The 52,050-nt window shown below is 66.5% G+C and carries 73 protein-coding genes and 1 tRNA gene (2 of these 74 only partly in view); 44 read left to right on the top strand and 30 right to left on the bottom strand.

From position 1 onward, the window contains the following. Positions 1-1,972: the 3' portion of a TonB-dependent receptor gene (locus GXN78_RS01520; RefSeq protein WP_239142566.1), read on the top strand. Its footprint begins 320 nt before the window's first position; only the last 1,972 of its 2,292 coding nucleotides appear in the window; its start codon lies off the left edge, out of view; the stop codon is at positions 1,970-1,972. 32 nt (positions 1,973-2,004) lie between these two features. On the opposite strand, the gene GXN78_RS01515 is transcribed toward GXN78_RS01520, so the two are convergent. After that, positions 2,005-2,967 (bottom strand): LysR family transcriptional regulator, encoded by a 963-nt coding sequence (locus GXN78_RS01515; RefSeq protein WP_106554051.1) that lies wholly within the window; start codon positions 2,965-2,967, stop codon positions 2,005-2,007. A gap of 120 nt (positions 2,968-3,087) precedes the next feature. Between GXN78_RS01515 and GXN78_RS01510 the strand changes: the two genes are divergently transcribed. From GXN78_RS01510 to fba, 10 genes are read left to right on the top strand one after another with little or no spacing between them, the layout of a single operon-like run. Next, positions 3,088-4,554, top strand: coding sequence for a form I ribulose bisphosphate carboxylase large subunit (locus tag GXN78_RS01510; protein ID WP_106554052.1), 1,467 nt, complete (start codon positions 3,088-3,090; stop codon positions 4,552-4,554). Between the two features lie 24 nt (positions 4,555-4,578). After that, a complete protein-coding gene (locus tag GXN78_RS01505; RefSeq protein ID WP_106554053.1) occupies positions 4,579-4,998 on the top strand; it encodes a ribulose bisphosphate carboxylase small subunit in 420 nt (139 codons plus the stop codon). A 26-nt stretch (positions 4,999-5,024) separates the two neighbouring features. Then, positions 5,025-5,939, top strand: coding sequence for a CbbX protein (gene cbbX, locus GXN78_RS01500; protein WP_106554054.1), 915 nt, complete (start codon positions 5,025-5,027; stop codon positions 5,937-5,939). Beyond that, positions 5,936-6,682 (top strand): HAD-IA family hydrolase, encoded by a 747-nt coding sequence (locus tag GXN78_RS01495; protein ID WP_106554055.1) that lies wholly within the window; start codon positions 5,936-5,938, stop codon positions 6,680-6,682. The genes cbbX and GXN78_RS01495 overlap by 4 nt, the downstream gene beginning before the upstream one ends. Position 6,683: 1 nt before the next feature. Further along, positions 6,684-7,370, top strand: a complete 687-nt coding sequence (rpe, locus tag GXN78_RS01490; protein WP_106554056.1) for a ribulose-phosphate 3-epimerase — start codon at positions 6,684-6,686, stop codon at positions 7,368-7,370. Beyond that, complete coding sequence (locus GXN78_RS01485; protein ID WP_106554057.1) at positions 7,367-8,074, top strand: HAD-IA family hydrolase; 708 nt, start codon at positions 7,367-7,369, stop codon at positions 8,072-8,074. Before rpe ends, GXN78_RS01485 begins: the two co-directional genes overlap by 4 nt. A gap of 15 nt (positions 8,075-8,089) precedes the next feature. After that, on the top strand, positions 8,090-9,163 hold the full coding sequence (locus tag GXN78_RS01480; protein WP_106554058.1) for a class 1 fructose-bisphosphatase: 1,074 nt from the start codon (positions 8,090-8,092) through the stop codon (positions 9,161-9,163). Positions 9,164-9,208: 45 nt separating this feature from the next. Continuing rightward, positions 9,209-10,087: a phosphoribulokinase gene (locus tag GXN78_RS01475; protein ID WP_106554059.1), complete on the top strand. Its 879-nt coding sequence runs from the start codon at positions 9,209-9,211 to the stop codon at positions 10,085-10,087. A gap of 10 nt (positions 10,088-10,097) precedes the next feature. After that, positions 10,098-12,179 carry a transketolase gene (tkt, locus tag GXN78_RS01470; RefSeq protein ID WP_106554060.1) on the top strand — a complete coding sequence of 694 codons (2,082 nt, stop codon included), beginning with the start codon at positions 10,098-10,100 and terminating at the stop codon, positions 12,177-12,179. 37 nt (positions 12,180-12,216) lie between these two features. After that, positions 12,217-13,230: a class II fructose-bisphosphate aldolase gene (fba, locus tag GXN78_RS01465; RefSeq protein WP_106554061.1), complete on the top strand. Its 1,014-nt coding sequence runs from the start codon at positions 12,217-12,219 to the stop codon at positions 13,228-13,230. A 30-nt stretch (positions 13,231-13,260) separates the two neighbouring features. On the opposite strand, the gene GXN78_RS01460 is transcribed toward fba, so the two are convergent. Continuing rightward, entirely contained in the window at positions 13,261-13,530 is a 270-nt protein-coding gene (locus GXN78_RS01460) for a hypothetical protein (protein ID WP_239142565.1), read from the bottom strand. 535 nt (positions 13,531-14,065) lie between these two features. On the opposite strand from GXN78_RS01460, the gene GXN78_RS01455 reads away from it, so the two are divergent. Then, positions 14,066-14,470, top strand: coding sequence for a hypothetical protein (locus GXN78_RS01455; protein WP_106554062.1), 405 nt, complete (start codon positions 14,066-14,068; stop codon positions 14,468-14,470). Here the strand turns inward: GXN78_RS01455 and GXN78_RS01450 are convergent, their stop codons facing one another. From GXN78_RS01450 to GXN78_RS01405, 10 genes are all read right to left on the bottom strand, one after another. After that, complete coding sequence (locus tag GXN78_RS01450) at positions 14,471-15,538, bottom strand: tyrosine-type recombinase/integrase (protein ID WP_106554063.1); 1,068 nt, start codon at positions 15,536-15,538, stop codon at positions 14,471-14,473. Beyond that, entirely contained in the window at positions 15,513-15,791 is a 279-nt protein-coding gene (locus tag GXN78_RS01445) for a DUF4224 domain-containing protein (RefSeq protein ID WP_106554064.1), read from the bottom strand. The genes GXN78_RS01450 and GXN78_RS01445 overlap by 26 nt, the downstream gene beginning before the upstream one ends. Beyond that, positions 15,788-16,180: a hypothetical protein gene (locus GXN78_RS01440; protein WP_106554065.1), complete on the bottom strand. Its 393-nt coding sequence runs from the start codon at positions 16,178-16,180 to the stop codon at positions 15,788-15,790. The genes GXN78_RS01445 and GXN78_RS01440 overlap by 4 nt, the downstream gene beginning before the upstream one ends. A 575-nt stretch (positions 16,181-16,755) precedes the next feature. Further along, complete coding sequence (locus GXN78_RS01435) at positions 16,756-17,427, bottom strand: hypothetical protein (protein WP_106554066.1); 672 nt, start codon at positions 17,425-17,427, stop codon at positions 16,756-16,758. Next, the gene (locus GXN78_RS01430) at positions 17,427-17,840 is read right to left on the bottom strand and encodes a hypothetical protein (RefSeq protein ID WP_106554067.1); all 414 of its coding nucleotides are present in this window, start codon (positions 17,838-17,840) and stop codon (positions 17,427-17,429) included. Before GXN78_RS01430 ends, GXN78_RS01435 begins: the two co-directional genes overlap by 1 nt. Further along, positions 17,837-18,760 carry a hypothetical protein gene (locus tag GXN78_RS01425; RefSeq protein ID WP_106554068.1) on the bottom strand — a complete coding sequence of 308 codons (924 nt, stop codon included), beginning with the start codon at positions 18,758-18,760 and terminating at the stop codon, positions 17,837-17,839. The genes GXN78_RS01430 and GXN78_RS01425 overlap by 4 nt, the downstream gene beginning before the upstream one ends. Next, positions 18,757-18,963 (bottom strand): hypothetical protein, encoded by a 207-nt coding sequence (locus GXN78_RS01420; RefSeq protein WP_146162943.1) that lies wholly within the window; start codon positions 18,961-18,963, stop codon positions 18,757-18,759. Before GXN78_RS01420 ends, GXN78_RS01425 begins: the two co-directional genes overlap by 4 nt. Continuing rightward, positions 18,960-19,244: a hypothetical protein gene (locus GXN78_RS01415; RefSeq protein WP_106554069.1), complete on the bottom strand. Its 285-nt coding sequence runs from the start codon at positions 19,242-19,244 to the stop codon at positions 18,960-18,962. The genes GXN78_RS01420 and GXN78_RS01415 overlap by 4 nt, the downstream gene beginning before the upstream one ends. Further along, positions 19,241-19,729: a hypothetical protein gene (locus tag GXN78_RS01410; RefSeq protein WP_106554070.1), complete on the bottom strand. Its 489-nt coding sequence runs from the start codon at positions 19,727-19,729 to the stop codon at positions 19,241-19,243. Before GXN78_RS01410 ends, GXN78_RS01415 begins: the two co-directional genes overlap by 4 nt. After that, positions 19,726-20,388: a hypothetical protein gene (locus GXN78_RS01405; protein WP_106554071.1), complete on the bottom strand. Its 663-nt coding sequence runs from the start codon at positions 20,386-20,388 to the stop codon at positions 19,726-19,728. The genes GXN78_RS01410 and GXN78_RS01405 overlap by 4 nt, the downstream gene beginning before the upstream one ends. Before the next feature lie 23 nt (positions 20,389-20,411). On the opposite strand from GXN78_RS01405, the gene GXN78_RS01400 reads away from it, so the two are divergent. From GXN78_RS01400 to GXN78_RS01385, 4 genes are all read left to right on the top strand, one after another. After that, positions 20,412-21,020 (top strand): hypothetical protein, encoded by a 609-nt coding sequence (locus tag GXN78_RS01400; RefSeq protein WP_146162944.1) that lies wholly within the window; start codon positions 20,412-20,414, stop codon positions 21,018-21,020. Between the two features lie 68 nt (positions 21,021-21,088). Beyond that, positions 21,089-21,325 carry a hypothetical protein gene (locus GXN78_RS01395; protein ID WP_106554073.1) on the top strand — a complete coding sequence of 79 codons (237 nt, stop codon included), beginning with the start codon at positions 21,089-21,091 and terminating at the stop codon, positions 21,323-21,325. Positions 21,326-21,376: 51 nt separating this feature from the next. After that, the gene (locus GXN78_RS01390) at positions 21,377-21,625 is read left to right on the top strand and encodes a hypothetical protein (protein ID WP_146162945.1); all 249 of its coding nucleotides are present in this window, start codon (positions 21,377-21,379) and stop codon (positions 21,623-21,625) included. A 93-nt stretch (positions 21,626-21,718) separates the two neighbouring features. Continuing rightward, a complete protein-coding gene (locus tag GXN78_RS01385; RefSeq protein WP_146162946.1) occupies positions 21,719-22,090 on the top strand; it encodes a hypothetical protein in 372 nt (123 codons plus the stop codon). Positions 22,091-22,092: 2 nt separating this feature from the next. Here the strand turns inward: GXN78_RS01385 and GXN78_RS01380 are convergent, their stop codons facing one another. The 16 genes from GXN78_RS01380 to GXN78_RS01305 form a co-directional block, all read right to left on the bottom strand. Further along, positions 22,093-23,778, bottom strand: a complete 1,686-nt coding sequence (locus tag GXN78_RS01380; RefSeq protein WP_106554075.1) for a DNA cytosine methyltransferase — start codon at positions 23,776-23,778, stop codon at positions 22,093-22,095. Next, positions 23,775-23,960, bottom strand: coding sequence for a hypothetical protein (locus GXN78_RS01375; RefSeq protein ID WP_106554076.1), 186 nt, complete (start codon positions 23,958-23,960; stop codon positions 23,775-23,777). Before GXN78_RS01375 ends, GXN78_RS01380 begins: the two co-directional genes overlap by 4 nt. Before the next feature lie 4 nt (positions 23,961-23,964). Then, positions 23,965-24,645, bottom strand: a complete 681-nt coding sequence (locus GXN78_RS01370) for a hypothetical protein (protein WP_106554077.1) — start codon at positions 24,643-24,645, stop codon at positions 23,965-23,967. A 29-nt stretch (positions 24,646-24,674) separates the two neighbouring features. Next, positions 24,675-25,361: a hypothetical protein gene (locus GXN78_RS01365; RefSeq protein ID WP_106554078.1), complete on the bottom strand. Its 687-nt coding sequence runs from the start codon at positions 25,359-25,361 to the stop codon at positions 24,675-24,677. Positions 25,362-25,465: 104 nt separating this feature from the next. Beyond that, on the bottom strand, positions 25,466-25,753 hold the full coding sequence (locus GXN78_RS01360; protein WP_106554079.1) for a KTSC domain-containing protein: 288 nt from the start codon (positions 25,751-25,753) through the stop codon (positions 25,466-25,468). A gap of 25 nt (positions 25,754-25,778) precedes the next feature. Then, positions 25,779-27,566, bottom strand: a complete 1,788-nt coding sequence (locus GXN78_RS01355) for a YqaJ viral recombinase family protein (protein ID WP_164255340.1) — start codon at positions 27,564-27,566, stop codon at positions 25,779-25,781. A 25-nt stretch (positions 27,567-27,591) separates the two neighbouring features. Continuing rightward, complete coding sequence (locus tag GXN78_RS01350; protein WP_106554081.1) at positions 27,592-28,647, bottom strand: hypothetical protein; 1,056 nt, start codon at positions 28,645-28,647, stop codon at positions 27,592-27,594. 7 nt (positions 28,648-28,654) lie between these two features. After that, positions 28,655-28,801, bottom strand: a complete 147-nt coding sequence (locus tag GXN78_RS01345; protein WP_164255339.1) for a hypothetical protein — start codon at positions 28,799-28,801, stop codon at positions 28,655-28,657. Positions 28,802-28,812: 11 nt separating this feature from the next. Next, positions 28,813-28,998 carry a hypothetical protein gene (locus GXN78_RS01340; RefSeq protein ID WP_106554082.1) on the bottom strand — a complete coding sequence of 62 codons (186 nt, stop codon included), beginning with the start codon at positions 28,996-28,998 and terminating at the stop codon, positions 28,813-28,815. Further along, positions 28,995-29,174: a hypothetical protein gene (locus tag GXN78_RS01335; RefSeq protein ID WP_106554083.1), complete on the bottom strand. Its 180-nt coding sequence runs from the start codon at positions 29,172-29,174 to the stop codon at positions 28,995-28,997. The genes GXN78_RS01340 and GXN78_RS01335 overlap by 4 nt, the downstream gene beginning before the upstream one ends. Then, positions 29,171-29,506 (bottom strand): hypothetical protein, encoded by a 336-nt coding sequence (locus GXN78_RS01330; protein ID WP_106554084.1) that lies wholly within the window; start codon positions 29,504-29,506, stop codon positions 29,171-29,173. Before GXN78_RS01330 ends, GXN78_RS01335 begins: the two co-directional genes overlap by 4 nt. After that, positions 29,503-29,919: a hypothetical protein gene (locus GXN78_RS01325; protein ID WP_106554085.1), complete on the bottom strand. Its 417-nt coding sequence runs from the start codon at positions 29,917-29,919 to the stop codon at positions 29,503-29,505. Before GXN78_RS01325 ends, GXN78_RS01330 begins: the two co-directional genes overlap by 4 nt. A gap of 137 nt (positions 29,920-30,056) precedes the next feature. Further along, a complete protein-coding gene (locus GXN78_RS01320) occupies positions 30,057-30,233 on the bottom strand; it encodes a hypothetical protein (protein WP_164255338.1) in 177 nt (58 codons plus the stop codon). Continuing rightward, positions 30,230-30,481, bottom strand: coding sequence for a hypothetical protein (locus tag GXN78_RS01315; RefSeq protein WP_106554086.1), 252 nt, complete (start codon positions 30,479-30,481; stop codon positions 30,230-30,232). Before GXN78_RS01315 ends, GXN78_RS01320 begins: the two co-directional genes overlap by 4 nt. Before the next feature lie 146 nt (positions 30,482-30,627). Next, on the bottom strand, positions 30,628-30,906 hold the full coding sequence (locus tag GXN78_RS01310; protein ID WP_106554087.1) for a hypothetical protein: 279 nt from the start codon (positions 30,904-30,906) through the stop codon (positions 30,628-30,630). Between the two features lie 190 nt (positions 30,907-31,096). Then, positions 31,097-31,597: a hypothetical protein gene (locus GXN78_RS01305; RefSeq protein WP_146162947.1), complete on the bottom strand. Its 501-nt coding sequence runs from the start codon at positions 31,595-31,597 to the stop codon at positions 31,097-31,099. Between the two features lie 2 nt (positions 31,598-31,599). On the opposite strand from GXN78_RS01305, the gene GXN78_RS01300 reads away from it, so the two are divergent. Further along, positions 31,600-31,833 carry a helix-turn-helix transcriptional regulator gene (locus tag GXN78_RS01300; protein ID WP_106554089.1) on the top strand — a complete coding sequence of 78 codons (234 nt, stop codon included), beginning with the start codon at positions 31,600-31,602 and terminating at the stop codon, positions 31,831-31,833. Positions 31,834-31,865: 32 nt separating this feature from the next. Here GXN78_RS01300 and GXN78_RS01295 read toward each other — a convergent pair whose 3' ends face one another. Continuing rightward, positions 31,866-32,102, bottom strand: coding sequence for a hypothetical protein (locus GXN78_RS01295; protein ID WP_106554090.1), 237 nt, complete (start codon positions 32,100-32,102; stop codon positions 31,866-31,868). An 85-nt stretch (positions 32,103-32,187) separates the two neighbouring features. On the opposite strand from GXN78_RS01295, the gene GXN78_RS01290 reads away from it, so the two are divergent. The 21 genes from GXN78_RS01290 (at position 32,188) to GXN78_RS01190 (ending at position 46,259) form a co-directional block, all read left to right on the top strand. After that, positions 32,188-32,415: a hypothetical protein gene (locus GXN78_RS01290; protein ID WP_106554091.1), complete on the top strand. Its 228-nt coding sequence runs from the start codon at positions 32,188-32,190 to the stop codon at positions 32,413-32,415. An 89-nt stretch (positions 32,416-32,504) separates the two neighbouring features. Next, a complete protein-coding gene (locus GXN78_RS01285; protein WP_106554092.1) occupies positions 32,505-32,891 on the top strand; it encodes a hypothetical protein in 387 nt (128 codons plus the stop codon). A 55-nt stretch (positions 32,892-32,946) separates the two neighbouring features. Further along, complete coding sequence (locus GXN78_RS01280) at positions 32,947-34,182, top strand: phosphoadenosine phosphosulfate reductase family protein (RefSeq protein ID WP_106554093.1); 1,236 nt, start codon at positions 32,947-32,949, stop codon at positions 34,180-34,182. Then, positions 34,179-34,403: a hypothetical protein gene (locus GXN78_RS01275; protein ID WP_106554094.1), complete on the top strand. Its 225-nt coding sequence runs from the start codon at positions 34,179-34,181 to the stop codon at positions 34,401-34,403. The genes GXN78_RS01280 and GXN78_RS01275 overlap by 4 nt, the downstream gene beginning before the upstream one ends. Next, a complete protein-coding gene (locus GXN78_RS01270; protein WP_146162948.1) occupies positions 34,396-35,373 on the top strand; it encodes a DUF1376 domain-containing protein in 978 nt (325 codons plus the stop codon). Before GXN78_RS01275 ends, GXN78_RS01270 begins: the two co-directional genes overlap by 8 nt. After that, entirely contained in the window at positions 35,370-36,824 is a 1,455-nt protein-coding gene (gene dnaB / locus GXN78_RS01265) for a replicative DNA helicase (RefSeq protein WP_164255337.1), read from the top strand. The genes GXN78_RS01270 and dnaB overlap by 4 nt, the downstream gene beginning before the upstream one ends. Before the next feature lie 17 nt (positions 36,825-36,841). Beyond that, positions 36,842-37,111 (top strand): hypothetical protein, encoded by a 270-nt coding sequence (locus GXN78_RS01260; RefSeq protein WP_106554097.1) that lies wholly within the window; start codon positions 36,842-36,844, stop codon positions 37,109-37,111. After that, positions 37,108-37,425, top strand: a complete 318-nt coding sequence (locus GXN78_RS01255; RefSeq protein WP_106554098.1) for a hypothetical protein — start codon at positions 37,108-37,110, stop codon at positions 37,423-37,425. The genes GXN78_RS01260 and GXN78_RS01255 overlap by 4 nt, the downstream gene beginning before the upstream one ends. Further along, entirely contained in the window at positions 37,419-37,913 is a 495-nt protein-coding gene (locus GXN78_RS01250; protein ID WP_106554099.1) for a hypothetical protein, read from the top strand. The genes GXN78_RS01255 and GXN78_RS01250 overlap by 7 nt, the downstream gene beginning before the upstream one ends. A gap of 145 nt (positions 37,914-38,058) precedes the next feature. Next, positions 38,059-38,517, top strand: coding sequence for a hypothetical protein (locus GXN78_RS01245; protein WP_106554100.1), 459 nt, complete (start codon positions 38,059-38,061; stop codon positions 38,515-38,517). Continuing rightward, positions 38,517-39,023, top strand: coding sequence for a nuclease domain-containing protein (locus tag GXN78_RS01240; protein WP_106554101.1), 507 nt, complete (start codon positions 38,517-38,519; stop codon positions 39,021-39,023). Before GXN78_RS01245 ends, GXN78_RS01240 begins: the two co-directional genes overlap by 1 nt. After that, entirely contained in the window at positions 39,020-39,229 is a 210-nt protein-coding gene (locus GXN78_RS01235) for a hypothetical protein (RefSeq protein WP_106554102.1), read from the top strand. The genes GXN78_RS01240 and GXN78_RS01235 overlap by 4 nt, the downstream gene beginning before the upstream one ends. Before the next feature lie 231 nt (positions 39,230-39,460). Further along, positions 39,461-39,745: a hypothetical protein gene (locus GXN78_RS01230; protein WP_106554103.1), complete on the top strand. Its 285-nt coding sequence runs from the start codon at positions 39,461-39,463 to the stop codon at positions 39,743-39,745. Continuing rightward, complete coding sequence (locus GXN78_RS01225) at positions 39,739-40,218, top strand: hypothetical protein (RefSeq protein WP_106554104.1); 480 nt, start codon at positions 39,739-39,741, stop codon at positions 40,216-40,218. The genes GXN78_RS01230 and GXN78_RS01225 overlap by 7 nt, the downstream gene beginning before the upstream one ends. Before the next feature lie 42 nt (positions 40,219-40,260). Then, a complete protein-coding gene (locus GXN78_RS40755; protein WP_239142564.1) occupies positions 40,261-40,923 on the top strand; it encodes a Gp49 family protein in 663 nt (220 codons plus the stop codon). After that, positions 40,920-41,237: a hypothetical protein gene (locus GXN78_RS01215; protein ID WP_106554105.1), complete on the top strand. Its 318-nt coding sequence runs from the start codon at positions 40,920-40,922 to the stop codon at positions 41,235-41,237. Before GXN78_RS40755 ends, GXN78_RS01215 begins: the two co-directional genes overlap by 4 nt. 55 nt (positions 41,238-41,292) lie before the next feature. After that, positions 41,293-41,368, top strand: a tRNA-Met gene (locus GXN78_RS01210). A gap of 27 nt (positions 41,369-41,395) precedes the next feature. Further along, positions 41,396-41,689 (top strand): hypothetical protein, encoded by a 294-nt coding sequence (locus GXN78_RS01205; protein ID WP_106554106.1) that lies wholly within the window; start codon positions 41,396-41,398, stop codon positions 41,687-41,689. A gap of 112 nt (positions 41,690-41,801) precedes the next feature. Continuing rightward, a complete protein-coding gene (locus GXN78_RS01200; RefSeq protein WP_146162950.1) occupies positions 41,802-42,446 on the top strand; it encodes a hypothetical protein in 645 nt (214 codons plus the stop codon). After that, on the top strand, positions 42,436-43,968 hold the full coding sequence (locus GXN78_RS01195; protein ID WP_164255336.1) for a terminase family protein: 1,533 nt from the start codon (positions 42,436-42,438) through the stop codon (positions 43,966-43,968). Before GXN78_RS01200 ends, GXN78_RS01195 begins: the two co-directional genes overlap by 11 nt. An 8-nt stretch (positions 43,969-43,976) precedes the next feature. Next, positions 43,977-46,259, top strand: coding sequence for a hypothetical protein (locus GXN78_RS01190; RefSeq protein WP_106554108.1), 2,283 nt, complete (start codon positions 43,977-43,979; stop codon positions 46,257-46,259). Positions 46,260-46,262: 3 nt separating this feature from the next. On the opposite strand, the gene GXN78_RS01185 is transcribed toward GXN78_RS01190, so the two are convergent. Further along, entirely contained in the window at positions 46,263-47,279 is a 1,017-nt protein-coding gene (locus GXN78_RS01185; protein WP_106554109.1) for a type I restriction enzyme HsdR N-terminal domain-containing protein, read from the bottom strand. Between the two features lie 171 nt (positions 47,280-47,450). Here GXN78_RS01185 and GXN78_RS01180 point away from each other — a divergent pair, with 171 nt between their 5' ends. The 6 genes from GXN78_RS01180 to GXN78_RS01155 all read left to right on the top strand — a co-directional run. Further along, positions 47,451-48,554: a hypothetical protein gene (locus GXN78_RS01180; protein WP_146162951.1), complete on the top strand. Its 1,104-nt coding sequence runs from the start codon at positions 47,451-47,453 to the stop codon at positions 48,552-48,554. Between the two features lie 23 nt (positions 48,555-48,577). Beyond that, positions 48,578-49,858 (top strand): N4-gp56 family major capsid protein, encoded by a 1,281-nt coding sequence (locus GXN78_RS01175; protein WP_106554111.1) that lies wholly within the window; start codon positions 48,578-48,580, stop codon positions 49,856-49,858. A 68-nt stretch (positions 49,859-49,926) separates the two neighbouring features. After that, positions 49,927-50,400, top strand: coding sequence for a hypothetical protein (locus tag GXN78_RS01170; RefSeq protein WP_106554112.1), 474 nt, complete (start codon positions 49,927-49,929; stop codon positions 50,398-50,400). Between the two features lie 74 nt (positions 50,401-50,474). Next, complete coding sequence (locus tag GXN78_RS01165) at positions 50,475-51,239, top strand: RyR domain-containing protein (RefSeq protein ID WP_106554113.1); 765 nt, start codon at positions 50,475-50,477, stop codon at positions 51,237-51,239. Beyond that, a complete protein-coding gene (locus GXN78_RS01160; RefSeq protein ID WP_106554114.1) occupies positions 51,239-51,904 on the top strand; it encodes a DUF6682 family protein in 666 nt (221 codons plus the stop codon). Before GXN78_RS01165 ends, GXN78_RS01160 begins: the two co-directional genes overlap by 1 nt. Before the next feature lie 4 nt (positions 51,905-51,908). Then, a protein-coding gene (locus GXN78_RS01155) for a hypothetical protein (RefSeq protein WP_106554115.1) crosses the window boundary here: on the top strand, positions 51,909-52,050 show its beginning. The gene runs 1,112 nt beyond the window's last position; the window shows 142 of its 1,254 coding nt (coding positions 1-142); its start codon is at positions 51,909-51,911; the stop codon falls past the right edge of the window.

Below are 52,050 nucleotides of genomic sequence, written 5' to 3'. Positions count from 1 at the left end.
CTTCACTGCCAGCCCCTTGCTCGGGACGCCGCAGGGCCTGTCGGTGTACCAGGACGGCGTGCGCATCAACGAGCCCTTCGGCGACGTGGTGAACTGGGACCTGATCCCCAAGGCGGCGATCGCCAACATCACGCTGCTGCCGGGCTCCAATCCCTTGTTCGGCCTCAACACGCTCGGCGGCGCGCTGTCGCTGCAGACCAAGCGCGGCGACACGCATCCGGGCACCGAGCTCGAACTGCAGGCCGGCTCCTTCGGCCGGGTGAGCACCGAGCTCACGCACGGCCGCAAGCTGGGCGAAGACGGGCATCTGTTCCTGGCGCTCGGCGGCCTCAACGAGGACGGCTGGCGCGACCACTCGCCGTCGCGCGTGCGCCAGCTCTTCGCCAAGGTGGGGCAAGACCGCGGCAAGCTCTCCTGGGACCTGAGCTTCACCCATGGCGACAACAAGCTGGTGGGCAACGGACTGCTGCCTGAGTCGATGCTGCTGCAGAACCGCGAGCAGGTCTACACGCGGCCGGACCGCACCACCAACCGGATGTCGATGCTGACGCTCAATGCCAGCTACCAGGTGAGCGACCAGCAGACGATCTCGATGACGGCGTACACGCGGCGCTCGCGCTATTCGACGCTCAACGGCGACCTCAACGACGACTTCGACCCGGCGGAAAACGGGAATGCGGGCGTGGAGAACCGCACGAAGACCCGGCAGCAGGGCGAAGGCCTGGCGCTGCAGTCGAGCTTCACCGCGGGGATTCATCGCTTCACCTTCGGCGCTTCCGTCGACCGGGCGCGCACGCGCTTCACGCAGACCGAGGCCGAGGGCTTCCTCGACCCCACCCGTGCGGTGGTGCCGCAGGAGGCCGCCGAAGTCGATGCGCTGCTGGCGGGCAAGAGCCGCACGGCCAGCATCTACTTCCACGACCTGGTGACGCTCAGGCCCGACCTGCAGCTGACCCTTTCGGGGCGCTACAACGACACCCGCGTGACGACCCGCGACGAGGGGCGCGCCTTGCTCGGCCTTTCCACGACGCTCGACGGCGAGGGCCGCTACCGCAAGTTCAATCCGGCCGCCGGCCTCACCTGGCAGGTCACGCCGCGGCTCACGGCCTACGGCGGCTGGAGCCAGGGCAATCGCGCGCCCAGCCCGATCGAGCTGGGCTGCTCCGATCCCCTGAACCCCTGCGTGCTGCCCAACGCGCTGCAGTCCGATCCGCCGCTGAAGCAAGTGGTGTCGCAGACCTTCGAGGCCGGGCTGCGGGGTACTTTCGATCCCGGACTGCGATGGAACGCCTCGGTGTTCCGCACGGTGAACAAGGACGACCTGCTGTTCGTCAGCAGCGGGCTGTCGCGCGGCTACTTCAGCAACTTCGGGCGCACCTTGCGCCAGGGCGTGGAGCTCGGCGTGGGGCAGCAGACGAAGGAGCTGGACTGGTCGCTGTCGTACAGCTACCTGCGAGCGCGCTACGACTCGCCGGCATGCCTGGTGTCCGAGTCGAACAGCAGCGCCGAAACCGGCCCCGCCTGCACCGGCGAAGGCGAGATCGCGGTGCGGCGCGGCGACCGGCTGCCGGGCCTGCCGGCGCACCAGCTCAAGTTCAACGTCGACTGGCGGGTCACATCGGCCTGGACCCTGGGCGCCCAGTACCGGGCCTATTCCCGGCAGACCGTGCGCGGCGACGAGAACGGCGCCCACGTGCCCGATGGCCTCGACTTCAACGGCAGCGGCCACCTCGGCGGCTATGCGCTGCTCGATCTGACGACGAGCTGGAAGATGAACCGCCGCGTCGAGCTCTTCGCCAAGGTGGCGAACGTGTTCAACCGCCGCTACGCCAGCGCCGGCCAGCTCGGCCGCAACGGCTTCGACGCCAGCGGCGCGGTGTTGCCGCCTGACGCCTGGCGCAACGAGCAGTTCGTGGCCCCGGGCGCGCCGCGCGCGGTCTGGCTCGGCATGCGGGTGCAGCTCGGGGCCTGAGCGCGGATTCGCTGCCCGCTCGGCCGGCGGGCTCAGGCGCGCCGCGCGCTGCGCTTGCGCGCCGCCGGCAGCGGGCCGAGCTGCTGCTGGATCTGGGCCTGGCCGTGCTTGCGCAGATAGTCCTCGAAGGCGAGCGCGACCTGCGGCAGCTGCCGGGATGCGAGGTGCATGACGTACCAGTCGCGCACGATCGGATTGCCCGGCACGGGCAGCAGGGCGAGCAGGCCCGCGTTCATCTCGAGCACGCAGGTGTGCATCGACAGGAAGGCGATGCCGAAGCCCGCGGCGCACATCTGCTTGATGGCCTCGTTGCTCGACAGCTCGGAGCCGATGCGAAGCGGCAGCCCGTTGTCCTTGAAGAAGCGCTCGACGGTGGTGCGCGTGCCCGAGCCGCGCTCGCGCACCAGCATGCGCGTGTCCGACAGGAGGGCGAGGCTGGGCTTGGGTGCCGACATCAGCGCATGGCCCGGTGCCGCGAGAAAGGCCATCGGGTGCTTGGCGAAGGCGCTCGAATCGGTCTTCAGCTCGGCGGGCGGGCGGCCCATGATCGCGACGTCGATCTCCTGCCCTGCGAGCAGGCGGACGATCTCGTCGCGGTTGCCGACCTGCAGCTTGACCTTCACCTTCGGATGCTCCTTGGCGAAGTTCACCAGGATCGGCGGCAGCAGGTATTCGGCCGTGGTGATGGCGCCGACGCGCAGCGTGCCGGAGAAGACGCCTTGCAGCGTGGCCATCTCTTCGCCGGCCTCGCGCCACAGGTCGAGGATGCGCCCCGCATAGCCGGCCAGCAGCTCGCCCGCTTCGGTCAGCCGGATGCCGCGGCCGGTGCGCTGCAAGAGCGGCGTGCCGGCCGATTCCTCGAGCGTGCCGATCTGGATGGAGACCGCGGGCTGCGTGAGATGCATCTCGTCGGCCGCCAGCGACACGCTGCCGAGCCGGGCCACCGCGTGGAAGGTGGCGAGTTGTCGAAAGCTCGCGTGTTTGGAAAGAGGCATCTCGTGATATTAGATTTGCGTAATGTCAATGTCAAAAGATTTAATTTTTCCTAATCGATCGAGCGGCCTACATTCTCCTCACCGGCCACACGAATCCATTCCTTCCGAGAGGCGAACCCCATGGGCAACATGAACGAGGCAATGCAGATCACCGACGCCAAGAAGCGCTATTCGGCCGGTGTGCTGAAGTACGCGCAGATGGGCTATTGGGACGGCGACTACCAGCCCAAGGACACCGACATCCTGGCGCTGTTCCGCATCACGCCGCAGGAAGGCGTGGACGCGATCGAGGCCGCCGCGGCGGTGGCCGGCGAATCGTCCACCGCGACCTGGACCGTGGTGTGGACCGACCGGCTCACCGCCTGCGACATGTACCGCGCCAAGGCCTACAAGGTGGAGCCGGTGCCCAACAACCCCGGACAGTACTTCTGCTACGTGGCGTACGACCTGTCGCTCTTCGAAGAGGGCTCGATCACCAACGTGACGGCGTCCATCATCGGCAACGTCTTCAGCTTCAAGCCTCTGCGGGCGGCGCGGCTGGAGGACATGAAGTTCCCGGTGGCCTACGTCAAGACCTTCGCCGGGCCGCCGACCGGCATCGTGGTGGAGCGCGAGCGGCTCGACAAGTTCGGCCGCCCCCTGCTCGGCGCCACGACCAAGCCGAAGCTGGGCCTGTCCGGACGCAACTACGGGCGGGTGGTCTACGAGGGCCTGCGCGGCGGCCTGGACTTCATGAAGGACGACGAGAACATCAACTCGCAGCCCTTCATGCACTGGCGTGACCGCTTCCTGTTCGTGATGGACGCGGTGAACAAGGCGAGCGCGGCCACGGGCGAGGTCAAGGGCAGCTACCTGAACGTCACGGCCGGCACGATGGAGGAGATGTACCGCCGGGCGCAGTTCGCCAAGGAGCTCGGCTCGGTGATCGTGATGGTGGACCTGGTGATCGGCTACACGGCGATCCAGTCGATGAGCAACTGGTGCCGCCAGAACGACATGATCCTGCACCTGCATCGTGCCGGCCACGGCACCTACACGCGGCAGAAGAACCACGGCGTGAGCTTCCGTGTGATCGCCAAGTGGATGCGCATGGCCGGCGTGGACCACATCCACGCGGGCACCGCGGTCGGCAAGCTCGAAGGCGACCCGATGACGGTGCAGGGCTACTACAACATCTGCCGCGACACGCACACCGAGGTCGACCTGCCGCGCGGCATCTACTTCGACCAGGACTGGGGCGCGCTGCGCAAGGTGATGCCGGTGGCCTCCGGCGGCATCCACGCCGGCCAGATGCACCAGCTGCTGGACCTGTTCGGCGACGACGTGGTGCTGCAGTTCGGCGGCGGCACCATCGGGCATCCCCAGGGCATCCAGGCCGGCGCGACGGCCAACCGCGTGGCGCTGGAGGCCATGGTGCTGGCGCGCAACGAAGGCCGCGACATCGCCAACGAAGGGCCGCAGATCCTGCGCGACGCGGCCCGGTGGTGCAAGCCGCTGGCGGCGGCGCTCGACACCTGGGGCGAGATCACCTTCAACTACGCCTCCACCGACACGTCCGACTATGTGCCGACGCCGTCGGTGGCCTGAACCCGTCCACGCGGAGAGACAGACATGCGAATCACACAAGGCACCTTCTCCTTCCTGCCCGACCTGAGCGACGAGCAGATCCGGCGCCAGGTCGAATATTGCCTCGGCAAGGGCTGGGCGATCGGCATCGAATACACGGACGACCCGCACCCGCGCAACACCTTCTGGGAGATGTTCGGCAACCCGATGTTCGACATCCAGGATGCGGCCGGCGTCATGCTCGAGCTGGCGGCCTGCCGCAAGACCTTCGCGCAGCAGTACATCCGCGTCACGGCCTTCGACTCGACCCACGGCACCGAGTCGGTGGTGATGTCCTTCATCGTCAACCGGCCGGCCGACGAGCCGGGCTTCCGCCTGGTCCGCACCGAGGAGGCGGGCCGCACGATCCGCTACAGCATCGAGAGCTACGCCGTGCAGGCACGCCCCGAAGGCGCGCGCTACTGAGCCCGGGCCAGACGCGAGGCACATGCATGGATACCGCCCAGTCCACCGCCGAGGCGCCGAGGCAGCTCTTCGAGTCCTCGGGCGTGAAGGCCCTGCTCGATCAGCTCGATGCCGAGCTGATCGGGCTGGCGCCGGTCAAGAGCCGCATCCGCGACATCGCGGCGCTGCTGCTGATCGACCGGCTGCGCCAGGCGCAGGGCCTGCAGTCGCAGCCGCCTTCGCTGCACATGTCCTTCACCGGCAATCCCGGCACCGGCAAGACCACGGTGGCGATGCGCATGGCGGAGGTGCTCAAGCAGCTGGGCTACGTCCGCAAGGGCCACCTGGTGGCGGTGACGCGCGACGACCTGGTGGGCCAGTTCATCGGCCACACGGCGCCCAAGACGCGGGAAGTGATCAAGAAGGCGATGGGCGGCGTGCTGTTCATCGACGAGGCCTACTACCTGTACCGGCCGGAGAACGAGCGCGACTACGGCCAGGAATCGATCGAGATCCTGCTGCAGGTGATGGAGAACCAGCGCGACGACCTGGTGGTGATTCTGGCGGGCTACAAGGACCGCATGGAGACCTTCTTCGGCAGCAATCCGGGCATGGCCTCGCGCATCGCGCATCACATCGACTTTCCGGACTACAGCGAGGCCGAGCTGATGCAGATCGCGCAGCTGATGCTGGTGCGCCTGAACTACAGCTTCGACGAGGGCGCGGCATCCACCTTTGCGCGCTACGTGAGCCTGCGCCGGCGGCAGCCGCATTTCGCCAACGCGCGGTCGGTGCGCAACGCGCTGGACCGCATCCGGCTGCGCCATGCCACGCGGCTGTTCGGCAGCGACCAGGCCCTGACGCGCGAGCAGCTGTGCACGCTGCAGGCGCAGGACATCCTGGCGAGCCGCGTTTTCGAGCCGCGGCTGGAGGCCGTGGCGGCAGAGGGAGCCCACCCATGAGCATTGAAGCACTCGTCTTCGACGTCGACGGCACGCTGGCCGACACCGAGGAGCTGCATCGCCGGGCCTTCAACCTGGCCTTCGAGCAGCATGGCCTGGACTGGCGCTGGGAGCGCTCCCAGTACCGGGCCCTGCTCGCGGTCACCGGCGGCAAGGAGCGGCTCGGGGCCTACATCGACGCGCTGGAACTGAGCACCTCCGAGAAGAAGCGACTGCACGAGCGGGTGCCGCAGCTGCACGCCGCGAAGACGCGGCACTACACCGAGATTGCGCGCCGCGGCGACATCGAACTGCGCCCCGGCGTTGCGCGTCTTCTGGACGAGGCCCAGCGCGCCGGCCTGCGCCTGGCGATCGCCAGCACCACGACCGCCGTCAACATCGATGCCTTGCTCCAGGCAACGCTGGGCGTGCGCGGCCTGTCGCTGTTCGACGTGATCGCCTGCGGCGACCAGGTGCGCGCCAAGAAGCCGGCACCCGACATCTACCGGCTCGCGCTCGACACCATGGGCGTGCCGCCCGAGCGGGCGATCGCCGTCGAGGACTCGCCCAACGGCTTGCGCTCGGCGCTCGGCGCCGGCCTGTGGACGCTGGTCACGCCCACCTTCTGGACAGACGGCGGCGATTTCAGCGGCGCGGGACTGGTGCTGCCCAGCCTGGGTGGGCTCGGCGTCGAGGAACTCACGCGCCGGGCCACCGCGGTGGCGCCGCCGAACGCGGTGCAGGCGCTTTACCGAGGCCAATGAGATGCACAAGGAAGCAAGCACGATGCGCATCGCGCCCAGCCTGCTGTCGGCGGATTTCGCGCGCCTGGGCGAGGAGGTGAGGGCGGTCGTCGAAGCCGGTGCCGACCTGATCCATTTCGACGTGATGGACAACCACTATGTCCCGAATCTGACCGTGGGTCCGCTGGTGTGCCAGGCCATCAAGCCCTACGCCACGGTGCCCATCGACGTGCACCTGATGGTCAAGCCGGTCGACGCGCTGATCCCGATGTTCGCCGAGGCCGGCGCCTCGATCATTTCCTTTCACCCCGAGGCCAGCGAGCATGTGGACCGCACGATCCGGCTGATCCGTGCCAGCGGCTGCAAGGCCGGGCTGGTGCTGAACCCGGCGACGCCGCTGCAGGTGCTCGACCATGTGCTGGACCAGCTCGACCTGGTGTTGCTGATGTCGGTCAACCCCGGCTTCGGCGGGCAGAGCTTCATCGAGAGCGTGCTGCCGAAGATCGAGGCCGTGCGCCGCCGCATCGACGCCGGCGGGCGGGAGATCTGGCTCGAGGTGGATGGCGGCGTGAAGCCCGACAACGCCCAGCGCATCGGCGCCGCGGGCGCCGACACGCTGGTGGCCGGCTCGGCGGTGTTCGCCGGTGGCCGCTATCGCGAGGCCATCGATGCCATTCGAACGCGGGCGCTGGCGGGGTGCGCGCGATGAAGGATCTGAGCGAGATCGACGCCATCGCCTTCGACCTCGACGGCACGCTGGTGGACAGCGCGCCGGACATCCGCCATGCCTTGAATGCCGCGCTCGAAGAGGCGGGGCTGGAGCACTTCGACCTGGACACCGTGCGCGCGTGGATCGGCGATGGCCCCGACGCGCTGATCGCTTGTGCCTTGTGCGGGCACGGCCTGGACGCCGACGAGGCAGCGCGCGCCCGGCTGCGCAAGGCCTTCGATGCCGCCACGCTGGCCGCCCCATTGCAATCGGGCAGAGTCTTCCACGGCATCGCCGAGCTGGTCGCCGGCCTGGCTCGGAGGCTGCCGCTGGTGGTGGTCACCAACAAGCCGACGCCCCTGGCACGCGCCGTGCTGGATGCGGCGGGGCTGCTGCCGTTTCTGAGCGCCGTCCACGGCGCCGACGCCGCCGCCCAGCGCAAGCCGGCACCTTTCCTGCTGCGGGCCGCGGCACACCGCCTGGGCGTGGCGCCGGAGCGGCTGCTGATGGTCGGCGACGGGCCGGCCGACGTGCTCGCCGCGCGGGCGGCCGGCTGTCCGGCCGCGCTGGTGGCATGGGGCTACGGCGAGTGCGCGGCCGCGGCGGCAGCAGCGCCGGCGTGGCGCCTGGCGACGCCGCAGCAGCTGCTGCTGACCGCACTCGCCTCGCGCGCCCCGCGCAGCGAGGCAATGACGAACGACTAGAACCAGGAGATCGACATGCCCATTGCAGGCAAGGCCACGCTGACCCAGTACATCATCGAGGAACGCCGCCGGCATCCGGGCGCCACGGGTGCGCTCAATGCCGTGATCACGGACGTTTCGCTCGCCTGCAAGGCGATATCGCGCAAGGTGGCGCACGGCGCGCTGGCCGACATGCTCGGCAGCGCCAGCAGCCGCAACGTCCAGGGCGAGGAACAGAAGACGCTCGATGTGCTGAGCAACGACATGTTCCTGCGCACCAACGAGTGGGGCGGCCATGTGGCGGGCATGGTGTCGGAGGAGATGGAGGCGCCCTACGTGCCGCCGCAGCAGTCGCCGCGCGGCAAGTACCTGCTGCTGTTCGACCCGCTGGACGGCTCGTCCAACATCGACGTCAACGTGGCAGTGGGCAGCATCTTCTCGATCCTGCGCGCGCCGACCACCGAGCGCGATGCCAGGCCGGAGGACTTCCTGCAGCCCGGAACGCAGCAGGTCGGCGCCGGCTACGCGATCTACGGCCCCTCGACGATGCTGGTGCTGACGCTGGGCAACGGCACGCATGCCTTCACCCTGGATCCCCAGCTGGGCGAATGGGTGCTGAGCCATCCGAACCTGCGCATTCCCGCGCGCACCAGCGAGTTCGCGATCAACGCGTCGAACAGCCGTTTCTGGGAACCGGCGGTGAAGCGCTATGTCGACGAATGCCTGGCCGGCCGGGAAGGCGCGCGCGGCATCGACTTCAACATGCGCTGGATCGCGTCGCTGGTGGCCGAGACGCACCGCATCCTGATGCGCGGCGGCGTCTTCATGTATCCGCGCGACAGCAAGGAGGCGGGCCGGGCCGGGCGCCTGCGCCTGCTCTACGAGGCCTGCCCGATCTCCTTCCTGATCGAACAGGCCGGCGGCATGGCCAGCACCGGCCGCCGGCGCCTGATGACGGTCGAGCCCGAGGCCATCCATCAGCGCATCGGGCTGGTCTTCGGCTCCTCCGACGAGGTGGCGCGCGTGGAGGCCTACCACGCCGAGGCGCCGCAGGACACCTACCAGGCGCCGCTGTTCGGCAAGCGCGGCCTGTTCGCGACCGCCGCCTGAACGAGGCCGCGGCGCCCGCACGAATTCATCATTTCCGAGGCCACCATGTCAGCCAAACATCCGATCGTTGCCATCACCGGGTCCTCCGGCGCCGGCACCACCTCCGTCACCCGAACCTTCGAGAACATCTTCCGCCGCGAGAGCATCCAGGCGGCGATCGTCGAGGGCGACAGTTTTCATCGCTACGACCGCAACGCGATGAAGGTGGCCATGGTCGAGGCGGAGGAGACCGGCAACCGGAACTTCAGCCACTTCGGCGAGGATGCCAACCTGTTCGCGGAGCTGGAGGCGCTGTTTCGCGACTACGGCGAGGCGGGCGTCGGCCGCAGCCGCAAGTACCTGCACGATGCGCAGGAGGCCGCGCCCTACGAGCAGGAGCCCGGCACCTTCACGCGGTGGGAAACGCTGCCGGCGAGCGAGCTGCTGTTCTACGAAGGCCTGCATGGCGGCGTGACCACGGCCAAGGTCGACATCGCGCGCCATGTCGACCTGCTGATCGGCGTGGTGCCGGTGATCAACCTGGAGTGGATCCAGAAGCTGCACCGCGACAAGAGCACCCGCGGCTATTCCACCGAGGCCGTGACCGACGTGATCCTGCGGCGCATGCACGAGTACGTGCACTACATCTGCCCGCAGTTCACGCGCACCCACATCAACTTCCAGCGGGTGCCGGTGGTCGACACCTCCAACCCGTTCATCGCGCGCACCATTCCGAGCCCGGACGAAAGCATGGTGGTGATCCGCTTCGCCAATCCGATGGGCTTCGACTTTCCGTACCTGCTGAGCATGCTGCACGACTCCTTCATGTCGCGCGCCAACACGCTGGTGGTGCCGGGCGGAAAGATGGACCTGGCCATGCAGCTGATCTTCACGCCGATGATCCTGCGCCTCATGGAGCGCCGCAAGAAGGCGTATGCGATCTAGGAGACTCGCCATGACAGCCGAAAACCTTGTCTTGCGCAGGCAGTGCGCCAACGCCATCCGCGTGCTGGCCATGGACGCCGTGCAGGCCGCCAACTCGGGCCATCCGGGCATGCCGATGGGCATGGCCGACATCGCCGAGGCCTTGTGGCGGCATCGCCTGCGGCACGATCCCGCCCACCCGCGGTGGATCGATCGCGACCGCTTCGTCGTCTCCAACGGGCACGGCTCGATGCTGCTCTATGCGCTGCTGCACCTGAGCGGCTACGCGCTGCCGATGGAGGAGCTGCGGCGCTTTCGCCAGCTGCATTCGCGCACGCCCGGGCATCCGGAGGTCGGCGTCACGCCCGGCGTCGAGACCACCACCGGGCCCCTGGGGCAGGGCATCGGCAACGCCGTGGGCATGGCGCTGGCGGAGAAGCTGCTGGCCGAGGAGTTCAACCGCCCCGGGCACACGGTGATCGACCATCGCACCTATGTGTTCCTGGGCGACGGCTGCCTGATGGAGGGCATCAGTCACGAAGCCTGCTCGCTGGCGGGCACCTGGCGACTGAACAAGCTGGCGGCCTTCTACGACGACAACGGCATTTCCATCGACGGCGAGGTCCGCGGCTGGTTCGGCGACGACACGCCGCGGCGCTTCGAGGCCTACGGCTGGACCGTGCTGCGCGATGTCGACGGCCATGACGTGCAAGCCCTGGACGCGGCCATCGCCCAGGCCGCGGCCGCCGACCGGCCGGTGCTGGTGTGCTGCAAGACGCGCATCGGCCAAGGCTCGCCGAATCGGGCGGGGACCGCGAAGGCGCACGGCGAGCCGCTGGGGGAGGCCGAGATCGCGCTCACGCGGCAGGCCCTGGGCTGGAGTGCGGCCCCCTTCGAGCTGCCGCCGCGCGTCGTGCAGGCCTGGTCGGCGCGCGAATCGGGCGCGGCGCGGCACGCGGCGTGGCAGGCGCGCTTCGAGGCCTATGCGCAGGAACATCCGGCGCTTGCGCGCGAGGTGCTGCGCCGTCATCGCAACGATGCGCCGCTGACGGCGCGGGCCGAGGCGGCGCTGGCTTCGGCGGCAGCGGCTGCGCAACAGCGCCAGGCGGCGGTCGCCACGCGCAAGGCCTCGCAGCAGGTGCTCGACGAGGTCGGGCCCGCGATGCCGGAACTGATCGGCGGCTCGGCCGACCTCACCGGCTCGAACCTCACCGACTGGAAAGGGCACCGCGCGCTCAAGGGCACCGGCACCGGCAATCACGTGCACTACGGCGTGCGCGAGTTCGGCATGGCGGCGATCATGAACGGGCTGGCGCTGCACGGCGGCTTGCGGCCCTTCGGCGGTACCTTCCTGACCTTCTCCGACTACGCGCGCAACGGCGTGCGCATGTCGGCGCTCATGAAGCTGCCGGTCATCTACGTCTTCACGCACGACTCGATCGGGCTCGGCGAAGACGGCCCGACGCACCAGCCGGTGGAGCATGCCTCCAGCTTGCGCCTGATTCCGGGTGTGGATGTTTGGCGTCCTGCCGATGCCACGGAGACGGCCGTGGCCTGGCGCCAGGCCTTGCGCCGCCTCGACGGGCCGAGCTGCCTGTTGCTGACGCGCCAGGCCTTGCCGCACGCCGGTGGCGACGACGAGCGCATCGAATCCATCGCGCGCGGCGCCTATGTGCTTCAGCGCCCGCACGCGGAGTGCGTCGCGCTGCTGGCAAGCGGCTCGGAGCTCGCCATTGCGCGGGCCGCCGCGGACTTGCTGGCGCAAGAGGGCATTGCGGCCCGCGTGGTGTCGGTGCCGTGCATGGATGTGTTCGAGCGCCAGCCCGCGGACTGGCGCCACGCGGTGATTCCGCGCCATCTGCCGCGTCTCGCGGTGGAGGCCGGCAGCTCCGGCCTGTGGTGGAAGTTCGTCGGCGAGCACGGGGACGTGATCGGGCTCGACCGCTTCGGCGAGTCGGCGCCGGCCGGCGAGCTTTTCAAGCTGTTCGGATTCACCGCCGAGGCGGTGGCCGAGCGCGCGCGGCGCCTGCTGGCGAGCGCCTCGCAGGCCGGCGCGAAGGCCGACGCAACGAGTCCGAGGGCGGTCGAAGCGCTCGACCTCCGGCAGCGCTGAAGCCGCATTCCCAATCCCATTTCCAAGAGGAGCCTGCATAGCCATGATTTCGCTGCGCCAACTGCTGGACCACGCCGCCGAGCATCGGTACGGCGTGCCGGCCTTCAATGTGAACAACCTGGAGCAGATCCAGGCCATCATGCAGGCGGCCAGGAAGACCGACAGCCCGGTCATCCTGCAAGCCTCCGCCGGCGCGCGCAAATACGCCGGCGAGCCCTTCCTGCGCAAGATGGTGGAGGCGGCGGTGGAGATGTACCCCGAGATCCCGGTTGTGCTGCATCAGGACCACGGCGCCAGCCCGTCGATGTGCATGCAGGCCATCCGCTCGGGCTTCACCAGCGTCATGATGGACGGCTCGCTGATGGAAGACGCCAAGACCCCGGCCAGCTACGACTACAACGTCGGCGTGACCCGCAAGGTGGTGGAGATGGCGCATGCGGTCGGCGTCTCGGTCGAGGGCGAGCTGGGCTGCCTCGGCTCGCTGGAGTCCGGCATGGCCGGCGAGGAGGACGGCGGCGGCGCCGAGGGCGTGCTCTCGCACGACCAGTTGCTGACCGACCCGCAGCAGGCGGCGGACTTCGTGGCCAGGACCGGCGTCGACGCGCTGGCGATCGCCATCGGCACTTCGCACGGCGCCTACAAGTTCAGCCGCAAGCCGACGGGGGATATCCTGGCGATCGAGCGCATCAAGGACATCCATGCGCGCATTCCGCAGACGCACCTGGTGATGCACGGCTCCTCCTCGGTGCCGCAGGAGTGGCTGGCCGTCATTCGCGAGTTCGGCGGCGAGATCAAGGAGACCTATGGCGTGCCGGTCGAGGAGATCCAGGAGGGCATCCGCCACGGCGTGCGCAAGATCAACATCGACACCGACATCCGGCTGGCCATGACCGGCGCGATGCGCCGCGCCATGGGCCGCGATCGCAGCGAGTTCGATCCGCGGAAATTCCTGAAGGACGCCACCGCCGCCGCCCGCGATCTCTGCGTCGATCGCTTCCAGGCTTTCGGCAGCGCCGGCATGGCGGCCAGGATCAAGCCGGCGGCGCCGTAGCTGCGGGCTCGTGCCGAGCCCGACCGTTCGTCAATGCGTCGCCAGGACGCAAGGGGTGTCGACCTCGATCCCGATGACCGCGCGCGCGAACATGTAGTTGTTGCGCGTTCGCTCGCTCATGGCGTCCATGTCGACGCGCCCGGCAGCGTCGCAGGGGAAGGCCCAGCCGCGGCCGTCTTGAAACAGCGATCGAAAACGCAGTTCGTAACGCGGGCCTTCGGCTCGGCCGGCATGTTGTTTCACTTCGCCACACTCGCCGACGCGCGCTTGCGCCGCCGGCGTCAGATCGCTATGTGCCATGTCTCCAGGTCTCCCTGCAAGGGTCTAAGGTGAATCGGATCACGATGTAGGACACCGGCCTGCACTGACCGGCGTCGTGCTTCGGTTATCACAATCCGTGCCAACGGGGCGCCGGCTCTGCAGCGCCAAGGCTGCGCCACTGTCATGACAATGTGTGTCGCGGGCTCGTCGTGCTTTCGAACACAGTGTGAATCGTCCGGCGATCTTCGGACACGGAAGAAGGCTACACCGCCATGGAAAAAGCCCTGCTACCGAAAAGATAGCAGGGCTTCCAAGAACCACGAGGGTTTGTTTTGGCTCCTCGACCTGGGCTCGAACCAGGGACCTACGGATTAACAGGCTGCACGTCAAATCGGCCTGCAGCCCGCGTGAAATCTAGCTTTCGTCCCCGCGCTGTCCAATATTTCGCGCTCCGAGCGCCAAATTGGTCAGAGGGAAGTTGCCGGAGGAAAGGCTGGATATTGGACGTCTCGGTCAGCTTGCAATTTGGTCGAGCCGAAGCGAACATGCAGCCTCACGCCGAGAGGGGAAGCCGATGCTCGAAATGGGGGTGCTGTTGAGTGCCGCGAAGGCGCTGCTGGAAGCGGCGGTCACGCTGCGTGGTATCCGCGCCGACAAGAGAGTGCGCGTGGCGACGTTGCTCGATTCAATCTCGGCCACACTTTCACAGATTGTAGAAAGACGCTCTGCTGGTAAGCCAGCGGTGGACCTCTGCGCCGAGCTAGAGGCATACGGTCAAGGCATCGAAGACGTCGCGAGGGGAACTACATCTGAGGCTCAACTTGTTCGCATTGCGGCTGCGGTAAGTCAAGCTCGTATCTCACCCAATGCAGCGTACCAAGATATCCCTTCGGACGAGTATCTGAAGGCCCGCCTCGATGAATTGAGCGAGGCGGCAGGCCTTCTGAAGGGCGTATCGAACCTTCTGCGCGCTGCTTAGTTATTGCCCGATCACAAGGGTGTTCGGCGTCGCGGTTTCGCGCCACCGAGCCTTGATGTACTTCTCAGTCGTTGCCTTGTGCTTGTGACCACAGAGCAATTGGATGCGCTCGATCGGCTGCTGGGCCAGCCACATATCCGTGGCGCCCTTGCCCTTGAGGTCGCGGAAGCCGAACGACGGCATGCCCTTGAGCACCGGGACTTTCGCGCGCACCTTGTCCTGCGCCTGCTTGAGCATGGCCGAGATCCCGTCGTAGGTGTAGGCCTCGCCCTTGAGCGTGTGCACGATGGGCTGGCGCAGGACCGGAACCTCTCCTATGGCTTCCTGCACGATGTCGAGCAGACGGCCTTCGAGGCCGATGTCGATCTGCCGCTTGGTCTTGCTCTGGATGAAGCGCAGGACGGGCTTGCCGGCCTTCTTCACGACGTTCGCCGGCGTCCAGGCTAAGACATCGATCTCAGGCCGCTGCAGCGTGCGGTAGACCAGCTCCATCATCAGCCGAACCGCTCGATTGCCCGCATTGAATACGGCCAAGTACTCCTCGTCCGTCACGTAGCGGTCGCGCTCCGTCTCCTCGTTGCGCACTACGCCGCTCGCACGCATGCACGGGTTCACCTTTAGGGCGCCTATGTTGCTGCGCAGCATCCAGCTCATGCAGGAGGAGAGGCATGCCCGCTCACGGTTGGCCCGGACGCCGCGGCCTTCCTTGGCCCCGATGTCCAGGTAGTCGGACACATGATGCGGCCCCACCTCGGAGGGGAGCATGGGGCCGAAGAAGGCCTTCAGGGGGATGACGTCAGCCTCGTAGTCCTCGAGGGTCCTGGCCGAGCGCTCATTCGCGGCGACCAACTGGCGGAAGTGGATCAGGAACTGGTCCAGGAACCAAGTCATGGTGCCATAGGCCCCGGTCGGATCGTTGTAGTGCGCAGCGCGCTTCTTGGCAGCGCCAAGGTCCTTGCCGACGTTCTCCCATTTGCCGTTCGGGTGCACGTAGAAGAACGTGCCGCGGCGGAGGTAGAGGCGGGTGCCGGCCAGGCCCTGGTTATCGTCCTTGCGCTTGCGCCCCACGCTTGCCTCCTCGGATGAGCTTCAGCAGGGCGGCGCGGTCTGGCTGCCCGGAGCCGGCATTCTGCCCTTGCTCGGGCTGACGGCCGACCAGAACGCGCTCGAACTCGCCGCGGGCGACCAGAGGCTTGCCATTCGGCTTGCGCTTCACGATCAGCCCCTGGCGGCACAGGTAGCGCACCTGGGCCGCCGGCTGCTCGAGCGGCGCGCAGATCTCGGCGATCTCGGCATCGGAAAGGAACGGGCTGGTGCTCATCGATCACCTCTGGGCGGATTCTGCAGCGGTGGCGCTAGATCGATCGCATCGGCCTCGCCGGTCGACTCATCGTTGGGGTCGAACGCCGGGCGACCCTCGGCCGGCCCGATGAACGCCTGCAGGTGTTCCGCGCAGCCACGGATCGTGCTGGCCCAGGGCTCGAGGTCGGGCAAACCGCTGTAGCCCCGATCGGAGAGCAGCAGGACCTGCTGCCCGTTGGCGGTCACCTCGACGGCCCAGCCGCGGGCCATCTCGCAGCCAAGCGGGATGTCTGGAGCGCCGAGCTCGGCTCCGAGAGCTGCGCATGCTTCGCGGATCATGGGGACATCGGTGATCTCTATCCTGTAGCCCCGCGCATGCAGGTGCTCGATCAACTGGGCGTCGTTCATTTGTGATCGCTCCCGCAGTTGGGGCCGCCGAGACAGTCATGGCCCTGGCCACATCGAGGCGTAAACCCCTGAAGCGACGACAGGCAGGAGGCGCAAATGTGGTTCTCGCACTCATGCGCCGGCTTCTCGATCCAGCCTTTCGGCCAGGATTTGAAGTGCAGGCCAACCAGCCGGGGGAAGTCGAAGGCAGAGCCTCGATCCCCGCAGAGGTTGCACTTGTAGTTGCGCTCAATTGCCATGCTCACCTCCTTGCACTGCCAGGCCGTTCTTCTCTGCGAGAGCACGGGTGATGGCTTGGGCTGTCTCGATGTCATCGTCCAAACCCATATCGCAGGCCCTGTCGTCCCAATAGAGCGGACGTACCGCCTTGCGGATCTCCTCCTCCGTGAGACCGGTAATAGGCTTCGCTGTCGGCTCCGTGGTGGGTGCTGGGGGAGTGGTGTCCTCAGGCCACGGCTGACCGCACGTCACGCATGCGGCACAGCCAGCCCCCTCCCTGGTCGCAGCACCGCAAGTGCATGGCCCCACTCCATGGCCATAGCCGCCCAAGGCTTCGCATCCTGGCTTGTGTTCAGTCATGCCTCGCCTCCCTGGTGCCCCGCTACAGGCTGAGCGGCGAGAGCGTCACGCGCCTCTTTCTCGATGCAGTAAAGCTGCAAGATTTCGTCCACCACGGCCGTGTCGCCGGCATACCAGCGTTGCCCCAGTTCCTTCAGGTGCCCTTGCAACTGGCGCAGCATCTCCGCATTGGCCGCATGGCCCCCAGCGCCGCGCAGGCCGCGCTGGCACTGCCCAAGCAGACCCGAGTAGTCCACGCGCATGCCCTGGTGCTTCTCGGCAAGAAGAGGGATGCCGGTAGGCTCGAAATTCGGTGCTCCCTCCACCCCTGTAGGGGGAGTGGACTCGGCTCCGGTGGCGGCACGAGCGGCATCGATGGCGTCACGTCCGCCCGGCACGCTGTAGACCCGCATGACCCAATCGAGCCGCTCAGAGTCTTTCATCCAGCCCTTGATGGCGGCAGCCGAAGCTTTCAAGACACCGAACTCGTCCTCTCCGGTGGCGCGGCCACTGTCTACGATAGGCGGTGGCGCAGGAGACTGCGTTGCAAGGAACGCCCTCACTGCGCCGGCCAGTTCTTTCTCGGCCGCCATGATGATTCGATAGGCGCCTTGCATGCCGTCCTCTTGGCAGCACTGCGCGGCTTCGAGCTTTTCGTAAGCACTGCGGAGTTTCTTGATCGCGTCCATCAGTCTTCCCCTTTTGCGCGGCCACTGTCTGTAGATGGAGTGGCGAGGGCGTCGATCAGCTCATTCGACAACTGCACGAAGCCGGAAATAGTGCCTTCACCCTTGTCCAGCGCAATTGCAGCGTTGCCAAAGCGAGCAACCATCTTCTTCGCGTCCTCGCGCGTCAGCGGCTCGGCCTTCGGTGCTGCCTGCTCGGCGGGGGCGGATGTGCTTTTGGCATCGTAGATGGCCGCAAAGATCGCCGTGCCCAACTGCTCAGCTTCGTCGAGCGTCATCTCCAGGGTTTGCAGCGGCGACCCATTCTTACGCCACAAGATTGACTGCACGCACTGGAGCGACGGATTATTGATGGCGCCTCGGCCTTGGATGGTGAGGCGCTTGCCGTTCTCGCGGCGCAGATTGATCGTGCTCACGATTGCTCTCCCTCTGTCGGCTCGGCCTGCGCTCCTGTGGGTGCAGGGGAGGCATTGGGGGTGGCAATCAACGCTCGAATCTTTTGGCATGCGCGACGGTGGTCGCTCTCTCGAATCAGCGCAACGGCACTTTCCGAGTTGTCCACGTCATCTGCACTTCTGTGGAACGTGCCCGAATGGCTGGAGACGTAGCCAATCACTGGCACGTCAAGCTCCAAGAGAACAGCTTTCAAGTCTGCGCGCATCTCCGGCCACATGGGCGCCTCTGCCTGCGTCGCGGCTTGCTCTGCTGGGGAGGCAGGGGGAGTGCAATCGGGGCACGGCTCGCCGCCGATCATTCCAGTCCCGTCGCACGTTGCGCAGCCGTTGTCCTTGATTTCGACCTCCACGCCGAGCGCATTCCCGAGCAATTCGATGGCCTGCGGCTTCGTCAGTTCTACGCCGTGCGAGTCCGAAGCCCGCCAGTAGGTGCCCCACTCAGAGCATTGCTTTTGCAGTTGGCTCCGGAGCGTGTCCGCCTCCATCACTGCCACAGGCTCGACAGCAGAGGGAATTCCCAACTTGTTCGCCAACTCGCGCAACTTCGCTGCATCCGGCATGGGTTTCTTGCCCGCAGCCATGTTGAAAAGCTCTTGCTCGACATACACGGATCGATTGATGTGTGCAGTCAGCAGCTTGTCCAGTTTCTCGGCGGCGCCGGGGTGGTGCTTCGGTGCCTCGACAGCAGGGGCGGATAGGGCGGCCACGATGATTCGCATGTGCTCTTCTTGCAGGGCGCGCGCCTCCGGGTTGAGCTTCCAACTCGGCATCTTGGCAACGCAGCCCCAGCCCTTTCGGTAGATGCTCCATCCACCATCGGAGTCTTCCAGCGAGAGGATGTCGGCCGCACCCGGGAGGGAGGTCTTGTCGGTGGTGGTCATTGCCGGCTCCAGTTGACGCAGCGCGCCGCACTGCAGCGCCCTTCGGTTTGTTGATTGGGGTAGGCGCGAAAGTGCAGCGAGCTGCCGCACTTCAGGCAGGGGAAGGAGCCGCGCACCTCCTGTGAGGGATCAACGCGGGAGCGGGCTTGTGCCATCGATCGAGCGGTAGCGCCGACCAGGGCGGCGAATTGCTGCGTGGTCACGAGATCTCCTTCCCGCAGCAGTCGCACTGGTTGCTGTCCATCTCCTCGATGCTGTGCTCGACGGAGCAAACGCAGTAGTCCTCGCTGTACTCGTCCGGGTCGCCCATCAGATCCTCGCCATCGTCAAGGTCGGCGCCCTCCATCCAAGCGGCGCGGGCCTCGATCTCCACGCACTCCTCGGCCGCTTCCTCCGGGCTGATGTCGGCGCGCAGCTGCTCGCGGCGCAGGCGCTCCATGTCGGCCTCGTGCGCCAAGTCGCGCTCTTCAGGTGCAGCGGTCATTGCACAGCGCTCCTGTCGCCAGAGCTCGGGAGGGTGAGCGGGTAGTAGGTGCCGGGACCAGCCACCGCAATCCTCGCGGCCGTCAACGCATCAGGGGCCGTGCGCTGCAGCTCGGCCAGCACGGCCTCGGCGGCCAGTGCGCGACCTTCCATCGAATCGAACGCGCAGCGCGCCTCGTGCTCTGTGGGGGCGCCTTTGATCGCGCGCTTCCAGGATGCCAACGTGCACGCGGCGATCTCCTCGGCCTGGATCGCTTCGTCGCGCTCCTTCAAGAACTGCTGGCTGGCAATGCGCGCGCGGCGCGCCTCGTCGAGCAGGATGCTGTCGGGCTTCGTGCGGCGCTCGATGCAATCCGGGGCCCAGTCGGGCGTGACGCCGAAGTGCACGCGCGCGGCGCGGTAGCCGCCTCTCGTGAATGGGAACGTCTCGCCACAGTGGAAGCAGCACCAGCCGTTCGGCGCGGGCGTGTAGGTGTCGTCGCTCATGGCCTGACCCTCCGGAACTCGACCACCCATACGAACGGATTAGCCGCCCAGCTGCCGGCGCCGTTGATCGATTCCCAGAGCGACTCGTAGGAGCTCTCGGGCGAGCTGGTGCCGGTGTGCTCCCGGCCGTAGACGCGCCAGTGGCACGTGCCGGCGGGGTCCAGGCGGGGATCGTTCTCGATGCCCTCGGCGATGGCGTCGGCCTCGCTGACGTCCTGCAGGCGCTCGACGCGCACGCCGGTCACCTCCAGAGTGATGCGCGATAGGCCGCGCGGGCAATGCATCGGCGGCAGGTAGCTGCGCTTCCACGGCCAGGCGTCGGCTACGGTCAGTGAGCCGTCGGCGCCATACGTGGAGAGCACGCGTCCGGTGCCGTCATCGGGCTCCTGGTCGGGCACCAGGCGGATCGCCTCGCGCACCCACAGCCGATCGCCGGGCACTCCGTAAGGGCACGGCACCTTCATCACCGTCTCGTGCACATCGTGGCTAGGGCCATCTCCCCACAGCCAGGAGAGTTCGGCCACACCGGGTTCGTTCTCGATGCCGATGCTCAGGCTCGGGCCAGTCGCCTGCTTCAGCACCCGTCGCGTCTGCGTCTTCGTGCCGGCGAGCAGCGCCCGAACCATTGGCGCGCTGAAGAGGATGGGTTGCTCCTTCATACTTCGCTCCGGAGGAGTTGAAGATGAGCGGACTTATCGTTCTGGGGCTTTGGAGTGCAACCGCCGCCGTGATTGCAGTGATCGTCGGCTGGTCCGAACTCGTTATTTGGGCGAACGCGAATAGTGGCCTGTCGTCGTGGGTACAAGCGATAGGCTCGATCTTGGCTATCGTCGGTACAGCCGCCACCGCAGGATGGCAAGCTGGACGCAACGAGCGCGTCCGTACTAGCGAAGCGAGGAAGGGAAACGAAGCCAAACTGCGCGCTTTGCACAGCATCTTGCAACATGCACGGCGTTGCTGCGGCATGGCAGTGGCGGCTGTCGAAGCGAAAAAGCCCACCCACTGGGGGTGGTTGACCGAAGAGGTGAACCGCGTCCGCGGAATGATAGAGCGGCTGCCGATTTTCGACTTGCCAAGCCCTACCATGGTTGAACACATCGGGCGTGTCGATCGCAGTTTGTGGGCATTGGCGACGCTGCCCCGAGTGCACGCTGATTCGAAGAGACCTGAGAAGGACAAAGAAGCTCTGGAGGTGATCGAGGACCGCAAACAAGAGATTGACGAAGCGTTGGCAGCGTGCAAGGTCGAGATTGACCGCGCTACGAATGCGGATCAAAGGATGACGTATTAGCGCCTTTTGTGGTTCAGAGGGTCGGGCTCTTATCGGCATACTGCGGGCTCCGATTGATGGAGGTTGAAATGCCGAAAGATCCCGAAGGCCTGAAGATCTGGCGAGCCCTGCACGACCAGTGGCAGGAGACCCAGGAGAGGGCGCTCGCTGGTCGGGCCGAACTCACCAGCAAGCAGATGGCATGCGTCAAGGGGACGGGACCCGACCCCTCGGCCTCCGAGATCGATGCTGTCGAGGAACTCGAGCGCACGGCTGCGAAGCTGGCCATCGAGATGGACAACTTCGTGAGGCACAGGCTGGGCTGACTCCGCCCGCGCATCTGGGCATACTGCGGGCTCCGATTGACGGGGGTGGCCATGGCACTGGAAGGCATGCACGACGCGTTGTTGGATTACCTGAAGGCACAAGGGGCGGTGCAATTCACGATCGAATCCTGGGAGAACCTCTGGTGGCAAGCGCAGAACTTCCCGGGGGAGCCATTGCCCTGTCCCAGCTGTTTCCTTGATGGCCGTGTGCAACGTCTGATGCCGCTTAAGAGCGCGGGCGAGATCGGGGCGGTCCGGTGTGAGGCCTGCAAGACCAAGTTCGAATTTCCGGGCGGCTGACATCACGCTGCGGCCCTCCCGTAGTTCTGCGCCTCTTGGGCGAAGCGGACGGGCGGAACCTCGGCGCGGCATGTCGCACACGATTCGCGCGGAATGCATACGTTCGCCTGCGTTCTTCGGCTCGGACAGCCGGTTCGTGTCGCGGTCTCCTACATTCAAAGTGCCACCAGTCCTGACAGCGGTGGCGATGAGCGCCGTCATGCTGCGATCTCCGATCGACCGAGATGGAATATGGAAAAAGTTGAATCCCCACACGGCGGCCAGTTCACGCTTCGCAGTCATCCGGTGCCGACGGAAGGTGGCAAGTACCAGATGATGTTTGCCGTTATCGAGAACGAGTGGCACGGCGAAGTGCCACTGAAGCACTACTCCGGCGAGATCTTCGACACAGAACTTGAGGCCGCCGACGCTGGCTTGGCAGCAGCGAGGGATTGGCTGCGGAAGCGGTTGATGGTGAACCACTGACATCAGGCGGCCCTCCGCTGCGGTTGGTCCCACAGGTCGCTGAAGTTCGCCGCGGTGACGGCGCGCTGCAGCCCAGGCGGCACGGCGTTGCCTATCATGGCCACCTGCTGGGTCTTGGTGAACATGCGGCCGTCGTGGCCGCGGTCGATGACGTACTGACGCGGGAAGCCTGTGGCGTTGGCCAGCTCGCGCGGCACCAGCATGCGCAGGCAGATGTCGACCACCACCCACGGTTCGCCGCGGATCCAGACGGTGACCAGCGCCAGCCGATCCTTCGTGGTGATGGTGTGCATCGGCTCGCGCAGGTCACCCCACTGGCCGCCCTCGCCGTAGTAGCGGATCAGGAACGCCGCGCAGCGCAGCGCGCCGGCCTCGGCTTCGGGTGCGAGGTGGTACTCGACCAGCCCGTGGTGCTGGCCGCCTGCGCTGACGGTGCGCAGCGGCTCATCCAGCGGCCGCGCGTCGCAGTTGCCACGCAGGTGCGCCAGGTGGGCGGTCACCAGCCGCTGATTCGCGCCCTTCGTCAAGATCGTGGACAGCGGCTTGTCGAGGCTGTGCGCCGGCAGCGCGTTGCCGAAGCCGTTGGCCTGCTCGACGAAGGCAGTCACCAGCGCGTGCTTCGCGCCGCCGGCGACGACCGTACCGAGCGGCTGGTCGATGTCGAGCGCACGCGGCGCCTGCCCGGCGCGCTCGCCGTAGCCGGTCTGGATGAGCACGGGCGTGACAACGGAGAGAGCGCCACCCCGCGGCCAGGCCGTGATGGTCCGCATCGGCTGCTGCACCGAGTCGACCGCCTCGCGCGACCAGTTGGCGATCGGAACGATGAAAGGGTCCCCGCTGTCGAGCACGAACTTCTTCATGCCGTGGGCCACGCGCCGGCATGTGGCATCCGCCAGCGGCTTTGGTCGGTCGAAGATGCTCCGCGTCGGGAGGCTGAAGTCGATGCACTCGGCGGCCGGGCGCCACTTCTTGAGACCCTTGCCGGGCTTGCGCGCATGCGTGGGCTCCGGCCACTGGATGGGCAGGCCGTCGCGGCGCGCGACCATGAACAGGCGCGTGCGGGTGGTCGGCACGCCGTAGTCAGCCGCCTTCAGCAGCCGGTGCTCGATGACGTAGCCCTGCAGGCGCAGCAGCGCGAGGAAGCGCTCCCAGGTCTGGCCCAGGCGCTTCGGGTCGGGCACCAAGTGCTGCAGCCGCCGCGGGGTGTGCTCACCGGGCCCGGCGACAGTTCCGTCGAGCTTGATCACGCGGCCGGTCGCCTTGTCGCGCTTCGCGATCAGCGGGCACCATTTCCGAATTTGTTCAACATTTTCGAGGGTGATGACGTCGGGCAGCGCTTGGCCAGCCCAGCGCACCACCACCCAGGACAGCGAGCGGATCTCTGTGTCGCGAGGCTGGCCGCCCAGCGCCTGGCTGAAGTGCGTGCAGTCGGGACTGGCATGGAAGTAGCCTGCAGGCTGGCCGCCGGTCAACGCGCGCGGGCACAGCTCGCGCACGTCCTTGCGGTAGTGGCGGGTCTGCGGGTGGTTCACCGCGTGGCAAGAGACGGCGTCGTCGTTGTGGTTCACGGCGATGTCGACGTGCCGGCCGATCGCTTGCTCGATGCCGGTACAACTGCCGCCGGAGCCGGCGAACAGCACGATCACCAGCTTCGCGGCGAGGTTGAGCACGAACTGCGGCGAGATCATGCTGCGTCGCCCCCTGCATCCTGATCAGCCAGCTCGTACGCCACCTCGCGCACCGACTCGACGGCGATGCCCAGCGACTGCGCGGCGGCGGCACACGCTTCCTCGATGCCTGCGGCGCCGAGCTCTTCAGCGCGCGCGAGCGCCGCTCGCACCTTTTCGATGGGGATGACGGTGAAGCCCATCGCGTCAGGCCTCCGCCTTGGGCTTGCGGCCCTTGCCCTTGACCGACACCGTGGCGGCCGGAGTGGTCTCGGCGGACTGGTTGATGAAAACATCCTCGGGAGTGAGGGGCGGCTCCGTGCTGTCCGGCACCGGATTCGTGAACACGTCCGCTTCGGTGAGCGGGCGCGTCGGTTGCTCGACCTCCGGCATGGTCTGCTTCATCGAGATCTCATGCTTTTGCAGCATCGAGGTCGTGCCGATCATGTCGCGATCGATGTCGGCCGACGAAGAGATCGAGTATTCGATGAGCACCGATCCGCCTTCGATGGGCGTGAATTCGAACTTGTGCGCCTTGCACAACTGCATCACCACGGCGCTCGCGTCGTCGATGCCATAGGCGACCTCGACCCGCGCGCCCATCAGCTGGAAGTCCTTGATCTTGATCGGGTAGTCGAGGTCGGGGAAGCGCACATTCGGCAACTCGTCGACCGGTAAGTCCATCTCTTCCTGGTCACCCTGCTGCTGGGCGCGCAGGTCGCAGAAGAAGGCCTCTCGCAATCCCTTCTTGATCAGATTGAGATTGCGATTGTTCGTGGTCCAGATCACGCGCAGGTCGAGCGCGATCCGTTCTTCGTCGCCATGGTTCTCCACGTGCGTGCTCGCCTTCTTGAGCTTCATCGTGGTCTGGTCTTTGAGTTCGAACATGAAGTTGGGCCTTCCGGGGTTGTTGTTGATCAGGGCAGGAGCGACGAGTCGCGGGCAGCGATGTAGGCGCGCGTGTGCCGGTCTTCCAAGACAGCGGCCGCGCGCTCGGCGCTGGCCTTGCGCCGCGCCAAGTCCTTGCAGGTCTGGGTCTCGGCGATGTCTTCCTGCTTGCACGAGACTGTGAGGCGGTCGTCGTCGCTGAAGAGCTTCGAATTGCGGGCCATGATGGTCAGCGCGTTGTCGACGCGGCAGGTGACGTCCGTGCCGGTGGGGATCGACAGCAGGCCGCTGCCGTCGCGACCGGAGCCACCGATGCTGAAGCCGGGCCGAGCGCAGGGCTGGGTCGGCTGCGTGGGTGTGGCGCCGTAGAGGCTCGGCGCCGAGCGCTCGACCTTCACGTCCGAGCCGATGCGCGCGCCGGCCAGTTCCAGGCCGCCGGCCATGACATTGCCCACCGCGCCACCAGCGCCGCCGAACTGGCCGCCCGCGATGCCGGTCAGGCCGGTGATGGTCGCCGAGCCGCCGGCACCGCCGGCCGCGGTGTTGCGCACGCTGACGCGGTTCTTGACGCCGGCCACCGCCGCGGCACCGGCAACTGCGCCAGCTTGCGCGCTCGAGCTGGCGTTCGGCGCCGGGTTGCTGGGCGGCGGCGGATGGCCGGTTGCATGGACGCCGGACGCGGCGAAGATGGCCAGGGCGATGATGGTTTGCTTCATTGGTCTTGCTGTTGGTGGAGAAGGAGGAGGGCCGGCAGGCGACTACTAAAACGCCAGGCGCGCGGCTGAATAACTTCCGCGTGCCCTCGCCGGCCCGAACTGGGTCAGGCGGCGACGGGCGCCGGGAACTTCTTGAAGGGCAGCGGCTTGATGTGCTCGCCGAAGTACTTGCCGATGGACTCAGCCGCGATGAAGGCGGCGTGCACCTCCGGCTCGACGCCGGGGTATTGGTAGATGTGGCCCGGGCCGCGCGTGAAGGTCACGGCCAGGGTCTTGCTTTCGGGGTCGTAGCCGATGGCGGCGACCTGATGGCTCTCCACGGACGTCATCGGGATCTCGATGTACTCCGCGATGTCGTTGAAGGGAGCGGCCGGGGTGTACTGCTTGGGCATGGTTGGTCCTTCGGGGTTGATCGGGTCAGGCGGCCTGCTTGGCTTGGATGGCCTGCACGTGCGCGACGAGCGCGGCCAAGATGTGCGGGTACTCGGCCTCGTGGAACAGCACGGAACCGCGGTCCTTCAGGCCCGTGAAGCCCAAGGTGGCCAGGCCGTCGGCGGTGATCTGGATTGGGGCGAGCCGCTCCTTGAGCTGGCCCAGGCTGAGCGTCGGCTTGCCGGCGGGTGTAGCGGCGGGGCGCGCTGGCATGGGAATGACGGTTGGCGCCGGTGCGGCGGCGGGCGCCACGGGTGCCTCGCGCTGCGGCTCCGTGCGCGCTAGGGTTTGCTGGCGCTCCTGCTGCTCGCGCGCCGCCGCCTCCTGCTCCTGCTGGCGCTTTCGGCCTTCGGCTTCCTCACGCTCGCGGCGCTCCGCCGCTTCGCGATCCTGCTGCTCGCGGGCCGCCTGTGCGCGCGCGCGATCCTCCTCCTCGGCGCGGATGCGTGCGCGCTCCCGCTCGGCGAGTTCTGCGGCGCGGCGCTCCTCGGTCGCCTTGTGCTCGGTGATGCGAGCCCGCACCAGAATGCGCACGTCTTCCACCGGCTTGCCGATGTGCGCCAGCCGGTCGGCCAGCAGGAACTCGTAGCCCTTGCCTTCCTCCGCCATGCATGCCAGCGATGCGCGAATCTTCCGAGCCGACTCGTCGGCGACGATCTTTGCGTTCGCCAGCATCGTGTCGAGCGCGTCCTGCATGCTGGCGAAGCTGCGCTTGCTCTTGATCGCGCCGGGCCAATCCGGGGAGGGGAGGACAATCCAGGGGCCGCCGGTGTCGACCTTCAGCGCTTCGATGTGCGCCTCATAGTCAGTCCTCGCCTTGGCGAGCATGGCGGCCTTCTTGACCCTGTCCTCGCGCTCGACGTCCTGCTCCAGCTTCAGCGCCGTCTGGCGCATGTCCTCGCACCAGCTGTCGATCATCCGAGCGGCCTCGCCGACCGTTACCGTCTGGGCGAGCATCGCTTCCTTCGCGTGCTTGGCCTGTTGGATGTTCTCGCGCAACAGCTTGGCCGATTCCTTCGCGTTGGAAAAGTCCTGGTCGGTGACCAACTGGATCGCGCGGACCTCCGCCAAGCGCCGGGTAAGGGCGTCGCCGTACTCCTTCATGTTGCTGGTCGTGATCTCGCCCTTGGCGTGGATCACCAGCGCCGGCAACGCGAGGGTGACCTCGGCCGCAGGGCGCTCCTTGATCTCGACCGGCACATAGGCGGCGAGGTCGATCTCGAACTGCGCCCAAGCCGCGCGAATGCGGTCAAACCAGGTCGTGTCGGGCTCCACCCAGACATGGAAGGTGTTCTCGCGCGTGCCGTCAGAGACGGTGAAAAGGAGGCGGTCGGCGCCCGTGACCATCAACACCTGCTGACATTGCGGCATGTGCTCTTCCGGCACTTGGCCGGCGCGCACGATGGGCCCGTTCTGGGCGTTCAGGCTCTTGCACTCCCACGCAGTCTCGTCGAGCATGTCGAGGCCATCGCTGGAGGCGCTGATGCGGCCGATCGATGCAGTTGCAGGGTAGAAGCCATCAACCCCTGCGAACTCGACAGCCAGCGGCCGTGCCAGTGCTTCGATCTCGTGGCCGCGGTCCAGCACGTTGCGCTGCAGCCAGTCGCCGAACTCCTTCGCGATGCCAGTCTTCTTGGCGCGCAGCAGCTCGGTGCGCGTTGTGGTCTTCGACAGACCCAAGACTGCAGCGATCTCGCTGGCGCCGAAGTGGGTCAGTCGGAACTCATCCCATGCGGGCACGCCCTGCACGAGATCGTGAACGATTCTTTCCATGGTGATCCTTGGTATCGGTCGGTGATCAGCCGCGCAGCTTGGCGAGGCACTCGTCGTAGCAGGCCTCCTCGGCCGCGCTCTCCTCATCGGTGCGCGTAACGGAGTTGGCGAGGTCGAGCGCGGCATTGAGCGCGTCTTCGTCCTTGGCTGCGCGCAACTTCTCCAGCACGTCGGCGTGCGAGAGTTGCACTGCGGCGGCGGCAGGGGCCGGCGCTGGTGCTGGCGCGGGCGCCGCCTGCGAGGCTTGGGCCAGGCCGCGGATGACTTCCTTCTGAGCGTCGCTCAGCGGCGTCTTCTGGTTCGCCGAGTTGATCTTGGCGATGACGTCATCCGGCTTCGCGCCCTTGGCGATGACCTTCTTCCAGATTGCGAGGTTCGCATCGAAGTCGGCCTGCAGGTAGTAGGTGGGTGCCGCCGGCGCGTCTTGATCAGTTGCTCCGCCCTCGCCGCCGTGCCGCGTCAGGTGGTCGCGCAACGTCTCTTCCATGTCTTCCAGGTCTTGGCCGAACATGTCGCCGCACGCCGTGACGTTGATGGTCATGGCGATCTTGGCGCGCTTGTTCGCCATCTTCAGGATGGTGTTCGCGAGGTCAGCCGGCTCCGTGCGCACCTGGAAAGTCGAGTAGCTTTCCTTCTTCGCCTTGTTGAAGCCCTTCTTCTCGCGGCGCAGGTTCGCAGGCGTGGCCTCGAACTCTTCCTTGTAGGCCTTGCGCCACTTGTACTTTTCCTCGCCGCTCGAGGCTTCGCCCATGCCGGTGCCGAGCACGAGGCCACTGGTCTGATGCACGCCGGTGCAGGTGACGCGATAGCGCACGACTTCGCCCGTAGACAGGTCCTCGACCTGATAGGAGTCGGCGACCCGGAACGCCATGCACAGGACTTCCGCACCTTGCTTCAGGAGCGTCGGCTTATCCGTGCCCGGGATGACGCCGTAGTGCACGTCGGGCTTCATGACGGCGCGCATGACTTCCTGCACCATCGCCACGTGGCTGATGATGTCGGCCACTGCCATGCGGCCGGAGGCTGCGGACTGCGCCAGCGCGCCGCCCTGTTGCTGTTGGATTGCAAGTACGTTGCTCATGAAGCTCTCAGAGGTTGAGGAAGAGGGAGTTGAGGAAGAGGGCGGCGCGGTCGCCGTACAGCGCGAGCAGCAGGACACCGGCCCACAGCAATGCCGCGGAGACGATGAAGTCGAGGTCCTCGGTGGACGTGAGGTCGTGGTCATCGGAGTCCATGGCGAGTCCTTTCAGCTGTTGACGGGGACGCGAGAGAGCCAGACGACCAGGCCGCCGATCGAGGCGCCCAGCACCAGCACGCCGGCGAAGACGGACCAATAGAGCACCCGGTCGATGAAGGCGCTGGCAGCGCTGTAGGGCTGGGCGAGCGGCTCCGGCGTGTCATCGGGGAAGCCGTGCGGATGTGCTCGGCTCATGGCTTGCCTTTCGAGAGCGGTGGGCTCAGGGGCTCCAGTCGCTCGACGCGGCCGTCGTACATGTCGGCCAGGGCGGCGTGGTGCTCGGCGGCAGCGCGATGCTCGAGCGCCAGCCGGCGCGCCTCGTACAGCTGCTGAGCGACAACCTTCTCAGGGGAGAGCGGCGCGAAGATCATGAGGACGCCACCTCCAGCAGTTGGTGACGGGCCCGGGCCAGTTGCTCCTGGCGCAGATCTGCGCTGCGCGGCGTGCGATGGCTGGCCCAGTCGATCGCGTCGTCGCCGGGGTTGCGGATGGGGTGCAGCAGTCGGTCTGGCCAGATGGCCGTCTGCGAGCGCTGGTGCGGCTCCATGTGGAAGGGCGAGCCAAGCGAGGTCACCCGCCAGAACGGGCCCCACTCCAGCTTGAGGCTCGGCGGCAGTTCGCCGACCTCGGCAACTTCCACCAGAAGGCCGTTGTCCGTCGGCGCACCGTAGGTGAGGGCGAGGTCGCCAGGGCGGCACTTCATGCTTCACCGCCTTTCGCGATGGCGGCCGCGGCTTGCCGCATGCACTGCTGGAACTCGTCTTCGGTCGGTCGCTTGGCTTCGTCTTCCAGGCCTTGCGCCAGCATGTTGGCGTGCAGCGCCTGTAGGGCTTCGAGCATCTCGTGCTTGACAGCGATGTGGTACGCCATCCGCCGCTGCAGCTTCTCGTGCGTGTCAGGCCCGGCGCTCTTGGGCAGCTCGATGTCGAGGTCGCGGAACTCATCGCCGCGCAGGGCGATCAGTGCGCGCTGCTCGATCCAGCGCAGGCGCCGGGTCTGGCTACGGCTGCGCGCCGCGGTGCGGGCGATGTGATCCAGCGCCTGGTCCAGGATCAGCGGGTCGACCTTCGTCGCGGCTTCGTAGGCGCGCGGGAATTCGTGCGTGACGTGGCTCACGATGCGCTCCCCGGCAGGCGCACGCCCATGCGGCGCGCGAGATCGTTAATGGCGGCCTCGGAAGCCGTCGGCGCGTGTTCCTTGCGCTGCTGCGCGGTCAGGAAGCGCAACAGCGCTGCTGATGCGGTCGAGCACCTTCATGCCGCGACTCCGAACATGGAATCGGCGGCGTCCACCATGTCATCGGTCAGGTCGTCGCAGTCGCGCGCCTCGGTCGACTCGACGCTGTTCTCGAACCACTCCTCGGACGTGCGGTCCTGGCTGGCCGGGCCGCTGTCGCGGCGCTCGACGTTGGGGAAGAGGGCGCCGTTCACGATGCGGCTCCCGAAGCCCTGGCAATTGCGCGACGACCTTCAAACGTGGCGAGGATCGCTTCTGCCTTCGCGCGGCGACGGACGCTGCGCACCTGGAACACCCGCATCAGTTGCAGGAGGGCCGCGGCCGTTTCGGCGGCGTGCGCCTCAAACTCTTCCTGCGTCAGCGCGACCGTCGTGGTCTCAAGGCGCAGTTCGTGGAGCTTTTGCAGCTCGCTGCCGTGCTCCCGAAGTCCTCTGTTGTCCATGTCCATCTCCTGTTTGGATGGACAAATAATAGCGCCGCGCTATGCATTGTCAATAGCGCAGCGCTAAGTATCGCTCTTGGGCGGCATCTAAAGGCGTGAAAAAGCCCGCGCGCGGCGGGCTGAGGAGAGGAGGTTGAGAGAGCGCGCTATCTCAGACGGATCAACGTGAAGACATGGCGCCTGCCACCCGATTCCAAGATCATCCGGCCTTGATCAGGGCAGATCACGACCCTCGGCGAGTACTCGTAGAGGTACAGGTAGAGGTAGCTGATGTCTTTCCAGACGCTGCCATCGGCAAGAACAATGACTTCGTTCTCCGTACCGAGGAATGGCTGGGGTTCAATCATGTCGGTCCAGTAGCAACGCGGCTGCGCGAAGGCTGCTATCGGCAGCAGCGCCACGAGCCACAACAACACCTTCAGCATTCCCTCGCTCCTTGCTAGCGCCTGCGCGCGTGGCCGCACGTCTCTGGCAAAGACCCCCAAGCGGATTCTGGGCTGACGCGCGCACACCACCACGAGGAATTTTTCACGCAAATGCCCCGGACCCACCCTAGCCGGGACGCAAGGCTAATACCTTCGGTTCGCTGCAGCACGTAGATTGGGGCGGGGGCGCTCACGCGGCCTTGCGGTTTTCTGGGCGCTGGGCTGCCACGTCTTTGCCCAATTGGGCGGCGGTCAGCAGGAGTGCTCCCTCGAGTCGATTGATCGAATCGGCATCGAGGGCGGCCACCTTGGCCATATCGATGCCTGGAAATGGCCAGGACCGTGGTGCATTCGCGGCAGCAGCGACCAGTTGGGGGTCTGTGTCCATCCAACCGGCCTCGAGCTTCAGCGCAGCTTCGATTGCTCTGGCCTGAGGCGATCCCATCGTCTTGGGCTTGTCGGTCTTGCTCCCAGACGCCTGGTTGGCGATCTGGCTGAGCGTCGAGTCTGTCGGGGTGCGGTTGAGAGCCTTGTTGATGGCGGCGAACGAACCGAACGTCGCCTTCAACTCCTGAAGGCGGACGCGCCGAACCTCTTCTACTGTCTTCATCCCCGCATTGAATAGCGCGCCGCTGATCATGTGGCGTAGCGCAGCGCTATTGCAATTGCTTAGCGCGGCGCTATCATTCACGGATGCGCCTATCCGAACTTCACCCATCGCTGACGCGCGAACAGCGCGCCGACCTGGCGAAACGCTGCGGCATTTCACCGGGATACCTCTGGCAGTTGGCGACTCGGTGGAAGGGGAAAAAGCCCACCGTAGACCTGTTGGCCAAGCTTGCTGACGCGGATGCGCGGCTCAAGGTCGCAGATCTGGTCGAAGAGTTTTCTGAGAGTGCCGGCGAGCCCGAGCCCAAGGCCGCCTGACATGGCGTTCGAGCAGTACTGCTGGTGCGGCGCTACTGGCCGGGCGTCGTCTTCGCCTGAATCATGTGCTGAAGAAGTTCCGCAGCCCGCTTTAGGGCGTACGTCTGGACTTCCGCAATCGTCAGATCGGCCCGCCTTGGGAGCAGCACTGTGAACGAAACCGATTCGTCCGGCGCTCCCTTCGGACCGTGCAGCACCGCGTCGTTCCAGGTGACCAGCCATCCCTCCGATGTGTTTTGGATGCCAAACGGTTGTCCAAGGAATTCCATGTCGTCCGCCCCTCGCGGGGTCCAAGTTGGGAAGCTCGGACTCTACCCCGCGGGTGGGCGGACACCTTTCGCCAGGAGTGCCTGAATGCCGCTCCGCCGCCGCTTCGCTGCGCACTGGGAGTTCCGACTCTCTGCGGTCCTCTTCCTGGTCTGCATCTACAGCGCGGCCTTCCTGATCGTCACCGGGGCGCTCGACGCCGCCGGCTATCTCCTTCCCCCCACTTTCGGCTTCGGCTGGGCATGCGTCGCTTTCGCTGGTGCGCTGGACCTGCGCCCGCGCCGCGAGCAGGGGGCCGAAACGCTCAAGGGCTAGTTCGTGAAGGCTTTGAAACATGGACCGATGGTCTTTTTTTTGGCCCGGCCCGTCTCCCCTAACCACCCATAACTCTTATGGGAGTCTCAATGAAGCTCTTCTACGACGACGAATTCGACGCGATCACCCAGGCGGTGAACGACTCCAGCAAGAGCTGGAAGGAAGTCGCGGCGCACATCTTCCCCGACATGAAGCCCGACAGCGCCTACGCGAAGCTGAAGGTCTGCGCCAGCCCCACCGGCGACCAGCGCCTGACCTTTGGGCAGGTGATCCGGCTCATGGTCTTCTGCGAAGCCTATGACCCACTGATGCATGCCTGCGACGAGACACTGCACGCGCGGCCCGATCGCAAGACGCCGGCGGACGAGGAAGTCAAGTTGGTCGAGGTGATTAACGGTGCGGCCAACACCTTGAACCGCGCCATGAAGACGCTCGAGCAACTCAAGGCCCGGCAGGCCGTGCGGGCGGTGGCATGAGCCTGATCGACCCCAAGAACCATGGCGATCACTTCGACCTCGAGGAGCTCGCTGCATGAAGGCACACCAATCCAGCTTCTTCGACGGCGGCAAGCGCCTGCAGATGACGGAGAGCATCGAGCTCACGATCCAGTCGCTGCAAGCCTACCTGCCGGACCACCCGGACGTGGGCATCGCCTGGTCTGGCGGGAAGGACAGCACCGCCACGCTGACCATGATCGTCTGGCTGATCGAGAGCAGGAAGATTCCTCGCCCGCGCTCGCTGACCGTCTTCTACGCCGACACGCGGCAGGAGCTCCCGCCGCTGGCCATCGCCGCTGAGCAGATCATGGATGAGTTGCGCGAGCGCGGCATCCGCGTCGAGGTGGTGACCGCGCCGATGGACAAGCGCTTCATGGTCTACATCCTCGGCCGCGGCGTGCCGCCGCCGAACAACAACACGCTGCGCTGGTGCACGCGGCAGATCAAGATCGACCCGATGCAGGCCGCGCTGACCGAGCGCATCGCCGAGTTCGACGGCAAGTTCCTCATGATCACCGGTGTGCGGCAGGGCGAGAGCGCCATCCGCGACCAGCGCATCGAGATGTCGTGTGGCAAGGACGGCGCCGAGTGCGGGCAGGGCTGGTACCAGAAGGTGCTGCCCGACGCCAAGGGCCTGAGCGGCATCCTGGCCACGTTGGCGCCGCTGCTGCATATGCGCGTCTGCCACGTGTGGGAGTGGCTGAAGCATTGGGCGCCCCTGGTCGAGTTCGGCGATTGGTCCACGGCCATGATCGCGGATGCCTACGGTGGCGACGAGGCCGAAGAGATCAATGCCCGGACCGGCTGCATCGGCTGCCCGCTGGCTGCCGAGGACACGGCGCTTAACACGCTGCTGCGCAATCCCGCTTGGGCCTACCTGTCGCCGCTGCTCGGCCTGCGGGTGCTGTGGCGCGAACTTCGCGAGCCAAAGAATCGGATCAAGAAGGCCGGCCTTGAGCGGCTGAAGGACGGCAGCATCGCCAAGAACCCTCAGCGCATGGGCCCGCTGACGCTCGAAGCCCGGCTCATGGGCCTGGAGCGCGTGCTGGGCATCCAGGCTGCCTGCAACGCCGCCGCGAACGCTCAGGGCCGGCCCCGCATCAGCCTGATCAACGCCGAGGAGGAGGCCCGCATCCGCGAGCTGATTGCCGCCGGCACCTGGCCTGACGGGTGGGAAGGCGACGAGCCCTCCGCTGAGACCGTCATGCCCATCGTCTACCAGAACGGCGCCGTGCAGCCCCTGCTGTTCAGTGCGGAGGAAGCCTCATGACCGACGAAGAGCGCGAAGCACACATCAAGAGCTGCGGCCTGCTGCTGCTCAAGGCTCACCGCGAGGGTGACGTCGAGGGCGCCAAGCACTGGCTGGCGCTGCAGAACGAGGCGATCAAGGCCCGCACGCCGCGGCAGGTGGCTCGCATGGAAGGCTGCTACTTCGCAGAGCAGGGTGACCTGGCACGGCAGGCGGCAGAGGGGGGGACGAGCCTTGGCTGATCTTCCCGATCCGATGACACCCGCGGACTGCGACCTGCGCGGCATGCCGTTCATGCCGCTGGAGACCGTGCGGTTGCTCGACTCGGACCTTTTCATCCTCAGTTCGGGCGATCAGTTCAAGGCCGCAGTGGCGCTCTGGTGCAAGAGTTGGAACCAGATTCCCGGCGGCAGCCTGCCGGACAACGACCAGATTCTGGAGGCGCTGTCCGGGTCCAAGGTTTGGAAGAAGGTGCGCGAGATGGCACTGCGCGGCTGGGTCAAGTGCTCGGATGGCCGGCTCTATCACCCGGTCGTCGCACAGAACGCCATCCAAGCATGGGAGAGCCGAGTCGACCACCGCGAGACCAACGAGAGCCGCAACGAGCGCCAGGCGCGTTGGCGGAAGAAGGTGAAGGAGATGTCGGAGCTCCTGCGGAGCGTCAACGTGACACCTCCGATGAACGCTTCACTCGCCGAACTGGAGCGTCTCGTTCTTCTACATGTAGACAACCATGTAGACGGTCAAACGTCTACCGAAGCGTCTACACAAGCGTCTCTGGTAGATGACTCAGAGACAGCTAATAAGAGAAGGGACAGTAAAGGGACAGGGAAGGGAAAGAAGAGAGGAGCTAAAGCTCCTACGTCGGCAGGACTGCCGACCTGGTTGCAGGCGCTGATTGATCTTTGGCACGAGGTGTTGCCGGAGCTGCCCGGCGTAGTGGTGATGAACGCCGAGCGCGAGCAGGCGGCCAAGGACTTCCGGCACTGGGTGCTCACCACACCGCGGCGCGATGGAACCCCCCGAGCAAATGACGACGTGGAGTTCCTTGCCTGGACACGCGACTACTTCGAGCGTGCGCGACACAACGACTTCATCATGGGCCGCGGAGCGCGTTCGCCCGGGCACGAGAACTGGCGCTGCCCGTTTGAATGGCTGCTGTCGGCCAAGGGCATGCAGAAGGTCATCGAACAGACCACGGAGGCCGCATGAACGACCGCGCCAACTTCCCCGACTTCGACCTCGACAGCCAGGTCGCACAGCTGCGGGTGCCGCCGCATTCCATTGAGGCCGAGTCCAGCGTGCTGGGCGGCCTGCTGCTGGACAACGGCGGGTGGGATCGCGTGGCCGATCTGCTGCTCGACAGCGACTTCTACCGTCACGAGCACAAGCTGGTCTACGCCGCGATAGGCAGCCTGGTCAACTCCATGAGGGCCGCCGATGTCGTGACGGTTTTCTCCGAATTGGAGCGCGCCGGCAAGGCCACGGACGTCGGCGGGATGGCGTACCTGCACTCCCTGGCGCAGTACACGCCTGGCCCTGGCAACCTGCGGCGCTACGCCGAAATCGTGCGCGAGCGCTCCATCCTGCGCAAGCTGATCTCCGCTGCGGACGAGATCGCCACCACAGCCTTCAACACCCAGGGGAAGGGCGTCGACGTTGTGCTCGACGCCGCGATGCAGAAGGTGATGGGGATCAGCCCCGATGCGTCTGGCGACGACTGGGAGGGCATGGACAGCGGCATGGTCGAGCTGCTGGACCGGATCCAGGCTGCTTCGGACGGCACGGCTCCGCCGGACTTCATCCCGACGGGCCTCAAGGACCTGGACGAGCAGCTGGACGGTGGCATGCGGCCCGGCGAGCTGTGGGTGCTCGGCGCCCGCCCGAGCATGGGCAAGAGCGCGCTGGCGCTGACCATCGGCGTCAACGTCGCCTTGAACGAGGGGCTCGTGGTCGGGATGTTCTCGATGGAGATGCCCAAGGCGCAGGTGATGAACCGTGCGATGTCCCTGGTCTCGCACATCCACCTCAGCCGCATCAAACGTCCAGAGCGGCTCAAGGACTACGACTGGCCAGCCATCACCAGCTCCGTCGAGAAGCTGCGCCAGATCAACTTCCACGTTAGCGACCGCAGCGGCGTGAACATCAACCAGCTGCGCGCCCGGGCCCGCGGCCTGCGCCGGCGCCACGGGAAGCTCGGCTGCCTGATCGTCGACTACCTCGGGCTGATGGACGGCACGGATCCGAAGATGCCGCGCGTCTACCAGCTCGAGGAGGTGACCAAAGGCCTCAAGGCCTTGGCCAAGGAGCTGGCCACGCCCATCCTGCTGCTGGCCCAGGTCAACCGCAAGGTCGACGAACGCCCGGACCCAATGCCCATCCTTGCCGACCTGCGCGACTCCGGGTCGATTGAGCAGGACGCCGACATCGTCGTCTTCGTGCACCGCCCGATCAAGTCCAAGCCGGATCTCGCGCCCGAGTGGAAGTACTACGCCAAGGTCTCGGTGGCAAAGGCGCGCGACGCCGAGCCCGGCTTCCTTGACCTGATGTACGTCGGCGAGAACACCCGCTTCATGGATTGGCCGGAAGAGACGCCGATCCCCACCAACCAGGTGCGCGTGGCGCGCGCCGGCAAACCCACCACCACCGGAGGTGACCTGTGAACTGCAAACCGAATGAGATGGCGGTGGTGGTCGGCGAGGACCCAGACTGCCTCTGCAATATCGGCGCGACGCTGAAGGTGGTCGAAGCGATCGAGGTCGATGGTGTCCCGGCCATGTGGCGCTTCGTCGAGGAAAGCCGGCCGTTGAAGCTGTGCTGGTGCGGCGAAGTGACCTGGTCCGACAGGGCGCAGGGCTACATCGCCGACAAATATTTGGTGCCATGGCGCAACCCTGACGCGCCGGAGGCCGACGAAGTGCCCGCACCTGGAGAGGCGGTGAGCGCATGAGCATCGCCGACACCATCCTCAAGGTCTTCGGCGTGGACGAAGAACTCACCAACCGCCAGCTTTGCGACCGCACTGGCTACTGCATCACGGTCATTGCGACCTACACGGCACGGCTTCGCGAGCGCGAGCAGCTGGAGTACGTGTACGGCGGCCAGAAGCCGGTGGTGCACCGCCTCGCCGGCGCCGCGCGCACCAGGGCGGAGATGCTGGCCAGCGCCGCCGAGGCCATGCCCTTCGCTGCCGACGGGTCAATCGTTGGCAACGCACTGCGCACGCCGAGAAGCGTGTTCGACCTCGGGAGAACCACATGCTGATCATCGGTTGTGACCCTGGCCTCACTGGCGCCATCTCTCTGCTCAGCGCCGATCGCCGCGCATTGCTCGACTGCCAGGACCTTCCCACGTGCGACAACGGCACGGCCAGCGGCAGCATGAAGCGCTGGCTCGACGCTGAGGCGTTCAGCCGGCTGCTGCAGGGATGGTCCGACCGACACGACTTTGCGCGTGAGGGCGTGACGGTGTTCATTGAGCGGCCAATTCCCATGCCGAGCCTGCCGGCACAAACCATCGCCAGTCAGTTCGACACGTTTGGGGTGCTGCGTGCCCAGCTCGCGCGCCGCGGCGTTATGCACTACGTGAACCCACGAGACTGGAAGAAGTCTTTTGGGCTGAGCACTGAGAAGGCCGCATCGCGCGAGGTGTGCCTGCGCCTGTACAACTCGGCGCCGGTGGCTCGCGTGAAGGACCACAACCGCGCCGAGTCGATCTTGATCGGCCACTTCGGAATGCGGGGGCTCGAGTGATGCTCGTGCTCAAGCCCGTCGGCCGCGGGAAGTGGCGCCCCATGTCCATCGAGATCGACGAACGGCGGGTGCCTCCACTGTTCGTTACCGTTGGCCAGCGCATCACGATCGGCGGCGTGGTTTTCCGTGTGGCGGAGGTCAGGCCTTGACCAGCCGCAGCTACATCGTCGCCAGCCCGCGCCAGGCCAACGAGGTGCTGAACCAGCTGTACCAGCAAGACATCAAGCCCCACACGGCGAAGGGCGCCCGCGGCCTCATCCGCTGGGAGACGGTGAGCCAGTACTACCGGCACCAGCTGCGCAAGCTCTTTCACGGGCCAGTGCTGCGCGACATCTCCCAGCAGGTCTGGGTGCGCGACCCGATCACCGGCTGCCGCGTGCGGTACGCGCCGGCCGCTTGGAAGCATCTCTTCGCCCAGATGTTCATCGAGCCCACCTTCGAGGAGTTCACGGTGAAGAGCACCGGCGAGTTGAAGGTGCGCGAGTGCCGACGCAGCACCGAGCAGCTCAGCGACGACGAGTTCCAGATCTTCCTGACCCAGGTCCAGGCCTTCGCGGTTGTCGATCTGGGCGTGGAATTCACCGAACAAGAGGAGGAGGGCTGATGCTGCGTCGCACAGGCTTTAAGCGCCACGTCTACACGCCGCCGCCGGCACCGCCGACCACGCGCGCCACGCGCACCGCGGTGCTGGCCACCTGCGCGGCGCCGGCGCAGACCATCGCAAAGCAGCCGCGCGCCGAGAACCGGCACCTACTCGACATGGCCCAGGGCCAGCCGTGCCTGATCCGCAGCCCGATCTGCTGCGGCGATCCTGAGACCACCGTCGCGTGCCACGGCGCCGGCGTGCGCAACGGCAAGGGCATGGGCTACAAGGTCGGGGACCACTTCACGGCCGCAGGTTGCTACCGCTGCAACCACTACACCGACGCCTACGCGCACGCCACGGCCGAGGAGAAGGAAGCCGCGTTCATGCTCGGCCACCTCCGCCAGGTGGAAGTCTGGCGCGCGATCGTCGCTGACCCTGGCCAGCCGGCCCGAGACCGCGCCGCAGCGCAATGGGCGCTCGATCACCTCAACGCCTCGCCGGTGGGCCTGGAGAGTCCGTTGTGAACGCGCCGGCAGCCCTGTACGACTGGCAGGAGTGGTACGGCGGACCATGCCCGGTGCCTCCGACTGAGCGTGTCGAGGTGGTGCAGCATGCCCGCCACGCCCGCGGCCTGGCGCTTGCCTTCAACTGGCACGCGCACGGCAAGGACCCGGTGCACTTCTGGCGGTTCGAGCGTCCGGTCAAGCCGACTCGGGAGATCGAACGATGAGCAGGAAGCACACCCGTCGCAAGCACTGGGGCTTGACCAATCCCATCGCCCTCGCGATCGATGGCGCGAGCATCACCGACCAGGCCCGGCTCGACCAGTTGCGCACGCTCGAGCTCTCAGCACTGCAAGCCTGGACGACTGGCACTGCAAGCCTGGACGACTGGCACTGCAAGCCTGGACGACTGGCGAACGCTCGCCGATCTCTCGAACCTGACCCAGACGCTCTGCGAGATGGGCGTGGGCCCGGAGGCGCTGCCGGCGGCCGAGCAGGTCGAGGAGGCGCTCGGCGAGGCCAATGCGCGCTTCCTGGCCACCGGGCGCCTGGGCACCACCGGCCAGGGCCTCAAAGCCATGCGTGATCTCTTCGAGTTCCACGACCTGCAGAGGCAGAGCGTGGACCGCAGCACCTATTTCCGCGCGATCAAAAAGACGGCGGACCGCATCCGCTCAGCGCACCCGAGCGTCAAGGTCTACGGCGGTACCGCGCCATCAGTTTCCAAGGAGCCCGCATGCTGACCCAGCCATCCATCAGCGTCCCCGCCAAGCGATTCAAGAACACAGCGCGCGCCGCACGCGCGGCCAACGGCCACGACGCCGCACCCCCCGCCGCGGTGCTGCCGCCCGCGCCACCACCGCCGGCGCCCGCGCGCATCCCCGTCAGCTCGGTCATCTACCAGGCGCTGGTCGACCTGCACAACAGCAACCGCATCGCCAGCCGGCAGGTCCTGGTCGACATCACGGGCCTGACCTACAGCGTGGTCGATGACCACGTGAAGCGAATGATCGACGACGGCCGCGTGCGGCGGGTGGTCAACGGGATCTTCGAGCCGGTGCCGGACGCCCCGGAGGACCGGGCGGTCTCCGTCACGCACTTGCCGGGTGGCGGCGTCAAGTTGGAGATCGGTGACACCTGCATCGACCTCACCCTTCGCGAGACCCGGATGGTCGGCATGGCCACCGCCGGCGTCGCACTTCAATTCGGGCGGTAGCCCACAACCCCGGGCGAGAGCCCCACCCACCAGGAGAAAACCATGCCAGAAGTCGGTTGCGAGATGCCCCAATACCAGTGCCACAAGAAGGTCTGGGCCCTGAAGATCGCCGGGATCGTGCCCAAGGAGAACCCTGACCCGACCGGGCGCAGCGCCGCTTCCTCGTACGGAGCGCGCATCGTCCCGGCGGACGAGGGCTTCGCTGCGTTCGAGGTCGACGCCGAGTACGTGTGCAAGCACAACCCCAAGGCGGGCGGCTACTACGTCGTCTACGACGATGGCTACAAGTCGTTCTCGCCGGCCCAGGCCTTCGAGTCTGGCTACGCGCCGATCGGTAGCAGCGCGCGAACTGTCGTGACCGAGGGCGAACTGGCAGCAAAGGCGGTCGCGCCGCGCGTCACGCCGGCTGACATCAGGGCGAACATCGTAGAAGAGCACTACTTCACTGCATCCGACGGCGCGCAGCACGAGAATGCCGTCCACGTGCATGGCGACGCCGGCTGGTTGCTCGGTTCGATGCAGGTCCTGACCTTCTGCGTCCTCGTGCTGCGTAACGGCTTCACCGTCACCGGTGAGAGTGCGCCTGCCAGGCCGGAGAACTTCGACCCCGAGATCGGCCGCCGCATCGCCCGCGAGAACGCGGTCCAGAAGATCTGGCCCCTGATGGGCTACGCGCTCAAGTCGCAACTCGCGGGGCAGCAATGATCCCGGCAATCGAGGAAATCATCGCCATGCTCGCCAAGGGCGAGTGCACCCAAGACCAGGCCCTCCAGTGGATCGGCTCCCACATCGACCTCGCCACCCAGGACGCGGCGCTGCGCGACCATTTCGCCACCACCGCGGCGATCGGTCGCGACGCGGAGGGCAACATCCAGGCCCGCAGCGCGGTCGCCGTCATGGGCGAGCAGCCGCCGACCTGGGAGGGCAACGACCTGAAGGCCATGGCCTGGTGGTGCGACGCCGAGGCCCGCATCCGCTACCTGAAGGCCGAGTCGATGATGAAGGCGCGCATCATCTGAGCGTGCCCCCAGTAGGGATTGGCCCGGGCGCGCCCCGGCGCCAACAATCCCCGCCAGCAGGGTAGAGAAGTCGGTATCTCGTCGGGCTCATAACCCGAAGGTCGCCAGTTCGAGCCTGGCCCTTGCTACCACCCATCCAACCATCCAGAGGGCATCCCATGATCCGATCCCGCAGCTTCCTGTCCACCCTGGCCTTCGCGGCCGCGGCCTGCATCCTGGCCGGCGCCAGCGCCTTCAGCACCGTGACGTACCACGTGGCGCGCACCTGCACCGCAGTGCGCGCCTTCGTGTGGGACTTCGTGAAGGACGTGACGGCGAAGTTCGAGAGCCCAGCGCTGCGCCTCGTGGCCCGCCCGGTCGAGCTCGTCCAGGCCTGTGCCTATGCCCTGCGGATCGCCAAGCGCGAGCGCCCGCAGGTACGGCCTCAGTGGCGCATGTGCCCTTCGATCTGACCTGACCCACGCACACGCAGCAACGGGCCCTTCGGGGCCCGTTTGCATTGGGGCGCACCGTCCCCCCCGTAGGGTTCGCCAACCCGGTTCGCGCCCGGAATCATCCGGCGCCATGACAGCCGCGTGCGAACCAAATACCGAGAAGCCCCAACCTCACTGGCCAACGATCGAGGCCGACTACCGCGCGGGCGTGAAGAGCATCCGGCAGATCGCCCGCGAGCACGGCATTTCCGAGACAGCCATCCGTAAGCGCGCGAAGGCCGAGCAATGGGCCCGTGACCTCTCCGCCGCCATCCAGGCCAAGGCCGACGAGATGGTTCGCATGGATGCGGTTCGCACTGAGGTTCGCACCGCGAACCGAATCCCCGACAAGATCGTCGTAGACGCCAACGCCACCGCCGTCTACAAGGTTCAACTCGGCCACCGCACCGGGCTGACCAAGCTCACTGACCTGAAGGATCAACTGCTGGACGAGCTTGGCAAGACTGCGCCGCCAGTTGTAGACGCTGGCGCGCAGCAGGAAGGCGAAGCCGCACCTGCAGCAGGCCTGTCTCTGCCGGCCCGCATCGAGTCCCTGAAGAAGCTGTCCGAGGTCGACGAAAAGATCCGCCGCGGCGAGCGCGAGGCTTACGGCATCGACAAGTTCGTGCCGGACGAGAGCGGCATCGCGAGCAAGCTGACCGACGCCGAGCGCGCCAGCCGCCTGGCTGCGATCTTCGCGGCCGCCCAGAAGCGAGCCCAGCCCGATGCTGCCTAACCTCGCGCCCGCCGATCTGGCGAAGCTGATGCCCTTCCTGAGCTCGGACGAGCGCGCCGAGCTGGACTCGCTGCTCACCGATGGCCTGCCGCTGTGGATGGCGCAGATCGGGCCGCAGACCATGGCGCTGGAGTCGCTGGCGGACATCGTCTTCTACGGTGGCTCCGCCGGCGGCGGCAAGACCGACCTGCTTCTGGGCGCGGCGCTGACGCAGCAGGAGCACAGCATCATCTTCCGGCGCGAGGCCGTGCAGCTCGTGGGCCTGGAAGAGCGGATGACGACGATCCTGGGCACGCGCGCTGGATACAACAGCCAGTCCGGCGTCTGGCGCCTGCCCGCTGACCGCGTGCTCGAGTTCGGCTCGGTCAAGGAGCCCGACGACTGGCAGAAGTACCAGGGTCGGCCGCACGACCTCAAGGGCTTCGACGAGATCACCCACTTCCTGGAGCTCCAGTTCCGCACCCTCATCGGGTGGATGCGCACGGACAATCCGAACGTGCGCCAGCGCGTGATCTGCGCTGGCAACCCGCCCACCAGCTCGGAGGGTGAATGGGTCATTCGCTTCTGGGCGCCCTGGCTCGATCCGAACCACCCGAACAAGGCCAAGCCCGGAGAGTTGCGGTGGTACGTCACGGACGAGACCGGCAAGGACATGGAGGTGCCCGGGCCTGAGCCGGTGCTGGTCGGCAAGGAGTTGATGACGCCGAAGAGCCGGACGTTCATCCCGAGCTCGGTCGACGACAACCTGTTCCTGACCCTCACCGGCTACAAGGCGACGCTGCAGGCGCTGCCCGAGCCGCTGCGCAGCCAGATGCTGCGGGGCGACTTCCAGGCTGGCCGCGCCGATCCGGTGTGGCAGCTGATCCCCACCGAGTGGGTGAAGGCCGCGCAGGCGCGCTGGCGGGCGCGGGACGTGAAGGGCCCGATGTCCGCGGTAGGCCTGGACATCGCGCGCGGCGGCATCGACAAGACCACGGCGGCCCGCCGGCACGGCAGCTGGTTCGACGAGCTCGTGACCGTCCCTGGCGTGGCCACGAAGGATGGCCCCCAGGCCGCCGGCTTCGTCGCGCCGCTGATCCGCAACGGCGCGCCCGTGGCGATCGACGCGATCGGCGTCGGCACTGCCGCGCTGGACTTCATCAAGGGCCTCAACATCTCGTGCGTGCCCGTCGTCGGCTCCGAGAAGAGCGACATGATGGACAAGACCGGCAACCTGCACTTCCGCAACAAGCGAGCGGAGATGTATTGGCTGCTGCGCGAGGCGCTCGACCCGACGGCGGAGAACCCGATCGCGCTGCCGCCCGACCAAGAGCTCGAGGGCGACCTCTGCGCCGTTCGCTACAAGATCGTCCAGGCCGGCCGGTTCGCCGCGATCCTGATCCGTGACAAGGACGAGATCCGCGAGGTGCTCGGCCGCTCGCCAGACAAGGGCGACGCGGTCGCCATGACTTTCGTTTCCGACATCCCTGCCGTCGTGGCGCAGACCTCGAGGTCTCGCGCTGCACCCGACTGGCGCCTCTGAGAACCACCATGACCGCACTCACCACCGAGCTCAACGGCCCGAAGCCCAACGCGCAAGCCGACGACGCCGACAGGCTCACGCTATCGGAGTTCTCCGACTTCTTCCACGAGGTCGAGGAACAGCCGGCCTGGCGCTCCAAGGCCGACCGGGAGATGGAGTACTACGACGGGAACCAACTCAGCGCCGAGATCCTGCAGAAGCAGCAGCAGATCGGCATGCCGCCGGCGATCGAGCCGCTGATCGGCCCGGCGATCGATGCGGTGCTGGGCTTGGAGGCGAAGACGCGAGCGGACTGGCGCGTGCTGCCCGACGGCGACCAGGAGGGCGACGACGTTGCGCAGGCGCTGAACTACAAGCTCAACCAGGCGGAGCGGCAGAGCAAAGCCGATCAGGCCTGCTCGGACGCCTTCAAGCCGCAGGTGGCGGTCGGCCTCGGTTGGGTGGAAGTCGGGCGCAACCCCAACCCTTTCCAGTACCAGTACCGCTGCAGGGCGATCCACCGCAACGAGATCTGGTGGGACATGCTCAGCGTCGAGCCCGACCTCAGCGATGCTCGCTACCTGATCCGCCGGCGCTGGACGCCCACCTCGCAGGCCAAGCTGCTGTTCCCGGGCAAGCAGGACCTGATCACGCAGGCGGTCAGCGGCTGGCCGATCTACGAAGGCCTCGGGACCACCGAGGGCGGCACCTCCACCGATCTGGCCAGTGCGTGGGACCAGCAGCGCGGCTGGAGCGTCGAGGAGCAGCAGTGGCGCGACATGACGGGCAAGCGCGTCTGCCTGTTCGAGACCTGGTACCGACGCTGGAAGCGCGTGCTGGTGCTGAAGACGCCGGACGGCCGGGTCGTGGAGTACGACCGCAAGAACGCGGTGCACGTGCAGCTGGTGGCGGTCGGCGCCACGGTCCCGGAATGGGCGATCGTGCCGAAGATGCGCCGCTCGATGTGGATGGGTCCGCACATGCTGGACGACGGGCCCACGCCCTACCGGCACCAGAAGTTCCCCTACATCCCGTTCTGGGGCAAGAAGGAGGATCGCACGGGCGTGCCCTACGGTCTGGTGCGCGGCATGGTCTACATGCAGGACAACGTCAACGCGACGAACAGCAAGCTGCGCTGGGGCCTCTCGGCTGTACGCACGACCCGCACGAAGGGCGCCATCGCCGGGACGGACGAGCAGTTCCGGCAGGAGATCGCTCGGGTGGATGCGGACATCGTGCTCAGCCAGGAGCACATGGCCAAGCAGGGCGCCACCTTCAAGGTCGAGCGCGACTTCGAGTTGAACCAGCAGCAGTACCAGATGCTGCAGGACTCGCGCGCCGGCATCCAGCGCGTGAGCGGCATCACCGACAGCCTGCAGGGCGGCCGTGGCAATGCCACATCGGGCGTCCAGGAAGCAACCCAGCTCGAGCAGAGCACCCAGGCCCTGGCCGAGATCAACGACAACTTCGCGACCGCGCGCGCCGAGGTCGGCGACATGCTGCTGTCGCTGATCGTCGAGGACATGATCGGTCGCGAGGAGACGGTGAAGATCAAGGGCGATCCGCTGCGCGACGAGAAGGAAGTGCAGCTCAACGTGCCAACGCAGGACGAGGGCGGCTACACCTACCTGGACAACGACGTCGAGCGCACGAAGCTCAAGGTAGCACTCAACGACGTGCCCAGCACGCCGAGCTACCGCAGCCAGCAGCTCACGGCCATGTCCGAAGCCTTCAAGGCGATGCCGGTGCAGTACCAGCAGGTGGCGATGCCTTACCTGATCGCGCTGATGGACCTGCCGAACCGCGAGGACATCATCAAGGCCGTGCGCGAGGCCTCGGCGCAGATGTCGCCCGAGCAGATCCAGGAGCGCATCGACCAGGCTGTGGCGCAGGCGCGCATGCAGGACGCCCGAGACCTCAAGCTGCAGGAACTCTCGATGCGCTACCCGCAAGAGAAGCTCAAGGCCGAGATCGGCAAGCTGATCGCCGACGCGTTCAAGACCAACGTCGAGGCCCTGTATTCGGCGAACCAGACGGCCGCGACGATCGCGATGAATCCGGCCATCGCGCCGGTCGCGGATGTGGTGGCGCAGGCAGCCGGCTACCAGCCGCCGAACCCGGTGGGCCAGAATCCGAACCTGCCTGTGCCCGCAGGCCTACCGCCGGCCGGTGTGGTCGACGTGGCCGGCACGCCTGGTGTAGCCGAGAACACCAGCCCGACACAGCCGCCGGTGCCGCAGGCGCCACCCTCGCCACTGGATGGCGGCATGCAGGGCATCGAGACCGAACGCGTGACGGACAACGCGCCTTAGAGATCAGGTGAGTTGCACCTCGAAGTCGCCGAGCAGTCGAAATTGGAAGAGGCGGGGGCCACCGCTCATCGTGAGGGTTGAATCGTAGGAGCCTGCGAACGTGTGCCCGGAGATGTATCCGCTTGCACCTATGGTGACGGATGTAAGCAGATCAACGGGCGTCAAGTTGGTCTTCCAATCCAACATGTTGAGCATCGGCATGCCCCGTGGGATCACGATGCTTCGAGCTCCCGACAGAACCGTTGGACGGTCCTTGTCGACAGAGATCACGCGATCAGTGGAAACCAGTTGCACCTCACTCAGGCCGAGCTGGACATTCGCCTGCTGCAGCGATTGGAGTGGTGCGAGGGTGGCGTAATTCACCAGAAGGGTGCCGTCGGCACTGCGTTCCACGGAGCCGCTCGTGATCGAGATCACCAGCTCGGTGATAGGTCCCATAGCCGGCGTAATGCTGGTCGCCCTCATCCGTCCACTCACGATGCGTGCGAACGACCGCAACCCCGGAGCCAACGGCTCGCCAGGGTCCACGATCGCCTCTGGGTGATCCCTGAGGATGTTCTCGGGCTTCAGCGTGTTTTCGATCTTCAGCAGCTTCGCCTGCAGATCGGCATAGGTGCACTGCATCAGCGGATCTGAGGTTGGCCCGCGATTCGTCTCATAGAGTTTGAATTCCCTGCCATTCGTCACGACAAAAAAGACGGCGCGCACCTCTGGGTGGTTCGCATAGGACCAGGCTTGAGCTTCCGCCACCTGATCGAGGGGGTCTGTCGGTGGCTTTGCCTCGATGACCCAACGAACTCGCCCACCTGCTACGCAGATGTAGTCCGCCCGGCCGCGAAGGGGAGGGTCATTTGACTTGGTCCTCCCGAGTTGGGACCTGTCATAGCTCAGGGCCTGCTCGCGGATGACGTCGTGTTCCGTGCCGGCTCGATAGCCAAGGTGTCTGATCAGTGGCGCGACGATCTCCTCTCGGACATCGGCTTCGTTCATCGCGTCGAAGTTGTACTCAGGAAAGTCCATCCTCGCTCCGTTCTTTGGGTCTGCTGGCTTTATAGCTTCTCTCGCAATGTCCCCCCACTAAGGTTTTGCCAACTAGTTCTCGATCGACACCATCGCCGCCAGCAAAGCCATCCCGGCTGAGCACCCAAGACCTTTGGCGGCCACGGCGAGATGTGGCAAGGAACTGGAAACATGGCAGGAAACATCGAGCAGTTTTTGGAACAGCACGCGGATGCCGATGGCAACGTGAGCGACGAAGCGATGGCGCGCCTTTTGACGGGCGGCGCTGTCGAGGGCGATACCGCGGCGGCAACGTCTGCGGACACCGGCGCGCCCGACGCCGGCACCGACGCACCGGCCCCAGCACCCGCATCTGCCCCGGCTGCACCAGCACCCGCGCCCGCAGCGGTCGCACCAGCGGCAACCCCGCCGGCCAGCGCTCCGCCTGCGGCACCAGCACCCCCCGCACCCAGCCCGGCCGCCGCTCCTGCACCTGCAGGCGCAGCACCCGCCGAGTCGGACGCGGTGATCCTGGCGAAGGATGGCAAGCACACCATCCCCTACCAGAAGCTGGTGGACGCGCGGGAGGAAGCGCGCACGGCCAAGGCGGAAGCCGAGGCCCTCAAGACGCAACTGGCAGAACGGAGCACGGCCCCCGCCGCGCCACCGGCTCCAGCTGCTGCGCCGGCACCGTCGACCGCTGCGGCCCCGGCCGCGGAGATCTTCGGCGACTACTCCGACGAATCGATCAGGAAGGGCGTGGACACGCTCGTCGCGCAAGCGGTGGGCAAGCTCAAGTCCGAACTGACCGCCGAGCTGGAGCCGGTGAAGAAGCAGTCGGCTGACACCGCTGCCGAAGCGCACTTCCGGACGATCTACACCAAGCACCCCGATGCGGATTCAATCGTCGAGAGCGCCGAGTACGAGAAATGGCTCGCTGCGCAACCGTCGTTCGTGCGCCAGTCGTACGAATCCGTGATCAAGAGCGGGAGCGCGGCGCAGATCAACGAACTGCTGGACACCTACAAGGTTGCTCACGCTCCTGCCACTCTCGCGCCCGCGCCGGCGCCAGCACCTGCTGCAGCACCTGCAGTGGACCCGCTGAAGAAGGCCGACCAGATCATCGCCAACGTGCAGCCCAGGGCGCCCGTGAGCCTGTCGGACATCCCGGCAGGCACCGCGTCGCCTCACGACGAAGCCGCGGCGATGGCCGAGATGAGCCCGCTGGACCTGATGGGCAAGTTCGAGGGCAAGACGCCCTCGCAGATCGAAGCCCTGATGCGCCGGCTGGTGTGAACCAAACCGCCACGGAGTCCTGAATGCCAACCACCAACATCCCCTACGGCTCGCCGCTCGCCAACAAGGCGCAGTCGGTAGGCCTCTTCGCTGCCACCATGCAGCGCCTCACCCAGCTCAACCGCCTGACCGGCCAGATGCCGACCCAGGCAGACGCCGAGAGCAAGCTTCGCGTGCAATCCAGCACCGACATGCCCATCGTGCGCTGCATGGACTTGACGAAGGTCGCGGGCGACGAAGTGACGTTCGACCTGGTCAACCCGATCGGCGGCAAGCCGATCATGGGCGGGCGCATGGCCGAGGGCCGCGGCGAGAAGCTCGACCTCCAACAGGACAAGCTGCGCATCAACCAGTCGCGCAAGCCGATCTCGGCCGGCGACACGATGACGCAACAGCGCACGCCCCACCAGCTGCGCCAACTCGCGCGTGCGGCCGCCAACGGCTATATGCTGCGCCTGGAAGATCAGCGCACCCTGGTGCACCTCGCCGGCGCGCGCGGCTTCCACGACAACATCGAGTGGGCGGTGCCGCTTGCGAGCGACCCGGACCACGCCGAGATCATGGTGAACCCGGTGAAGGCGCCAACCCGCAACCGCCACTACATGTCGACGGGCACGGGCATCGAGCGCATCGCCGCCTCGGGCAACGAGATCACCATCGCCACGACCGACCTGATGAACATGGATGTGGTGGATGCCATCGCCACGGTCATCGCGTCGATCCCGCTGCCGCCGCCCCCGGTGAAGTTCGAGGGTGACGCCATGGCCGACGACGCGCCCCTGCGCGTGCTGCTGGTCTCGGCCGAGCAGTACACCTCGTTCGTGCGGTCGGGCAACTTCCGCACGCTCCAGGCCTCGGCGATGGCGCGCGCGCAGCAGGCGAAGGGCAACCCGCTCTTCACCGGCGACGCGGGCCTGTGGAACAACATCTTGCTGGTCAAGATGCCCAAGCCGATCCGCTTCTACGCGGGCAACAGTCTGCGCTGGTGCGCGGACATCACCAGCGAGACGGAGACCGCGACCGACCTGGTGCCGGCCGCGTTCGGTACCGGCTTCGCCGTCGACCGCGCGATCCTGCTGGGCGGCCAGGCGCTGGCCGAGGCCTGGGGCAAGAACAGCCGTTCGGGCAACCCGTTCTTCTGGAGCGAGAAGGAGCTGGACCACGGCGACAAGCTGGAAGTGCTGATCGGCTCGGTCGGCGGCAAGAGCAAGGTGCGCTTCGACGTGAACTACGGCGACGCGTTCCAGCCAACCGACAACGGCGTGATTGCCATCGACACGGCGGTGGCCATCGCTGGCCAGTGATGCGGATGGGCCGGCTCCGGCCGGCTCGCCCCTGACGCAACACCCTCAACTTCATTCAGGAGCCTCTCATGGCCATCATCACTGCAAAGAACCTGGGCACCTCCGCTTTCGGCGGTACGCCCTATGGCAACCTCTCGCGCCGGCACTTCGTGCTGGAGACCAACGCCTCTGGCGCACTCGTCGGCGGCAACTCCACGGCCGCCATCGGTGCAACGGACAAGGTCATTCTCGGCGTGCTGCCGGCCGGCCTTCGCCTGGACGACTCGCTGCTCATCATCTCGGACGCCTTCACTGCCACCATCACCGGTGACATTGGCTTCGAGTACGTGGACGGCGTGGACGACTCGGCCGTTCCGCAGGATCCGGACTACTTCTTCGCCAGCGTGGCCATCACCGCCGCGCGCACGCGCCAGACCACTGCGGTCAAGCCCGTGACCCTGCCGAAGGATGCGTACCTGACCTGGACGAACGAGGTCGCCGCGCACGCTTCGGTGGGCCGCGCCGACATCTTCATCGACGGTGAAGACCGCGGTCCGCAGTAAGCCTCTCTCCTTGGGAAAGTCCCGTTCGGGGGCGGGCTTCGGTCCGCCCCCTTTTTGATCCACCGGAGCAAAACATGAATCGAGAGCAGATCGCGCAGGTCGCGCACGAAGTGAACCGGGCCTACTGCCAGTCGATGGGCGACAACACGGTGCCGGAATGGTCCGCGGCGTCTGACCACCAGCGCGAAAGCATCCTCGCCGGCGTGGACATGCATCTCGCCAATCCCGACGTGGAGCCTGCGGCCTCGCATCTGGCATGGTTCGAGGCGAAGCTCGCCGACGGCTGGGTGCACGGGCCGGTGAAGAACCTCGAGGCCAAGGAACATCCCTGCATGGTCCCCTACGAGGACCTGCCGCCCGATCAGCGCGCGAAGGACTTCCTCTTCCGTGGCGTCGTGCATGCGCTGGCCGCACTGCCGGCCGAGCCTGATGCCAAGGGCGCGCCTGCTGCGGTGCTGACCCTGCCTGTCGCTGCCGTCGGCGTGAAGTACGTGGGCCGGCGCGATCCGCATGCCGACACCCTCTACGGCTCGGGCTCGTGGGCGAAGAACCAGGTCAAGGCCGTCACGGCAGCCCTGGCCAGGCAGCTGCTCAAGCACGCCGATGTGTTCATCGAGGTGCCGTTGCCCGCTGCGGCTTCGACAGTGGTGCAGCAGCGCAAGGCTGGCGAGACCCAGGACGATCTCTCGCAGGAGCTGCGCGACCAGGTGCAGAACATGGACAAGGCTGCGCTGAGGGATCTCGCGATGTCGCAGTTCCGAATGAAGATCGACGGGCGCCTGTCGCTCGCTGACACGCGCGCCCAGGTTGTCCAGCTCATCGACCAGTTCGGCACCTGATGGACCTCGAAGCCCTCATCGGCTCGTTCCGAGTCGACGCCGACGACCTCGAAAAGCCGCAGCTCTTCGCGGACGAGGATCTCGCGCGCTGGTTCAATGAGGCGGAGGAGGAGGCGGCGATCCGCAAGCGCCTGCTCTTCGACGAGACGACGCCGGAGGTCTGCCAGATCGCGGTGCAGGAGGGCGTTTCCGGCTACCCGCTGCACCCGGCGCTGTTCGAGATCACGGCGGCGTTCCTGCACAACGCGGAATCGACCTGCGCCACGAGGCTCATGCCCACCGATCGCGTGGAGATGGACCGGATCCGGCCGGACTGGCGCACCGATCGCTGCACGCCGGAGTTCTTCATCCAGGAAGACACGCGCCTCTACCTGCCGTGCATCGTGCGCGCGGACTACACGCTGAAGCTCGAAGGCTACCGGCTGCCGCTCGAGCAGATGGAAGACGACGCGGACACGCCGGAGATCGGGCGGCCGCACCACCGCTTCCTCGTGCACTGGGTGCTGCACCGCGCGTACAGCAAGCCCGACTCCGAGATCTTCAATCCGGACAAGGCCCAGAAGGCACTGAGCGCCTTCGAGCAGTACTTCGGCCTGCGGCCCGACGCAGATCTGCGGAAGGACGAGCAAGCGAACCGCCCGCACCGCAACAAGGCGTATTGGTGAGGCCATGGCCCTGAGTACCGGCAAACTCGGCTCCATGTCCCCAGGCGTCAACAACCGCCTGGAGCCGACGCAGCTCGGCCGGACGCTGCCTGACCGCTCGAAGGCCACCTACCTCTACGCCGGCGAGAACATCGACATCACGGGCC

This window comes from Variovorax sp. WS11, from assembly GCF_010499245.1.
GTDB lineage: Bacteria > Pseudomonadota > Gammaproteobacteria > Burkholderiales > Burkholderiaceae_C > Variovorax.
This window is presented reverse-complemented; position numbering and strand designations above follow the sequence as displayed.

What these genes read in the sequence shown, in the direction of transcription:
- GXN78_RS01515 (WP_106554051.1), bottom strand. Translation starts at nt 2,967, where the DNA reads ATGCCTCTTTCCAAACACGCGAGCTTTCGACAACTCGCCACCTTCCAC.
- GXN78_RS01510 (WP_106554052.1), top strand. Translation starts at nt 3,088, where the DNA reads ATGGGCAACATGAACGAGGCAATGCAGATCACCGACGCCAAGAAGCGC.
- GXN78_RS01505 (WP_106554053.1), top strand. Translation starts at nt 4,579, where the DNA reads ATGCGAATCACACAAGGCACCTTCTCCTTCCTGCCCGACCTGAGCGAC.
- cbbX (WP_106554054.1), top strand. Translation starts at nt 5,025, where the DNA reads ATGGATACCGCCCAGTCCACCGCCGAGGCGCCGAGGCAGCTCTTCGAG.
- GXN78_RS01495 (WP_106554055.1), top strand. Translation starts at nt 5,936, where the DNA reads ATGAGCATTGAAGCACTCGTCTTCGACGTCGACGGCACGCTGGCCGAC.
- rpe (WP_106554056.1), top strand. Translation starts at nt 6,684, where the DNA reads ATGCACAAGGAAGCAAGCACGATGCGCATCGCGCCCAGCCTGCTGTCG.
- GXN78_RS01485 (WP_106554057.1), top strand. Translation starts at nt 7,367, where the DNA reads ATGAAGGATCTGAGCGAGATCGACGCCATCGCCTTCGACCTCGACGGC.
- GXN78_RS01480 (WP_106554058.1), top strand. Translation starts at nt 8,090, where the DNA reads ATGCCCATTGCAGGCAAGGCCACGCTGACCCAGTACATCATCGAGGAA.
- GXN78_RS01475 (WP_106554059.1), top strand. Translation starts at nt 9,209, where the DNA reads ATGTCAGCCAAACATCCGATCGTTGCCATCACCGGGTCCTCCGGCGCC.
- tkt (WP_106554060.1), top strand. Translation starts at nt 10,098, where the DNA reads ATGACAGCCGAAAACCTTGTCTTGCGCAGGCAGTGCGCCAACGCCATC.
- GXN78_RS01460 (WP_239142565.1), bottom strand. Translation starts at nt 13,530, where the DNA reads ATGGCACATAGCGATCTGACGCCGGCGGCGCAAGCGCGCGTCGGCGAG.
- GXN78_RS01455 (WP_106554062.1), top strand. Translation starts at nt 14,066, where the DNA reads ATGCTCGAAATGGGGGTGCTGTTGAGTGCCGCGAAGGCGCTGCTGGAA.
- GXN78_RS01445 (WP_106554064.1), bottom strand. Translation starts at nt 15,791, where the DNA reads ATGAGCACCAGCCCGTTCCTTTCCGATGCCGAGATCGCCGAGATCTGC.
- GXN78_RS01440 (WP_106554065.1), bottom strand. Translation starts at nt 16,180, where the DNA reads ATGAACGACGCCCAGTTGATCGAGCACCTGCATGCGCGGGGCTACAGG.
- GXN78_RS01435 (WP_106554066.1), bottom strand. Translation starts at nt 17,427, where the DNA reads ATGGACGCGATCAAGAAACTCCGCAGTGCTTACGAAAAGCTCGAAGCC.
- GXN78_RS01425 (WP_106554068.1), bottom strand. Translation starts at nt 18,760, where the DNA reads ATGACCACCACCGACAAGACCTCCCTCCCGGGTGCGGCCGACATCCTC.
- GXN78_RS01415 (WP_106554069.1), bottom strand. Translation starts at nt 19,244, where the DNA reads ATGACCGCTGCACCTGAAGAGCGCGACTTGGCGCACGAGGCCGACATG.
- GXN78_RS01410 (WP_106554070.1), bottom strand. Translation starts at nt 19,729, where the DNA reads ATGAGCGACGACACCTACACGCCCGCGCCGAACGGCTGGTGCTGCTTC.
- GXN78_RS01405 (WP_106554071.1), bottom strand. Translation starts at nt 20,388, where the DNA reads ATGAAGGAGCAACCCATCCTCTTCAGCGCGCCAATGGTTCGGGCGCTG.
- GXN78_RS01400 (WP_146162944.1), top strand. Translation starts at nt 20,412, where the DNA reads ATGAGCGGACTTATCGTTCTGGGGCTTTGGAGTGCAACCGCCGCCGTG.
- GXN78_RS01395 (WP_106554073.1), top strand. Translation starts at nt 21,089, where the DNA reads ATGCCGAAAGATCCCGAAGGCCTGAAGATCTGGCGAGCCCTGCACGAC.
- GXN78_RS01390 (WP_146162945.1), top strand. Translation starts at nt 21,377, where the DNA reads ATGGCACTGGAAGGCATGCACGACGCGTTGTTGGATTACCTGAAGGCA.
- GXN78_RS01385 (WP_146162946.1), top strand. Translation starts at nt 21,719, where the DNA reads ATGCATACGTTCGCCTGCGTTCTTCGGCTCGGACAGCCGGTTCGTGTC.
- GXN78_RS01380 (WP_106554075.1), bottom strand. Translation starts at nt 23,778, where the DNA reads ATGATCTCGCCGCAGTTCGTGCTCAACCTCGCCGCGAAGCTGGTGATC.
- GXN78_RS01375 (WP_106554076.1), bottom strand. Translation starts at nt 23,960, where the DNA reads ATGGGCTTCACCGTCATCCCCATCGAAAAGGTGCGAGCGGCGCTCGCG.
- GXN78_RS01370 (WP_106554077.1), bottom strand. Translation starts at nt 24,645, where the DNA reads ATGTTCGAACTCAAAGACCAGACCACGATGAAGCTCAAGAAGGCGAGC.
- GXN78_RS01365 (WP_106554078.1), bottom strand. Translation starts at nt 25,361, where the DNA reads ATGAAGCAAACCATCATCGCCCTGGCCATCTTCGCCGCGTCCGGCGTC.
- GXN78_RS01360 (WP_106554079.1), bottom strand. Translation starts at nt 25,753, where the DNA reads ATGCCCAAGCAGTACACCCCGGCCGCTCCCTTCAACGACATCGCGGAG.
- GXN78_RS01355 (WP_164255340.1), bottom strand. Translation starts at nt 27,566, where the DNA reads ATGGAAAGAATCGTTCACGATCTCGTGCAGGGCGTGCCCGCATGGGAT.
- GXN78_RS01350 (WP_106554081.1), bottom strand. Translation starts at nt 28,647, where the DNA reads ATGAGCAACGTACTTGCAATCCAACAGCAACAGGGCGGCGCGCTGGCG.
- GXN78_RS01345 (WP_164255339.1), bottom strand. Translation starts at nt 28,801, where the DNA reads ATGGACTCCGATGACCACGACCTCACGTCCACCGAGGACCTCGACTTC.
- GXN78_RS01340 (WP_106554082.1), bottom strand. Translation starts at nt 28,998, where the DNA reads ATGAGCCGAGCACATCCGCACGGCTTCCCCGATGACACGCCGGAGCCG.
- GXN78_RS01335 (WP_106554083.1), bottom strand. Translation starts at nt 29,174, where the DNA reads ATGATCTTCGCGCCGCTCTCCCCTGAGAAGGTTGTCGCTCAGCAGCTG.
- GXN78_RS01330 (WP_106554084.1), bottom strand. Translation starts at nt 29,506, where the DNA reads ATGAAGTGCCGCCCTGGCGACCTCGCCCTCACCTACGGTGCGCCGACG.
- GXN78_RS01315 (WP_106554086.1), bottom strand. Translation starts at nt 30,481, where the DNA reads ATGGACAACAGAGGACTTCGGGAGCACGGCAGCGAGCTGCAAAAGCTC.
- GXN78_RS01310 (WP_106554087.1), bottom strand. Translation starts at nt 30,906, where the DNA reads ATGCTGAAGGTGTTGTTGTGGCTCGTGGCGCTGCTGCCGATAGCAGCC.
- GXN78_RS01300 (WP_106554089.1), top strand. Translation starts at nt 31,600, where the DNA reads ATGCGCCTATCCGAACTTCACCCATCGCTGACGCGCGAACAGCGCGCC.
- GXN78_RS01295 (WP_106554090.1), bottom strand. Translation starts at nt 32,102, where the DNA reads ATGGAATTCCTTGGACAACCGTTTGGCATCCAAAACACATCGGAGGGA.
- GXN78_RS01290 (WP_106554091.1), top strand. Translation starts at nt 32,188, where the DNA reads ATGCCGCTCCGCCGCCGCTTCGCTGCGCACTGGGAGTTCCGACTCTCT.
- GXN78_RS01285 (WP_106554092.1), top strand. Translation starts at nt 32,505, where the DNA reads ATGAAGCTCTTCTACGACGACGAATTCGACGCGATCACCCAGGCGGTG.
- GXN78_RS01280 (WP_106554093.1), top strand. Translation starts at nt 32,947, where the DNA reads ATGAAGGCACACCAATCCAGCTTCTTCGACGGCGGCAAGCGCCTGCAG.
- GXN78_RS01275 (WP_106554094.1), top strand. Translation starts at nt 34,179, where the DNA reads ATGACCGACGAAGAGCGCGAAGCACACATCAAGAGCTGCGGCCTGCTG.
- dnaB (WP_164255337.1), top strand. Translation starts at nt 35,370, where the DNA reads ATGAACGACCGCGCCAACTTCCCCGACTTCGACCTCGACAGCCAGGTC.
- GXN78_RS01260 (WP_106554097.1), top strand. Translation starts at nt 36,842, where the DNA reads ATGGCGGTGGTGGTCGGCGAGGACCCAGACTGCCTCTGCAATATCGGC.
- GXN78_RS01255 (WP_106554098.1), top strand. Translation starts at nt 37,108, where the DNA reads ATGAGCATCGCCGACACCATCCTCAAGGTCTTCGGCGTGGACGAAGAA.
- GXN78_RS01250 (WP_106554099.1), top strand. Translation starts at nt 37,419, where the DNA reads ATGCTGATCATCGGTTGTGACCCTGGCCTCACTGGCGCCATCTCTCTG.
- GXN78_RS01240 (WP_106554101.1), top strand. Translation starts at nt 38,517, where the DNA reads ATGCTGCGTCGCACAGGCTTTAAGCGCCACGTCTACACGCCGCCGCCG.
- GXN78_RS01230 (WP_106554103.1), top strand. Translation starts at nt 39,461, where the DNA reads ATGGGCGTGGGCCCGGAGGCGCTGCCGGCGGCCGAGCAGGTCGAGGAG.
- GXN78_RS01225 (WP_106554104.1), top strand. Translation starts at nt 39,739, where the DNA reads ATGCTGACCCAGCCATCCATCAGCGTCCCCGCCAAGCGATTCAAGAAC.
- GXN78_RS40755 (WP_239142564.1), top strand. Translation starts at nt 40,261, where the DNA reads ATGCCAGAAGTCGGTTGCGAGATGCCCCAATACCAGTGCCACAAGAAG.
- GXN78_RS01215 (WP_106554105.1), top strand. Translation starts at nt 40,920, where the DNA reads ATGATCCCGGCAATCGAGGAAATCATCGCCATGCTCGCCAAGGGCGAG.
- GXN78_RS01205 (WP_106554106.1), top strand. Translation starts at nt 41,396, where the DNA reads ATGATCCGATCCCGCAGCTTCCTGTCCACCCTGGCCTTCGCGGCCGCG.
- GXN78_RS01200 (WP_146162950.1), top strand. Translation starts at nt 41,802, where the DNA reads ATGACAGCCGCGTGCGAACCAAATACCGAGAAGCCCCAACCTCACTGG.
- GXN78_RS01195 (WP_164255336.1), top strand. Translation starts at nt 42,436, where the DNA reads ATGCTGCCTAACCTCGCGCCCGCCGATCTGGCGAAGCTGATGCCCTTC.
- GXN78_RS01190 (WP_106554108.1), top strand. Translation starts at nt 43,977, where the DNA reads ATGACCGCACTCACCACCGAGCTCAACGGCCCGAAGCCCAACGCGCAA.
- GXN78_RS01185 (WP_106554109.1), bottom strand. Translation starts at nt 47,279, where the DNA reads ATGGACTTTCCTGAGTACAACTTCGACGCGATGAACGAAGCCGATGTC.
- GXN78_RS01180 (WP_146162951.1), top strand. Translation starts at nt 47,451, where the DNA reads ATGGCAGGAAACATCGAGCAGTTTTTGGAACAGCACGCGGATGCCGAT.
- GXN78_RS01175 (WP_106554111.1), top strand. Translation starts at nt 48,578, where the DNA reads ATGCCAACCACCAACATCCCCTACGGCTCGCCGCTCGCCAACAAGGCG.
- GXN78_RS01170 (WP_106554112.1), top strand. Translation starts at nt 49,927, where the DNA reads ATGGCCATCATCACTGCAAAGAACCTGGGCACCTCCGCTTTCGGCGGT.
- GXN78_RS01165 (WP_106554113.1), top strand. Translation starts at nt 50,475, where the DNA reads ATGAATCGAGAGCAGATCGCGCAGGTCGCGCACGAAGTGAACCGGGCC.
- GXN78_RS01160 (WP_106554114.1), top strand. Translation starts at nt 51,239, where the DNA reads ATGGACCTCGAAGCCCTCATCGGCTCGTTCCGAGTCGACGCCGACGAC.